This is a genomic window from Streptomyces kronopolitis (assembly GCF_050953795.1).
Taxonomy (GTDB): domain Bacteria; phylum Actinomycetota; class Actinomycetes; order Streptomycetales; family Streptomycetaceae; genus Streptomyces; species Streptomyces kronopolitis_A.
Window position 1 is genome coordinate 6,043,543 of the sequence record NZ_CP191850.1, and the last position, 57,282, is coordinate 6,100,824.

General features: G+C 73.0%; 48 protein-coding genes (1 of these 48 only partly in view). 31 read left to right on the top strand and 17 right to left on the bottom strand.

Annotation, left to right across the window (positions count from 1 at the left end; translation table 11 throughout):
• Positions 1-98: 98 nt before the first annotated feature.
• Positions 99-908, bottom strand: a complete 810-nt coding sequence (locus ACQP17_RS26785; protein ID WP_433858545.1) for an Fpg/Nei family DNA glycosylase — start codon at positions 906-908, stop codon at positions 99-101.
• Between the two features lie 66 nt (positions 909-974).
• Positions 975-5,852: an Lhr family helicase gene (locus ACQP17_RS26790; RefSeq protein WP_433858546.1), complete on the bottom strand. Its 4,878-nt coding sequence runs from the start codon at positions 5,850-5,852 to the stop codon at positions 975-977.
• A 120-nt stretch (positions 5,853-5,972) separates the two neighbouring features.
• On the opposite strand from ACQP17_RS26790, the gene ACQP17_RS26795 reads away from it, so the two are divergent.
• From ACQP17_RS26795 to ACQP17_RS26805, 3 genes are read left to right on the top strand one after another with little or no spacing between them, the layout of a single operon-like run.
• A complete protein-coding gene (locus ACQP17_RS26795; RefSeq protein WP_433860013.1) occupies positions 5,973-6,932 on the top strand; it encodes an AraC family transcriptional regulator in 960 nt (319 codons plus the stop codon).
• A 10-nt stretch (positions 6,933-6,942) separates the two neighbouring features.
• Positions 6,943-7,788, top strand: a complete 846-nt coding sequence (locus ACQP17_RS26800; RefSeq protein WP_433858547.1) for an AzlC family ABC transporter permease — start codon at positions 6,943-6,945, stop codon at positions 7,786-7,788.
• Positions 7,785-8,093 carry an AzlD domain-containing protein gene (locus ACQP17_RS26805; RefSeq protein ID WP_364881071.1) on the top strand — a complete coding sequence of 103 codons (309 nt, stop codon included), beginning with the start codon at positions 7,785-7,787 and terminating at the stop codon, positions 8,091-8,093. Before ACQP17_RS26800 ends, ACQP17_RS26805 begins: the two co-directional genes overlap by 4 nt.
• A 4-nt stretch (positions 8,094-8,097) precedes the next feature.
• Here ACQP17_RS26805 and ACQP17_RS26810 read toward each other — a convergent pair whose 3' ends face one another.
• Complete coding sequence (locus ACQP17_RS26810) at positions 8,098-9,021, bottom strand: hypothetical protein (protein WP_433858548.1); 924 nt, start codon at positions 9,019-9,021, stop codon at positions 8,098-8,100.
• A gap of 341 nt (positions 9,022-9,362) precedes the next feature.
• On the opposite strand from ACQP17_RS26810, the gene ACQP17_RS26815 reads away from it, so the two are divergent.
• The 4 genes from ACQP17_RS26815 to recX all read left to right on the top strand — a co-directional run bounded on the left by ACQP17_RS26815 (position 9,363) and on the right by recX (position 13,022).
• Positions 9,363-9,557 carry a DUF3046 domain-containing protein gene (locus ACQP17_RS26815; RefSeq protein ID WP_364881075.1) on the top strand — a complete coding sequence of 65 codons (195 nt, stop codon included), beginning with the start codon at positions 9,363-9,365 and terminating at the stop codon, positions 9,555-9,557.
• A 129-nt stretch (positions 9,558-9,686) separates the two neighbouring features.
• Positions 9,687-10,943, top strand: a complete 1,257-nt coding sequence (locus ACQP17_RS26820) for an AI-2E family transporter (protein ID WP_433858549.1) — start codon at positions 9,687-9,689, stop codon at positions 10,941-10,943.
• Positions 10,944-11,237: 294 nt separating this feature from the next.
• Positions 11,238-12,359 carry a recombinase RecA gene (recA, locus tag ACQP17_RS26825; protein ID WP_433858550.1) on the top strand — a complete coding sequence of 374 codons (1,122 nt, stop codon included), beginning with the start codon at positions 11,238-11,240 and terminating at the stop codon, positions 12,357-12,359.
• 6 nt (positions 12,360-12,365) lie between these two features.
• Entirely contained in the window at positions 12,366-13,022 is a 657-nt protein-coding gene (gene recX / locus ACQP17_RS26830; protein WP_433858551.1) for a recombination regulator RecX, read from the top strand.
• Between the two features lie 93 nt (positions 13,023-13,115).
• Here the strand turns inward: recX and ACQP17_RS26835 are convergent, their stop codons facing one another.
• From ACQP17_RS26835 to ACQP17_RS26870, 8 genes are all read right to left on the bottom strand, one after another.
• Entirely contained in the window at positions 13,116-13,514 is a 399-nt protein-coding gene (locus ACQP17_RS26835; RefSeq protein WP_433858552.1) for a rhodanese-like domain-containing protein, read from the bottom strand.
• Entirely contained in the window at positions 13,511-14,053 is a 543-nt protein-coding gene (locus ACQP17_RS26840; RefSeq protein ID WP_433858553.1) for a cysteine dioxygenase, read from the bottom strand. The genes ACQP17_RS26835 and ACQP17_RS26840 overlap by 4 nt, the downstream gene beginning before the upstream one ends.
• 78 nt (positions 14,054-14,131) lie before the next feature.
• Positions 14,132-14,218, bottom strand: a complete 87-nt coding sequence (locus ACQP17_RS26845; RefSeq protein ID WP_311044721.1) for a putative leader peptide — start codon at positions 14,216-14,218, stop codon at positions 14,132-14,134.
• On the bottom strand, positions 14,211-16,028 hold the full coding sequence (locus ACQP17_RS26850; protein WP_433858554.1) for an FAD-dependent monooxygenase: 1,818 nt from the start codon (positions 16,026-16,028) through the stop codon (positions 14,211-14,213). The genes ACQP17_RS26845 and ACQP17_RS26850 overlap by 8 nt, the downstream gene beginning before the upstream one ends.
• Before the next feature lie 243 nt (positions 16,029-16,271).
• Positions 16,272-17,207, bottom strand: coding sequence for an amino acid ABC transporter permease (locus ACQP17_RS26855; RefSeq protein WP_433858555.1), 936 nt, complete (start codon positions 17,205-17,207; stop codon positions 16,272-16,274).
• A gap of 76 nt (positions 17,208-17,283) precedes the next feature.
• Complete coding sequence (locus tag ACQP17_RS26860; RefSeq protein WP_189096237.1) at positions 17,284-17,931, bottom strand: amino acid ABC transporter permease; 648 nt, start codon at positions 17,929-17,931, stop codon at positions 17,284-17,286.
• 141 nt (positions 17,932-18,072) lie between these two features.
• A complete protein-coding gene (locus ACQP17_RS26865) occupies positions 18,073-18,984 on the bottom strand; it encodes a glutamate ABC transporter substrate-binding protein (RefSeq protein ID WP_433858556.1) in 912 nt (303 codons plus the stop codon).
• 55 nt (positions 18,985-19,039) lie between these two features.
• Positions 19,040-19,825: an amino acid ABC transporter ATP-binding protein gene (locus tag ACQP17_RS26870; RefSeq protein ID WP_433858557.1), complete on the bottom strand. Its 786-nt coding sequence runs from the start codon at positions 19,823-19,825 to the stop codon at positions 19,040-19,042.
• 275 nt (positions 19,826-20,100) lie between these two features.
• On the opposite strand from ACQP17_RS26870, the gene ACQP17_RS26875 reads away from it, so the two are divergent.
• The 3 genes from ACQP17_RS26875 (at position 20,101) to ACQP17_RS26885 (ending at position 22,689) form a co-directional block, all read left to right on the top strand.
• Positions 20,101-20,838, top strand: coding sequence for a response regulator transcription factor (locus ACQP17_RS26875; protein WP_433858558.1), 738 nt, complete (start codon positions 20,101-20,103; stop codon positions 20,836-20,838).
• 16 nt (positions 20,839-20,854) lie between these two features.
• Positions 20,855-22,270, top strand: a complete 1,416-nt coding sequence (locus tag ACQP17_RS26880) for an ATP-binding protein (protein ID WP_433858559.1) — start codon at positions 20,855-20,857, stop codon at positions 22,268-22,270.
• A 215-nt stretch (positions 22,271-22,485) separates the two neighbouring features.
• On the top strand, positions 22,486-22,689 hold the full coding sequence (locus ACQP17_RS26885; RefSeq protein WP_006602702.1) for a cold-shock protein: 204 nt from the start codon (positions 22,486-22,488) through the stop codon (positions 22,687-22,689).
• 127 nt (positions 22,690-22,816) lie between these two features.
• Here ACQP17_RS26885 and ACQP17_RS26890 read toward each other — a convergent pair whose 3' ends face one another.
• Positions 22,817-23,812: a TAXI family TRAP transporter solute-binding subunit gene (locus ACQP17_RS26890; protein ID WP_433858560.1), complete on the bottom strand. Its 996-nt coding sequence runs from the start codon at positions 23,810-23,812 to the stop codon at positions 22,817-22,819.
• Between the two features lie 370 nt (positions 23,813-24,182).
• Here ACQP17_RS26890 and ACQP17_RS26895 point away from each other — a divergent pair, with 370 nt between their 5' ends.
• The 3 genes from ACQP17_RS26895 to ACQP17_RS26905 all read left to right on the top strand — a co-directional run bounded on the left by ACQP17_RS26895 (position 24,183) and on the right by ACQP17_RS26905 (position 27,146).
• The gene (locus ACQP17_RS26895) at positions 24,183-24,725 is read left to right on the top strand and encodes a DoxX family protein (RefSeq protein ID WP_433860014.1); all 543 of its coding nucleotides are present in this window, start codon (positions 24,183-24,185) and stop codon (positions 24,723-24,725) included.
• A 116-nt stretch (positions 24,726-24,841) separates the two neighbouring features.
• Entirely contained in the window at positions 24,842-26,356 is a 1,515-nt protein-coding gene (miaB, locus tag ACQP17_RS26900) for a tRNA (N6-isopentenyl adenosine(37)-C2)-methylthiotransferase MiaB (RefSeq protein WP_433858561.1), read from the top strand.
• 79 nt (positions 26,357-26,435) lie between these two features.
• Positions 26,436-27,146 (top strand): class III extradiol dioxygenase subunit B-like domain-containing protein, encoded by a 711-nt coding sequence (locus tag ACQP17_RS26905; RefSeq protein ID WP_433858562.1) that lies wholly within the window; start codon positions 26,436-26,438, stop codon positions 27,144-27,146.
• A 106-nt stretch (positions 27,147-27,252) separates the two neighbouring features.
• Here the strand turns inward: ACQP17_RS26905 and ACQP17_RS26910 are convergent, their stop codons facing one another.
• Complete coding sequence (locus ACQP17_RS26910; protein WP_433858563.1) at positions 27,253-27,717, bottom strand: hypothetical protein; 465 nt, start codon at positions 27,715-27,717, stop codon at positions 27,253-27,255.
• Positions 27,718-27,936: 219 nt separating this feature from the next.
• Here ACQP17_RS26910 and miaA point away from each other — a divergent pair, with 219 nt between their 5' ends.
• The 6 genes from miaA to hflX all read left to right on the top strand — a co-directional run bounded on the left by miaA (position 27,937) and on the right by hflX (position 36,619).
• Positions 27,937-28,875 (top strand): tRNA (adenosine(37)-N6)-dimethylallyltransferase MiaA, encoded by a 939-nt coding sequence (gene miaA / locus ACQP17_RS26915; protein WP_433858564.1) that lies wholly within the window; start codon positions 27,937-27,939, stop codon positions 28,873-28,875.
• A 108-nt stretch (positions 28,876-28,983) separates the two neighbouring features.
• Positions 28,984-29,511 carry a hypothetical protein gene (locus ACQP17_RS26920; RefSeq protein WP_433860015.1) on the top strand — a complete coding sequence of 176 codons (528 nt, stop codon included), beginning with the start codon at positions 28,984-28,986 and terminating at the stop codon, positions 29,509-29,511.
• Between the two features lie 88 nt (positions 29,512-29,599).
• Positions 29,600-30,475 (top strand): diaminopimelate epimerase, encoded by an 876-nt coding sequence (gene dapF, locus ACQP17_RS26925; protein WP_433858565.1) that lies wholly within the window; start codon positions 29,600-29,602, stop codon positions 30,473-30,475.
• Between the two features lie 195 nt (positions 30,476-30,670).
• Positions 30,671-32,863 carry a RelA/SpoT family protein gene (locus tag ACQP17_RS26930; protein ID WP_433858566.1) on the top strand — a complete coding sequence of 731 codons (2,193 nt, stop codon included), beginning with the start codon at positions 30,671-30,673 and terminating at the stop codon, positions 32,861-32,863.
• Between the two features lie 143 nt (positions 32,864-33,006).
• Positions 33,007-34,947: a M1 family metallopeptidase gene (locus ACQP17_RS26935; RefSeq protein WP_433858567.1), complete on the top strand. Its 1,941-nt coding sequence runs from the start codon at positions 33,007-33,009 to the stop codon at positions 34,945-34,947.
• Positions 34,948-35,131: 184 nt separating this feature from the next.
• On the top strand, positions 35,132-36,619 hold the full coding sequence (hflX, locus tag ACQP17_RS26940; protein ID WP_433858568.1) for a GTPase HflX: 1,488 nt from the start codon (positions 35,132-35,134) through the stop codon (positions 36,617-36,619).
• 107 nt (positions 36,620-36,726) lie between these two features.
• On the opposite strand, the gene ACQP17_RS26945 is transcribed toward hflX, so the two are convergent.
• Entirely contained in the window at positions 36,727-37,917 is a 1,191-nt protein-coding gene (locus ACQP17_RS26945) for a trypsin-like serine peptidase (RefSeq protein WP_433858569.1), read from the bottom strand.
• Positions 37,918-38,197: 280 nt separating this feature from the next.
• Between ACQP17_RS26945 and ACQP17_RS26950 the strand changes: the two genes are divergently transcribed.
• From ACQP17_RS26950 to ACQP17_RS26970, 5 genes are all read left to right on the top strand, one after another.
• Entirely contained in the window at positions 38,198-39,592 is a 1,395-nt protein-coding gene (locus ACQP17_RS26950) for a diaminobutyrate--2-oxoglutarate transaminase family protein (protein WP_433858570.1), read from the top strand.
• Positions 39,589-41,601: an IucA/IucC family protein gene (locus ACQP17_RS26955; RefSeq protein WP_433858571.1), complete on the top strand. Its 2,013-nt coding sequence runs from the start codon at positions 39,589-39,591 to the stop codon at positions 41,599-41,601. Before ACQP17_RS26950 ends, ACQP17_RS26955 begins: the two co-directional genes overlap by 4 nt.
• A 93-nt stretch (positions 41,602-41,694) precedes the next feature.
• Positions 41,695-42,393, top strand: coding sequence for a GNAT family N-acetyltransferase (locus tag ACQP17_RS26960; protein WP_433858572.1), 699 nt, complete (start codon positions 41,695-41,697; stop codon positions 42,391-42,393).
• Positions 42,394-42,498: 105 nt separating this feature from the next.
• Positions 42,499-44,274: an IucA/IucC family protein gene (locus ACQP17_RS26965; protein WP_433858573.1), complete on the top strand. Its 1,776-nt coding sequence runs from the start codon at positions 42,499-42,501 to the stop codon at positions 44,272-44,274.
• Between the two features lie 41 nt (positions 44,275-44,315).
• Entirely contained in the window at positions 44,316-46,295 is a 1,980-nt protein-coding gene (locus tag ACQP17_RS26970; protein ID WP_433858574.1) for an ATP-dependent DNA helicase, read from the top strand.
• An 84-nt stretch (positions 46,296-46,379) separates the two neighbouring features.
• Here the strand turns inward: ACQP17_RS26970 and lexA are convergent, their stop codons facing one another.
• Positions 46,380-47,180, bottom strand: a complete 801-nt coding sequence (lexA, locus tag ACQP17_RS26975; protein WP_433858575.1) for a transcriptional repressor LexA — start codon at positions 47,178-47,180, stop codon at positions 46,380-46,382.
• Between the two features lie 544 nt (positions 47,181-47,724).
• Here lexA and nrdR point away from each other — a divergent pair.
• Positions 47,725-48,255, top strand: coding sequence for a transcriptional regulator NrdR (gene nrdR, locus ACQP17_RS26980; protein WP_433858576.1), 531 nt, complete (start codon positions 47,725-47,727; stop codon positions 48,253-48,255).
• Positions 48,256-48,380: 125 nt separating this feature from the next.
• Positions 48,381-51,257 carry a vitamin B12-dependent ribonucleotide reductase gene (locus tag ACQP17_RS26985; protein ID WP_433858577.1) on the top strand — a complete coding sequence of 959 codons (2,877 nt, stop codon included), beginning with the start codon at positions 48,381-48,383 and terminating at the stop codon, positions 51,255-51,257.
• 218 nt (positions 51,258-51,475) lie between these two features.
• Here ACQP17_RS26985 and ACQP17_RS26990 read toward each other — a convergent pair whose 3' ends face one another.
• Positions 51,476-51,997 carry a TerD family protein gene (locus ACQP17_RS26990; protein ID WP_433858578.1) on the bottom strand — a complete coding sequence of 174 codons (522 nt, stop codon included), beginning with the start codon at positions 51,995-51,997 and terminating at the stop codon, positions 51,476-51,478.
• Positions 51,998-52,410: 413 nt separating this feature from the next.
• Here ACQP17_RS26990 and ACQP17_RS26995 point away from each other — a divergent pair, with 413 nt between their 5' ends.
• Entirely contained in the window at positions 52,411-53,016 is a 606-nt protein-coding gene (locus ACQP17_RS26995; RefSeq protein WP_433858579.1) for a YdbC family protein, read from the top strand.
• A 12-nt stretch (positions 53,017-53,028) separates the two neighbouring features.
• Here the strand turns inward: ACQP17_RS26995 and ACQP17_RS27000 are convergent, their stop codons facing one another.
• Entirely contained in the window at positions 53,029-53,775 is a 747-nt protein-coding gene (locus ACQP17_RS27000) for a TetR/AcrR family transcriptional regulator C-terminal ligand-binding domain-containing protein (protein WP_433858580.1), read from the bottom strand.
• A 250-nt stretch (positions 53,776-54,025) separates the two neighbouring features.
• On the opposite strand from ACQP17_RS27000, the gene ACQP17_RS27005 reads away from it, so the two are divergent.
• The 4 genes from ACQP17_RS27005 to ACQP17_RS27020 all read left to right on the top strand — a co-directional run.
• Entirely contained in the window at positions 54,026-54,685 is a 660-nt protein-coding gene (locus ACQP17_RS27005; RefSeq protein WP_433858581.1) for a histidine phosphatase family protein, read from the top strand.
• 11 nt (positions 54,686-54,696) lie between these two features.
• Complete coding sequence (locus ACQP17_RS27010; RefSeq protein WP_433858582.1) at positions 54,697-55,605, top strand: ADP-ribosylglycohydrolase family protein; 909 nt, start codon at positions 54,697-54,699, stop codon at positions 55,603-55,605.
• Between the two features lie 320 nt (positions 55,606-55,925).
• Positions 55,926-56,627 (top strand): ribonuclease HII, encoded by a 702-nt coding sequence (locus tag ACQP17_RS27015; RefSeq protein WP_433858583.1) that lies wholly within the window; start codon positions 55,926-55,928, stop codon positions 56,625-56,627.
• 66 nt (positions 56,628-56,693) lie between these two features.
• Positions 56,694-57,282, top strand: the 5' portion of a protein-coding gene (locus ACQP17_RS27020) for a hypothetical protein (protein ID WP_433858584.1). It continues 62 nt past the right edge of the window; 589 of the gene's 651 nt are visible here — the first part of the coding sequence; the start codon lies at positions 56,694-56,696; its stop codon lies off the right edge, out of view.

The following is a 57,282-nucleotide window of genomic DNA, read 5'->3' on the forward strand; positions in this document are numbered from 1 at the left end:
GCGCAAGGATGATGTGCTGGTCCTCGGCCCGGGCGTGACACGGGTGGCCCTCGCCGGCGAGAAGGCGCCGGCCGGATGGGGCTTCGGGGCGCTCCGGGTCAGTCGGCGGGGGAGTCGCCCGGAGGGGCGGGCTGGCAGGTGGGGCACCAGTAGGTGACACGTTCCTCGGCGGTGGGGTCCCGGTCGGCGCTCCGGATCGTCGTTCCGCAGCGCAGGCAGGGGCGGCCGGCCCGGCCGTAGACCCACAGCCGGCGATCGGGGCGGGCGCTGGGTGTGGTGATGCGGGCGGGACGCCGCTTGTTGGCCTCCAGCAGCTTCTTGGCGAGGGCGGGGACCCGCTCGGGGTCGGGCAGCCGGCCGACCGGCAGCCAGGGGGAGACGCGCAGCACGAAACACAGCTCGCACTTGTAGACATTGCCGATACCGGCGAGATTGCGCTGGTCGAGCAGGGCCTCGCCGAGCGGCCGTGCCGGATCCGAGGCCAGCCGGCGCAGGGCCTCGGCGGGGTCCCAGCCGGGGCCGAGGAGATCGGGTCCCAGATGGCCGACGACCCGTGGCTCCTCGCCGGTGCGCAGCAGATCGAGTACGGGCAGGCGGTAGCCGACGGCGGTGTGTCCGGCGGTGCCGAGGATCGCCCGGATCTGGTGAGCGGGGCCGCCGCGCCAGCGCTCGGCCGGGGCGTAGATCTTCCATGCGCCGTCCATCCGCAGATGGGAGTGGAGCGTGAGGCCGCCCTCGAAGCGGGTGAGGAGATGCTTCCCGCGCGGGACCACCTCAAGCACCCGGCGGCCGCTCAGATCCACCGTGGCGAGCCGGGGTACGCGCAGGTCGCAGCGGGTCAGCGGAGCGCCGGCCAGCGCCTCGTGCAGCCGCTGGGCCAGGCGCCAGACGGTGTCGCCTTCGGGCATGCCCCCATCATGCCGGGACGAGGGCCGCGCGGGCGGGGCGCGGACGAGGGCGCGGTGCCGAGGACCTCACCCCCGCAGCCGCAGGCCGCGCGGGGTGGGGTGGAAGCCGGCGGACTCCAGGGCGGCCGCGAAGGGGGAGGTGAGGGCCGTGGTGCCGTTGATGCGTTCGGTGGTGACGGTGCCCAGGGCACCGGCGCGGGCGGCTCCCGTGAGGGCCTCGACGGCGAGCAGCACCCGCGGGTCGGTGGCGGCGCCGGCCGCCTCGTGGCCCAGGGGCCACAGCAGCAGGGTCTTGCCGCCGCGTTCCATGTAGAGCGTCAGCGCGCCGTCGACCAGGACGACCAGGGAGCCCGCCTTGCGGCCGGGCTTGTGGGTCGAACCCTCGGGCGGCTCGGGCCAGGGCAGGGCGGCGCCGTAGGCGTTGGCGGGGTCGGCGGCGGCCAGCAGGACGGCGCGCTGCGGGCCACCACGCCGGGCCGGTGCCGGTCCGCCGTCCGGCAGCGCCTCGTCGGCGGTGCGCTCCCGCTGGGTGCTGACCGCGCGCAGCCGGTCCACCGCGCCGTCCATCGCGAACTGGGCCGCGCCCAGCCCCTCCACCACATAGCCGCGACGGGCCTGCCCGGACTCCTCGAAGGCGGCCAGTACGCGATAGGCGGCGGAGAAGCCGCCCTCGACGCCCTCGGCGGCGACCGCACCGCGGGTGACGATGCCGTGCCGGTCCAGGAGCGTACGGGCCAGGGCGTGGGCGCGGTGGGTCGGATCCGGCTCGGCGGCGGGCAGCAGCGACCAGCGGCCGCCGACGGTCGGCGGGCCGGACCGTGAGGCGGTGGGGCGGAGGCCGCGGCCCGCGCCACCGGGGTGTCCCCAGCGGCCCCGGGGGGTGGCGCGGCGGGCGCGATGGGCGGTGGAGCCGGCGGTCCGGCCCGAGCCGAGGAGGGCGCGCAGCGGGGCCAGGGTGTCGTTGGTCAGCCGGCCCGACCAGGCCAGTTCCCACAGCGCGTCGGCCAGTTGCGGGTCGGTGGCGTCGGGGTGGGTGGTGGCGCGGACCTGGTCGGCGAGCTGGCGGAAGAACAGGCCGTATCCGGGGGCGAGGGCGGTCAGCAACGACTCGTGCAGCGCGGAGAGTTCCAGCGGCAGGGGCGGCGGGAGCAGCAGCGGCGCGGTGTCGGCGAGATGGAGGGAGAGCCAGCCGTCCTTCCCGGGGAGCGCACCCGCGCCGGCCCACACCACCTCGCCGGTTGCGGTGAGTTCGTCCAGCAGCGCGGGGGTGTAGCCGCCGACGCGGGACGGGAGCACCAGCTTCTCCAGGGCGGACGCGGGGACCGGCGCGCCCTGGAGCTGCTCGACGGCGCGCGCCAGGCCGTCGATGCCGCGCAGTGCGTGCGACGGGCCGCCGGGGGCCGCCGGGGCTCCGCCCGCCGCGGCCGGGCGCGGGGCGCCGACGTGCTGCCACTGGGGGAGGAAGGCGGCGAGCGCGGCGGGCGGCACCGGCTCCAGCTCCTCGCGCAGGGCGGCCAGCGAGCGGCGGCGCAGCCTGCGCAGCACCTGGACGTCGCACCACTCCTGGCCGATGCCCGCGGGATGGAACTCCCCCTGGACGACCCGGCCGGCGGCGGCGAGGCGGTGCAGCGCGCCGTCCGTGACGGCCGTGCCGAGGCCGAAGCGGGCGGCGGCCTGTTCGGAGGTGAACGGGCCGTGGGTCCGGCCGTAGCGGGACAGCAGATCGCCGAGCGGGTCCTTGACCGGTTCGGTGAACGACTCCGGCACGCCGACCGGCAGCGCCGTGCCCAGCGCGTCGCGGAGCCGGCCGGCGTCCTCGACGGCGGCCCAGTGGTCGGCGCCGGCGATCCGCACCCGGATGGCGCGCCGGGCGGCGGCCAGCTCACCGGCCCACGACGGATCCGCGCCGCGCCCGGCCAGCTCGTCGTCGGTCAGCGGGCCCAGCACCCGCAGCGCATCGGCCACCCCCTCGACGTCCTTGACCCGCCGGTCCTCCGCCAGCCACTGCAGCTCGCGCTCCAGCTCGGCCAGCACCTCGGCGTCCAGCAGCTCGCGCAGCTCGGCCTGGCCCAGGAGTTCGGCCAGCAGCCGGGAGTCCAGGGAGAGGGCGGCGGCGCGGCGTTCGGCGAGGGGGGAGTCGCCCTCGTACAGGAACTGGGCGACATAGCCGAACAGCAGCGAGCGGGCGAACGGGGACGGCTCGGGGGTGGTGACCTCCACCAGGCGGACCCGACGGGCCTCGATGTCGCGCATCAGCTCCGTCAGCCCCGGTACGTCGAAGACGTCCTGGAGGCACTCGCGGACGGCTTCCAGGACGATCGGGAACGACCCGAACTCGCTCGCCACCTGGAGGAGCTGGGCGGCCCGCTGCCGCTGCTGCCACAGCGGGGTGCGCTTGCCGGGGCTGCGCCGCGGGAGCAGCAGGGCCCGGGCGGCGCACTCGCGGAACCGGGAGGCGAACAGCGCCGACCCGCCGACCTGGTCGGTGACGAGCTGATCGACCTCGCCGGCGTCGAAGGCGACATCGGCGGCCCCCACCGGGGACTGCTCGGGGTCGTACTCCGCGCCGCGGCCGTGCGGGCCCGGGTCGGCGGCCGGGTCGAACCCGGCGTCGCCGTCGAGGAGATCGAGGCCCATCAGGTCGGCGTCGGGCAGCCGCAGCACGATGCCGTCGTCGGCGTGCATCACCTGGGCGTCCATGCCGTAGCGCTCGGCGAGCCGGGCCCCCAGCGCCAGGGCCCAGGGGGCGTGCACCTGCGCGCCGAACGGGGAGTGGATGACCACCCGCCAGTCGCCCAATTCGTCGCGGAAGCGCTCCACGACGATCGTGCGGTCGTCGGGGACATGGCCGCAGGCCTGCTTCTGCTCGGCGAGATAGCTCAGCACATTGGACACCGCCCAGTCGTCCAGCCCGGCGGCGGACAGCCGATCCCGGGCCTGATCGGGCCCGAGCGAGCCGACCTCCCGGAGGAACGCGCCGAGCGCACGGCCCAGTTCGAGGGGGCGGCCGAGCTGGTCGCCCTTCCAGAACGGCAGCCGGCCCGGCACCCCGGGGGCGGGGGTGACCAGTACCCGGTCGCGGGTGATGTCCTCGATGCGCCAGGACGTCGTGCCGAGCGTGAAGACGTCGCCGACGCGGGACTCGTAGACCATCTCCTCGTCCAGCTCGCCCACCCGTCGCCCGCCACCGCCCCGAGAGGAGGCGCTTCGCGCCGCAGCGTCTGATGGTCGCCCGCCACCGCCCCGAGAGGAGGCGCTTCGCGCCGCATCGTCTGATGGCCGCCCGCCACCGCCCTTGCCGGAATCGCCGCCCGCCAGGAACACCCCGAACAGGCCGCGGTCGGGGATCGTGCCGCCGGAGGTGACGGCCAGCCGCTGGGCTCCGGGACGGCCCGTGACGGTCCGCGCGACGCGGTCCCACACCAGGCGCGGCCGCAGTTCGGCGAAGGCGTCGGAGGGATAGCGGCCGGCGAGCATGTCCAATACGGCGGTGTACGCCGACTCGGGGAGCGCGGCGAAGGGGGCCGCCCGCCGGACCACGGCCAGCAGCTCCTCGACGTCCCAGGTGTCCATCGCCGTCATGGCGACGAGCTGCTGGGCGAGCACGTCCAGGGGATTGGCCGGCACCCGCAGCGCCTCGATCGCCCCCGACCGCATCCGCTCGGTGACCACGGCGGCCTGCACCAGGTCACCGCGGTACTTGGGGAAGACGATGCCCGTCGAGACCGCGCCGACCTGGTGCCCGGCCCGGCCGACGCGCTGCAGCCCGGACGCCACCGACGGCGGGGACTCCACCTGGACGACCAGATCGACCGCGCCCATGTCGATGCCCAGCTCCAGACTGGACGTGGCGACCACGGCGGGCAGCCGGCCGGCCTTGAGGTCCTCCTCGACCTGGGCGCGCTGCTCCTTGGACACCGATCCGTGGTGGGCACGGGCCAGGACCGGCGGCGCCCCCTTGGCGGCGCCGGACTCCGCCATCAGCTCGGCGGGGGAGTGGTGCTCGGGCAGGGCCTCGCCCGTGGCGCGCTCGTAGGCGATCTCGTTGAGGCGGTTGCACAGGCGCTCGGCCAGTCGGCGGGAGTTGGCGAAGACGATCGTGGAGCGGTGGGCCTGGACGAGATCGGCGATCTTCTCCTCGACCTGCGGCCAGATGGACGGCTTCTCACCGGTGTCGCCCTCCTGGACCGGCGAGCCGCCCAGTTCGCCCATGTCCTCCACCGGGACGACCACCGACAGGTCGAAGCGCTTCCCGGACTTTGGCTGGACGATCTCCACCCGGCGCCGGGGCGACAGATAGCGGGCCACCTCCTCCACGGGGCGCACCGTCGCCGACAGCCCGATGCGCCGCGCCGGGCGGTCCAGTTGCTCGTCCAGCCGCTCCAGGGACAGCGCGAGATGCGCGCCGCGCTTGGTGCCGGCCACCGCGTGCACCTCGTCGACGATCACCGTCTCGACGCCTCCCAGCGCCTCCCGGGCCGAGGAGGTCAGCATCAGGAACAGCGACTCGGGGGTGGTGATGAGGATGTCCGGCGGACGGTTGGCGAGCGCACGCCGCTCGGCGGGTGGGGTGTCCCCGGAGCGGATGCCGACCGTGATGTCCGGCTCCGGCAGCCCGAGCCGGACCGACTCCTGGCGGATGCCCGTCAGCGGACTGCGCAGATTGCGCTCCACATCGACGGCCAGCGCCTTGAGCGGCGACACGTACAGCACCCGGCAGCGCTTCTTCGCCTCGGCGGGCGGGGGAGCGCTGGCCAGTGCGTCCAGGGAGGCGAGGAAAGCGGCGAGCGTCTTGCCGGATCCCGTCGGCGCCACCACCAGGACGTCCGAGCCCGCGCCGATCGCCCGCCAGGCACCCTCCTGCGCGGCGGTGGGCGCACGGAACGCCCCGGCGAACCAACCGCGGGTCGCGGGCGAGAACGAGTCGAGCGCTGCGTCGGCCATGTTCCCCATCGTGCACCGGACCACTGACAACGCGGCCCCGCCCGCGCGCCGCCCGGCCGTTCACAGTGCGGACGCGCGGGACCGCCGGCCGCCGACCCGACGCAGAATGGCCGCATGGTCATGGCCGGTGAGGACGGTGCGGCCGGCGGCGAACCCGGTGCGGGCGTCACGCCGCGGGCGCGCGGGGAATGGGCGCGGCACTGGCGCCCCGCCGGGCTGCCCGGCCTCGATCTGCTGCGCGCCCGCTACGTCCGGCACTCCTTCCCCCGTCACGCCCACGAGGGGTACGTCGTCGGCGCGGTCACCTCCGGGGTCGAGGAGGTGGGGCTGCGGCAGGGCACGGTCCGGGGTGGCCGCGGCGGCATCATCATGATCAACCCGGAGGTCGCGCACTCCGCGCGGGCCGGCGCTCCCGAGGGCTGGACCTACGCCACGCTCTACCCCTCCTCCGGGATCGTCGCCGGGGTCGCCGAGGAGATCACGGGGCAGCGCGGTACTCCGGGATTCGACGCGACCGTCGCCGAGGACCCGCACCTGGGGCACCTGATCACCGAGGTCCACCGGGCCGCCGAGGCCGGCAACGCGCTCGCCGCCGACAGCCTGCTGCGCCTCCTCGTCGCCCGCCTGCTGCGCCGCTACGGAGGCTCGCTCCCGGCGCGCACGCCCCGGAGCGCCGGAGCCCGCACCGCCGCCCGCGCCCGGACCGTCCTGGAGCAGCGGATGGCCGCCCCACCCTCCTTGGAGCGGCTGGCCGAGGAACTCGGCACCAGCCCGTTCGCGCTGCTGCGGGCCTTCCGGAACGCCTACGGGATGCCGCCGCACACCTGGCTCACCGACGTCCGCGTGCGACGGGCCCGCCGGCTCCTGGAAGCGGGCAGCGCCCCCGCCGACGCGGCCGTCGCCGTCGGCTTCACCGATCAGCCCCACCTCAACCGGCACTTCACCCGCATCGTCGGCGTGCCCCCGGGCGCCTACCGCAGGGAACGCGCGGCACAGCCGGGCCGTGCGGAGTCCGCCGACAGCGGGCGTCTCACCGCGGGCGCAAGAACGTACAAGACGGCCGAGGACACCGGCTCCTAAGGTCCGGGGCGTGGCAGAACAGACAGAGATACGCACCCCGGGGCGGGCGGCACCACCGCCGGCCGCGCCCGTGAAACCCGACTCGGCCGTCATCCGGGACGCCCTCGGCGTCGGCGTCGCCGTCGGCCTCTCCGGATTCGCCTTCGGCGTGACCTCGGCCGGCGCCGGGCTCGGCCTGCTGCAGACCTGCGCGCTCAGCCTCCTGGTGTTCACCGGGGCGTCGCAGTTCGCCCTGGTCGGCGCGCTCGCGGCGGGCGGCAACCCGCTCACCGCCGCGGCCGGAGCCTTCTTCCTGGGCGCGCGCAACGCCTTCTACGGGCTGCGGCTGTCCGCCGTCCTGGGTTACCGGACCGCGGTCAAGCCCTTCGCGGCCCACTGGGTCATCGACGAGACCACCGCCGTCACCCTGGCCCAGCCCGACCGGCGCACCGCCCGGCTGGGCTTCACGGTCACCGGGCTGACGCTGTACGTCCTGTGGAACCTCACCACCCTCCTCGGCGCCCTCGGGGCCGGAGCGCTCGGCGACACCGACGCCTGGGGCCTGGACGCGGCCGGCCCCGCGGTCTTCCTGGCCCTGCTCGCGCCGAAGCTCACGACCACCGTCGAGCGGACCACGGCGGGCCTCGCCGTGGTGCTGGCCATGGTGACGCTGCCGCTGCTGCCCACCGGCGTACCGGTGCTCCTCTCGGCGCTCGCCGCACCCGCCGTCCTCCTGGGCCAGGGGTGGCGGGGGCGCACGAGGGAGGCGGACGGGACCGAGCGCCCCGGTACGGGCCCGGACCGCACCGGGACGCCACCGCCCCGCCAGGACGGGGCCCCGTCGATCGACCGCACCACCGGGGAGGACCGGGCATGAACGTCTGGATCGCGATCGCCGCCACCGCCGTCGGCTGCTACCTGGTGAAGTACCTCGGCCTGGCGGCGCCGGCCGGTGTACTGGAGCGGCCGCTCGTCAAACGGCTGGCCGCCCTGCTGCCGGTGGCCCTGCTGGCCGCGCTCACCGCGCAGCAGACCCTCAGTGACGGCCGGTATCCGATGCTCGACGCCAGGGCCGCGGGGGTGGCCGCCGCGGCCCTCGCACTCGTCCTGCGGGCGCCGTTCCTCCTGGTCGTCGCGGTCGCCGTGGTGGTCACCGCCGGAGTGCGGGCCCTTGGAGGCTGAGCGCTCAGCCCACGGGGCGGCCGTACGTCCGGAGGGTCAGCAGCGCCTTGAGCGTCACCATCGGGCGGCTCTCCAGCGCCGTCCCGGGGGCCCACACCCGCCAGTTGACCGGCCAGCCGCCGTCCTCCTCCTGGAGCGCGGCGAGGTGGTCCAGCGCCCGGTCCATCTCCTCGTCGGTGAACCAGCCGCGGGCCAGCGAACCGGGGGTGGCGGCGAAGTCGTACGCCAAGTGGTGCTCCCCGGGGGCGTACCCCGGGGCCACGGGGACCTCGGCGGCCCGCTCCGGGTCGAGCAGCACCAGCTGCTGATCCCGCACGAGCCGGCCCAGGCGCCGCGCCGCGGCGGCGGCCCGCGGCCGGTCCGGGGCGCCGTCCAGGAAGGCCAGCGCCGCCTCGACCTCGTACGGATGGGTCTCCTCCAGCGACTCCACGGCCTCCCAGCAGTAATCCGTGGCCCGGAACAGCCAGGCGTGCCACACCTCGTTGCGGTGCAGCACACCTACTACGGGGCCGGTGGCCAGCAGCGCGCTCGGCGGATCGTCGACCACCGGGATCCAGGGCGCGGCGGGATAGCCGCGCTGGGAGGGGTGCAGCGCCGGCAGCGCGCCCTCGGGGGTGGAGATCTTCGTCAGATAGCGGCAGATCCGCTCGACCTGGCGGCCGTCGCAGCGGCCGATCAGATCGAGCACCTTCAGGGCGTGCGCGGTGTGCAGCGGCTGGCTGACCGGACCGCGGAGATCGGGTTCCAGGGCGTGACCGAACCCGTCGTCGTCGTTGCGGTACGCGGCGAGCGCGGTCTCGACCGGGTCGGGCCCGCCGCCGAGGAAGTGGTATTCGAAGAGCCGTTGCTCGAGCACCCGGGCGGTCAGCCAGATGAAGTGTTCGGCGCGCGCCAGAGGCGTCGAAGGGGGGCTTGCGTTGTCGGCCATGGCCTGACCGTAAGGCGGAAAGTTCCTGTGGGTACCTGCTCGCGCACGGGTGCCCTCCCAGGGCGGACTCGGAGGGCATGCGGTTGACGTCGTTCGATGCCCTTCGCCGTCTTTGCGGGAGCGGGCGATGCGCAGGGGTCGATCCAGCCACGGTCCGGTCCCGTAGGAACGGGCGTCGGAGCGGCCGGATACCGGGACGTCCCGCCCGCCGGTGCCGCCCGGGGGCGCGCGGCCAGGGATGCTTGGTGCAGGACGACGCGCGGCTCCTGCGGGGATCGGTACGCCCGTGCGGGGTGCGAGGGGATGGAAATGCAGGTCAGAGCGGGTACGGAGCAAAATTCATGCGGTTGACGATCTTCTGGGAGCGGATGGCGGAGCACTTCGGTGCGGGCTACGCCGACTCCTTCGCACGTGATCATGTGATGTCCGGGCTCGGCGGCCGGACCGTGCACGAGGCGCTGGACGCGGGGTGGAGCGCCAAAGAGGTGTGGCGGGTGGTCTGCTCCGTGATGGACGTGCCGCCCGAGAAGCGCTGAGCGGCGGCGCCGGGCAGCCGATTCCAGGGCCCTGACCTGGGAAGAAAGCGGACCGGCGGGCGGTTTTCGACGGCCGGATCACACGGGTCGGGGCGGGGGATGTCCGCGCAGTGCGTAACACTGGGCTCCGTGCCCGAGCCAGATGAGATCAGCAACGACGTCCCCCGCCCCGAGGGCCGGCCCGATACGCGGATGCCGCCCTGGCTGCCGCGCGCCATGGTGCTCGCGCTCGCCCTGGTGGCCTGCTTCCAACTCGCCACCTGGGGATTCCACCAGCTGATCACCCTGCTGCTGAACGTGCTGATCGCGTTCTTCCTCGCGCTGGCCGTCGAACCGGCCGTCGACTGGATGGCGGCCCGGGGCATGCGGCGCGGGCTGGCCACCGGCCTGGTCTTCCTGAGCATCCTGGTGGTCACCGCCGGATTCTTCGCGCTCCTGGGCTCCATGCTCGCCGGACAGATCACCACCATGGTGGAGGAGTTCCCGCAGTACCTGGACTCCCTCATCAGCTGGACCAACAACACCCTGCACACCCATCTGTCCCGGGTCGAGGTGCAGAACAATGTGCTCCGGTCCGACTGGCTGCAGAAGTACGTCCAGGACAGCGCCAACAACGTCCTGGCCGTCTCCGCGACGGTGCTGGGCAGCCTGTTCAACCTGCTGACCGTGGCCCTGTTCTCCTTCTACTTCGCCGCCGACGGCCCCCGGCTGCGCCGTGCGCTGTGCTCCGTGCTGCCGCCGCACCGCCAGGCGGAGGTGCTGCGCGCCTGGGAGATCGCGGTCGCCAAGACGGGTGGCTACCTCTACTCCCGCGGGCTGATGGCGCTGATCTCCGGCGTCGCGCACTACGTCCTGCTGGAGGTCCTCGGTGTGCCGTACGCCCCGGCGCTGGCCATCTGGGTGGGGCTGGTCTCCCAGTTCATACCGACCATCGGCACGTACCTCGCGGGCGCGCTGCCCATCCTGATCGCGTTCACCGTCAACCCCTGGTACGCGGTGTGGGTCTTCGGTTTCGTCGTGATCTACCAGCAGTTCGAGAACTACCTCCTGCAGCCGCGGATCACCGCCAGGACCGTGGACATCCATCCCGCAGTCGCCTTCGGCTCGGTCGTCGCCGGCACGGCCCTGATGGGCGCGGTGGGCGCGCTGATCGCGATCCCGGCGACGGCGACGCTGCAGGCCTTCCTCGGCGCGTACGTCAAGCGCTACGAGGTCACCGACGACCTGCGGGTCCGCGGCGGGCGCGGACGCGGCGCCAGGGCCCTGGCCCGGGTCCGCCGGACCCTGCGCGCCGACCAGCCGTCGTCCCCGCTGGAGGACCGGGAGGCGGACGGAGCCCGGGGAGCGCAGGGAGCCCAGGGAGAGGGGCAGGGGGCCGTCCGCTGACGGCTCCTCCGCTCGCCGGTCCCATGCACGCCGGTCCCACGCGCGCCGGTCCTGCGTCACGCCTCGGTGTCCCGGCTCGACCTTCGGTGGCACGGGGCGTCGGGGCCGACGGTCGGTGCGGGGTGTCGCTTGACACCAAAATCGAACATCCATTCTCATTGGGGATCAGGCCTGTGTCCTCGGGCATTCCGCGGAGTTATCCACAGGCCGGAGCCGGGTCCGGGCGCATTGTCAGTGGCAGGCGTTAGCGTCATGGACGTGAAGCGATCGACTCAAGCAAATCGGGTGGAACCCATGGCAGGCACCGACCGCGAGAAGGCGCTGGACGCCGCGCTCGCACAGATTGAACGGCAATTCGGCAAGGGCGCCGTGATGCGCATGGGGGAGCGGCCGAACGAACCCATCGAGGTCATCCCCACCGGCTCCACCGCGCTTGATGTCGCGCTCGGCGTCGGCGGCCTCCCCCGCGGCCGCGTCATCGAGGTCTACGGACCGGAGTCCTCCGGTAAGACGACCCTGACGCTGCACGCCGTCGCGAACGCTCAGAAGGCCGGCGGCTCCGTCGCGTTCATCGACGCCGAGCACGCCCTCGACCCCGAGTACGCCAAGAAGCTCGGCGTGGACACCGACTCCCTGATCCTGTCCCAGCCGGACAACGGCGAGCAGGCCCTGGAGATCACGGACATGCTGGTCCGCTCCGGCGCGCTCGACCTCATCGTGATCGACTCCGTCGCCGCCCTGGTGCCGCGGGCCGAGATCGAGGGCGAGATGGGCGACTCCCACGTCGGCCTCCAGGCCCGGCTGATGAGCCAGGCGCTGCGGAAGATCACCAGCGCGCTCAACCAGTCCAAGACCACCGCGATCTTCATCAACCAGCTCCGCGAGAAGATCGGCGTGATGTTCGGCTCGCCGGAGACCACGACCGGTGGCCGTGCGCTGAAGTTCTACGCCTCGGTGCGCCTCGACATCCGCCGCATCGAAACCCTTAAGGACGGCACGGACGCGGTCGGCAACCGCACCCGCGTCAAGGTCGTCAAGAACAAGGTCTCCCCGCCGTTCAAGCAGGCCGAGTTCGACATCCTGTACGGCCAGGGCATCAGCCGCGAGGGCGGCCTGATCGACATGGGGGTGGACCACGGCTTCATCCGCAAGTCCGGCGCCTGGTACACCTACGAAGGCGACCAGCTCGGCCAGGGCAAGGAGAATGCCCGCAACTTCCTCAAGGACAACCCGGATCTCGCCAACGAGGTCGAGAAGAAGATCAAGGAAAAGCTCGGCATCGGTGTGAAGCCGCAGGAGCCGGCGGCGGACCCGGGTGCGGACGCCGCGGGGGCGGCGGGTGAGCCGGCCGCCGCAGCTCCGGCGCCGGCGGCCAAGGCCGCCAAGGGCTCCAAGGCTGCCGCGGCCAAGAGCTAGCCCGCCATGACACGGCGAACGGAATGGCCGGACAGCGGGGATCCCCCTGGCGGAGCTGCCGGCGACGCCGAGACCCGTAGCGGCCGCAGGGGCCGTCGTGGCCGTGAGGACAGCGGTGGTCCCTCCTCGTCGAGGGCCGAGTCGGGACCACCGCGTACGCCCGAGGAGCAGGCGCGCGCCATCTGCCTGCGCCTGCTCACCGGGAGCCCGCGGACCCGCAAGCAACTCGGGGACGCCCTGCACGAGCGGGGCATCCCCGAGGAAGTCGCGGAAGAGGTGCTGTCCCGGTTCGAGGACGTCGGGCTGATCGACGACGCGGCCTTCGCCGATGCCTGGGTGGACTCCCGCCACCACGGGCGGGGCCTGGCCCGCCGCGCCCTGGCCCGCGAACTCCGCACCAAGGGGGTGGACTCCACCGTCATCGAGGAGGCCGTCGGCCGCCTCGACTCCGAGCAGGAAGAGTCCACCGCCCGGGAGTTGGTCGACCGCAAGCTGCGCGCCACCAGGGGCCTGGACCGCGAAAAGCGGCTGCGCCGACTGGCCGGAATGCTGGCCCGCAAGGGCTATGGGGAGGGCCTCGCCTTCCGCGTCGTCAAGCAGGCCCTGGAAGAAGAAGGCGAGGATCCGGACCTCCTGGACGAGCACTGCCTGCCGGAGGGGTGAAGGCGCGCGCACGGCGGGAGGGGGGAGGAGCGCACCGCCCACCAACCGCCACCCCCGCCCCCGCTCACCGCCCTACCTCACTCCCGCTCACCGTCACTCCCGCTCACCGTCACCTCCGATAACCGCCAACCCCGCCTCCCGCCAGGCCTGGAAGCCGCCTGTCAGGTCGGTGGCGTGGAGGAGGCCCAGGTGGCGTAGGGAGAGGGCGGCGAGGCTTGAGGCGTAGCCCTCGTTGCAGATGATCACGACCGGCAGAGTGTGGTGGGTGGCCTCGGGGGCGCGGTGGGCGCCCGTCGGGTCGAGCCGCCATTCCAGTTCGTTGCGCTCGACGATCAGCGCGCCGGGAATGGTGCCGTCGCGCTCCCGCAGCTCGGCGTAGCGGATGTCCACCAGCAGGCCCCCGGCCTCCTGGATCGCGGCCGCCTCCCGGGGCTCGACCCGGTGCCCGAGTTCCCGCCGGGCCTGTGCCAGCAGCTCGTCGACCGCGCTCATGTCCACTCCTCGGGCTGCTCGACCGCTTCGACCCGCAGTACCGCGCCGGTGCGGCTGTAGCGGCGCATCAGCGGCAGCGGCGGGTAGTAGGCGTGTACCGACACCGCATGGGTGTCGTGGGAGGTGTTGAGCACCTGGTGCACATGGTGCGGGCCGAACGCCCGGCCGTCGCCGTCGCCCAGCCTGCGTTCCCGGTCCACGTCGTCGGCCAGCTCCAGCGTCTTCCAGCCCTCGGTGGGCAGTGCCGCGGCGAGTGACTGCTCCGTCAGCTCGCCGGAGGCGGCGGCGAAGGCACCGTGCGAGCCGCCGTGGTCGTGCCAGCCGGTGCCGGTGCCGGGCGGCCAGCCGATCAGCCAGGCCTCGCTGCCGCCCGGCCCGTTCAGCCGGATCCAGGTACGGCCTTCGGGGTCGAGGGGCAGCGCGGCGATGAGCTCCGGGTCCGCGGCGCTGCGGCGGACGAAGTCGAGGAGTTCGGCCGCGCTGGGCCCGCCGTCATGGCCGGGGGCGTGCGGGCGCGCGGGGGTACGTACGTCGGGCACGGAAACCGTCCTGAGTGATCGCGAAGAGGCGCGGCCGCCGGAGGGTGGCGGGCGGACGCGCGGGGGAGAAGAAGCGGATCAACAGGAGGGGCGACACATGCAGCCCGCGTAGCGGACCAGGTCGAGATGGACCCTCCGCCAGAATCGCGAGCTGTGGTCAGTCATTCTCGGAGTGAAGCATGGAGGTTCCCACAGGGTCAACCGCGGAATGCTCGCCCTCACCGGCTCCGTTGGCGCCGGAGGCCGGGGGCTCCCCGGTGTCGTCGGACCGCCGGGAGCGGCCCGCCGCGGCCTCCCGGCCGTGCGCTCCGCCCCGCACCGCGTCCGCGCAGGCGGCCATGTCGGCCGGGCGGACACCGGACAGCGCGGTGACCAGATGGCCGTCCGGCCGGACCAGCAGCACGGTGTGTGCGGCCGCGCCCGGATAGGCCTCGGTGACCAGGATCTCGGCGTCCATCGGCAGCGCCTCGACGGCCTCGGCCAGTCGGGGCATCAGGCCCGCCGACTGCCAGTGCCGCCGGTCCCAGACGCCGGTGCCGGGCGCCACCAGCACCACCAGCAGCCCGCGGCCGAGCCGGTCGCGCAGCCGCACCACCGAGCCGTCGGACGCGGTCACCGTCACCTCCGCGACCGGTGCGCCGGGCAGCGTCTCGACGGGCGGCCCGACGGTGTGCTCGGCGGGCGGTGCCAGCGGGGTGCGGGCGTAGACCGGCGGTGCGCCCAGCGGTCCGCGGCCCAGGTGGCCGTCGGTCAGCAGGGTGCTGCGGCCGCGCACCGCGCCGGGCAGGACCGTGCGCCAGCGGGCGGCGCCGCCGTCCCGGAGCAGCGGCAGCGCCTGGTCGGCGGCGCGCAGCCGGGCCGCGACCGCGCCCCGGCGCTCGGCCTGGTAGCTGTCGAGCAGCAGCTCGGAGGCGCCGTGGTGCCAGGCCAGGCCCAGCTTCCAGGCGAGGTTCTCGGCGTCCCGCAGGCCTTCGTCGAGGCCCTGGGTGCCGAGCGCGCCCAGCAGATGCGCGGCGTCCCCGGCGAGGAGGGCGCGGCCCTCCCGCCAGCTGCGGGCCAGCCGGTGGTGGACGGTGTGCACCCCGGTGTCGAGGAGTTCGTAGGGCGGCACCTGTCGGCCGTGGCCGCGACCGCGTGCGGAGGGTCCGCCGTGCGCGTCACCGGTCTCGTCGTCGGCGTCCGGCGGGGCGTCGGCGGTCCAGCCGGCCAGCGAGTCGCGGATCCGGGCGACCAGGGCGTCCGGGGTGACCAGTTCCCGTCCCGGGGGCAGCAGCCAGTCCAGCCGCCAGAGGTGGCCGGCCAGCGGACGGGCGGAGACCTCGCTGCCCGGGCCGCCGCCGTGCCGGGGCGGGGAGCGGTGCAGCAGGGCCTCGCCGGGCCAGGGGAGTTCGCAGCGCAGCGCGGCCACCGCATGGCGCTCGACGGCCGTCCGGCCCGGGAAGCGGATGCCGAGCAGCTTGCGGACGGTCGAGCGGGGGCCGTCGCAGCCGATGAGGTAACTGCCGCGCCACCAGGTGCCGTTGGGGCCGCGGGTCTGCGCGCTGACACCGTGCTCGTCCTGTTCGAGGGCGGCGAGCCGGCTGCCGGTGACGACCTCGGCGAGCTTCTCGTGGGCGAGCGCGGCCCGCAGTGCGCGGGTGAGGGCGTGCTGGGGGAGGTGCAGCGGGGAGGCGGTGGCGGGGCCTTCGGGGGCGTCGGGGGCCGGCGGGGCGAAGGCGACGCGTTCCAGCAGTCGGCGCCGGCGCATGGTGCGCCAGGCGGTCCAGCGGGTGCCGGCGGTCTCCAGGGCGTCGGCGCAGCCGAGCCGTGCGACGAACGCGGCGGTGTCCGGGCGGAGCACGGCGGTGCGGGCGGGCCGGGTGTCCTCCTGGCCGGTGGTCTCGTCGAGGACGACGCAGGGGACGCCGAGCCGGGTGAGGGCGAGTGCGACGGAGAGGCCGACCGGGCCGGCCCCGACGATGATCACCGGGTCCACGGCGCAGCTCCCCGCGGCCGCTGGTACGTACGGGACAGGCGGGAACTGACAGTTGGAGCCCGGTGCACGATCACACAGCGTATGCAACCCACTGCGGCCGCTCGCGTCAAGTGACGGAGGCGGTGGCGCCGTCGCCACCGCCTCCGAAGGGACGCATCCCGGCCGCGGCACCCGGCCGTGCCGTCGGGCCGTCCCCGAACCCCCGGTTGCGCCGTTCAGGGCCGGCCGGGGGCGCGGACGGACTCAGTCCTGCTTGGCCGCCGGCGGGCCGGGGACCGCGTCGGCCACCTCCATCGCGTCGGCCGCCGCCACCGGCTCGCCGGCCGAGGCCACCGCGATACCGGTCCGGGTGCGGCGGCCGCGCCGCTCGATCCAGTTGGCGAGGGAGGACAGCGCCAGGCACATCCCGACGTAGATGCTGCCGGTGACGATGATGACCGGGACATAGGTGTCGTTGCCGTTGACGATGATGTTGGTGCTCATCTGCCGGGCGGTGAAGAGCAGTTCCTCGAAGGTGATGATGTAGCCGAGGGAGGTGTCCTTCAGGGTCACCACGAGCTGGCTGATGATCGTCGGCAGCATCGCCCGGACGGCCTGCGGGATCAGGACCGTCACCATGACCTGCGTCTTGCTCATGCCCAGCGCGTAGGCGGCCTCGCGCTGGCCCGTCGGCACGGCGTTGATGCCGGCCCGCAGCACCTCGGCCTGCACCGCGCCGTTGTAGACGGTCAGTCCGATGACCAGTGCCCAGAACTGCGGCTCGCTGCCGCCGAGCCCGAGGCTGTCGCGGTTGGCGAGCAGGGTCACCCACACCGCGTAGATCGTGATCAGCAGCGGGACGGCGCGGAACAGCTCGATGAAGGAGGTCGCCAGCCAGCTGACCGGCTTGTGCACCGAGAGCCGGGCCACCGCGAGCAGCGCGCCCAGCGCCAGCGACAGCACCGCCGCCACCGCGAACACCTCGAGGGTCGTCAGGACACCGTCGCGGATGCCGGTGCGCACACCGGCATTGTTGAAGATGTTCCACACCTCGGGTTCGAGCTGCCCCCGGCTGTTCAGCCGCAGGAAGGCGAACGCGAGCAGCCCGAGCAGCGCGAGGGAGCCGAGGACGGTGTAGACGCGGTTGCGTGCCTTCGCCTTCCGCCCGGGGACGTCGTAGAGAACGCTGGCGCCGCTCATGCCGTTACCTCGCTTCGTTCCGCGCCGCCGCCGTGCGGCGCCCGCGTCGTGCCGTGCCCTGTGCCGCGCGCGTCGCTCATCGGGCGACTCCCATCCGGCGCTCCAGCAGGCGGAAGAGGCCGCTGATGGAGAAGGTGATGACGAGGTAGCCGAGCGCGGTCCACAGGAAGATCCAGGCGACCGTGTAGCCCTTGTCGTTGAGCAGCTTGGAGACGCTGAACAGCTCCGCGAAGCTGAAGGCGCCGGCGATCGCGGAGTTCTTCGTCAGCGCGATCAGGATGCTGCTCAGCGGGGCGAGCACGGTGCGGGTGGCCTGCGGGAGCACGATCAGGCGCAGCGTCTGGGTGAAGGTCATGCCGATGCTGCGGGCGGCCTCCGCCTGGCCCAGCGGCACGGTGTTGATGCCGGAGCGCACCGCCTCGCACACGAAGGAGGAGGTGTAGAAGCCCAGCGCCAGCGTGGCCAGCACGAACGGGCTGGCGCCCTGGAAGAGGATCTGGGGTACGACGAAGAACGCGACGAGGAACAGCAGCGTCAGCGGGGTGTTGCGCAGGACCGTCACCCAGCCCGTGCCGAAGGCGCGCAGCGGCGGAATCGGCGAGACCCGGAAGCCGGCTATGAGCACGCCGAGCACCAGCGCGAGCAGCCCGCTGGACGCGGTGATCGCCAGGGTGCCCAGGAATCCGTCGCGGAACTCGGGCAGATAATCGAGGAGTACGTTCATGGGGTCTCCGCGGTTGCGGTCATCGGGTCGGCGGCGGGGGGCGGCCCACGGGCCGGGAAGCGGGTGACGAGCGCGCGCCCCGTGCACCCGCCGCGGCGGGCGTACGGGGCGGCGCGGTCGTCAGGGGAGATCCGGGGTGCCTCAGTAGCGGGGCAGCGGGGTCTCCGGGGCGACGTACTTGGAGCCCGACTTGCCGAGGGTGCCCTCGTAGGCGTTCTTGTAGTCGCCGTTCTTGATGTGGTCCTCCAGGGCCTTGGTGATCGCGTCACGCAGGGCCTTGTCGTCCTTCTTCATGCCGATGCCGTAGGGCTCCTTGGTGAAGGGCTTGCCGACGACCCGGAGCTTCTCGGGGCGCTGGGCGGCGTAGCCCTTGAGGATCGCGTCGTCGGTGGTGACCGCGTCGACGCCGCCGTCCAGCAGGACCTTCACGCAGTCCGAGTACTTGCCCAGCTCGGTGGTCTTGGCGCCGTACTTCGGCTTCTTGATCTCCTGGAGCGGGGTGGAGCCGGTGATGGAGCAGACCTTCTTGCCCTTGAGGGAGTCCGGCCCGGTGATGCTCTTGTCGTCCTTGCGCACCAGGAGGTCCGCGCCGGCCGTGTAGTACGGGCCCGCGAAGCCGACCTGCTTCTTGCGCTCGTCGTTGATGGTGTAGGTACCGACGTAGTAGTCGACATCGCCGTTGGAGATGGTGGTCTCGCGGACGTTGGAGTCGATCGTCTTGAACTGGATCTGCTTCGTGGAGAAGCCCAGTTCGGCGGCGACCATCTTGGCGATCTCGATGTCGAAGCCGGAGTACTTGTCGGTACCGGGGTCCTTGAAGCCGAGGAACGGCTGGTCGGCCTTGACGCCGATGACGAGCTTCTTGGCGGCCTGGGCCTTCTTCAGCACCGGAGAGTCGATCTTCGGGGTGGCGGCGACCTTGTAGTCCTTGCTGAACACGTCGCCGCCGGCCGGCTTGTCGCCGGCCGTGCCCGACTCGCCGCCGCAGGCGGTCGCCGTCGCCGCCAGCGCGAGCACCATGGCGCCGGCCGCAGCAGTCTTACGAATCCTCATGGTGAACATCCTTCGGTTCAGCAAGTGATGGCAAGGGGGTGGCCCAACTGCGGCCTCAGTGGTGGAGGATCTTCGACAGGAAGTCCTTGGCGCGTTCGCTGCGCGGGTTGTTGAAGAACTGGTTCGGCTCGGCCTCTTCGACGATGCGGCCGTCCGCCATGAAGACGACCCGGTTCGCCGCGGAGCGCGCGAACCCCATCTCATGGGTGACCACGATCATCGTCATGCCGTCCCGGGCGAGCTGCTGCATGACGTCCAGCACCTCGTTGATCATCTCCGGGTCCAGCGCGGAGGTCGGCTCGTCGAACAGCATCACCTTCGGGTCCATCGCCAGCGCGCGGGCGATCGCCACACGCTGCTGCTGACCTCCGGAGAGCTGCGCGGGGTACTTGTCCGCCTGGGTGCCGACGCCGACCCGGTCGAGCAGCGCGCGGGCCTTCTCCGCCGCCTTCGCCTTGTCGGTCCGGCGCACCTTGGTCTGGCCCAGCATCACGTTCTCGAGCACCGTCTTGTGCGCGAAGAGGTTGAACGACTGGAAGACCATGCCCACATCGGCACGCAGCCGGGCCAGTTCGCGGCCCTCCTGGGGCAGGGGCTTCCCGTCGATCGTGATGCTGCCGGAGTCGATGGTCTCCAGCCGGTTGATCGTGCGGCACAGCGTCGACTTGCCGGAGCCCGAGGGTCCGATCACGACGACGACCTCACCGCGGTGGATCGTCAGGTCGATGTCCTGGAGCACGTGCAGCGCGCCGAAGTGCTTGTTCACGTTGTCCAGCACGACCAGCCGGTCCGCCGCGGGTGCGGGACCCCCGGCGTTCTCGGTCACCGATACTTCGCTCATCGGCGGTTCGCTCCGTCCTCCTCGATTGGGGAGGACAGTAGGCACGCGCCACGACCAGCGTCATCAGTTCTGAGGGGAACTTGAGCATAACGATCCGGCCGCGGACGGACACCGTGTGTGATCCGCACACCGGGTGGCGGCACGGTGACGATATGCCACGGGAGTACCGGCTGGGTAACGGATGGCGGCGTGGAGGTGGCCGCCTCTTGACGTGCGTACCCCGCATCGCCGTAGATGCCCTGTGGCCCTACGCACGCACCCGGGAGGAGGCCCGCATGAGACTGCTGCTCGTCGAGGACGACGATCATGTCGCCGCGGCGCTGTCCGCGGTGCTCGCCAAGCACGGGGTGAGCGTCCTGCACGCCCGCAACGGCGAGGAGGCGCTCAAGGCCCTGCTGCCCGACCGCGGGGAGCCCTTCGCGGTGGTGCTGCTCGACCTCGGGCTGCCCGACCAGGACGGTTTCGAGGTGTGTGGCCGGATCCGCAAGATCTGCAGCCTCCCCGTCATCATGGTCACCGCGCGGGCCGATGTGCGCTCGCGCATCCACGGCCTGAACCTCGGCGCGGACGACTACGTCGTCAAGCCCTACGACACCGGTGAGCTGCTGGCCCGTATCCACGCGGTGAGCCGGCGCACGGCGCCCGGCGGCGCGGAGCAGCCGGCCGACGAGAGCGCGGAGGGCGAGGCCCTGCGACTGGGCGCGGTCACCGTCGAACTCCCCACCCGCCAGGTGTCCGTGGACGGCGCCGCGGTCCCGCTCACCCGCAAGGAGTTCGACCTGCTGGCCCTGCTGGCGCAGCGGCCCGGGGTGGTCTTCCGCCGGGAGCAGATCATCAGCGAGGTGTGGCGCACGAGTTGGGAGGGCACCGGCCGGACCCTGGAGGTGCACATCGCCTCGCTCCGCGCCAAGCTGCGGATGCCCGCGCTGATCGAGACGGTGCGCGGCGTCGGCTACCGCCTGGTGGTCCCGGCCGCGGGGCCGCTGCGCCCGCCCGCCTCCCCGGCCTCCTGACGGCCGCCGCCGGCACGTGCGCACCCGACTCCTGCCGCTGCTGATCGTCCTGATGGCCGCCGTGCTGCTCGCGCTCGGCTTCCCGCTCGGCGTCAGCACCGCCGGTGTGGAGCAGCAGCGGGTGGTCGTCGACCGGATCGACGACGCCGCCCGCTTCGCCTCCCTCGCCCAGTTCGTCACCGCCCGCCCCGCCGCGGACGACCGGAACAAGACCCCCGAGGAGGACGAGCGGCGCGCCACCCTCGGCACCGAACTCGCCCGCTACTACAGCCTCTACGGCATCCGTGCCGGTGTCTTCTACCGCGATCACACCACGATGGCCGCCGCCCCCGCCGGGCTGTCGGTACCGCGTGACGGTGAGGCCGCCCAGGCGTTCAGCGAGGCGCTGGCCGGCCGCCGCAGTCACGACCCGCACCAGATCTGGCCCTGGGACGACGCCGGCCGCATCCCGGTCGCCTCCCCGGTGATCCGCGACGGCGATGTCGTCGCCGTCGTCGTCACCGACTCGCCCACCGGACAGATGCGGTCACGGATCCTGCGCAGCTGGCTGCTGATCGCGGCCGGCGAGTGCGCGGCCATGCTCGTCGCCGTCGGCGCGGCCTTCCGCCTCACCGGCTGGGTGCTGCGCCCGGTGCGGATCCTGGACACCGCCAGCCACGACATCGCCACCGGGCGGATGAACGCCCGCGTCGCCGCCACCGCCGGACCGCCCGAACTGCGCCGCCTGGCCCGCTCGTTCAACGAGATGGCCGACCATGTCGAGGACGTCCTGGAACAGCAGCGCGCCTTCGTCGCCGACGCCTCCCACCAGCTGCGCAACCCGCTGTCCGCACTGCTGCTGCGCATCGAGCTGCTGGCCCTCGAACTCCCCGACGGCAACGCGGAGATCGCCGCGGTCCGCACCGAGGGCAGGCGGCTGGCCCGGGTCCTGGACGATCTGCTCGGCCTCGCGCTCGCCGAGCACACCGACGCCGATCTCCAGCTCACCGATGTCGCGGCGCTGGCCGCCGAGCGCGTCGACTCCTGGCGTCCGCTGGCCGCTGCCAAGGGCGTCCGGCTCGGCTACGAGGGGCCGGCCGCCGTCACCGGCTGGGCCGACCCGATCGCCCTGTCCAGCGCCCTGGACGCCGTCGTCGACAACGCCCTGAAGTTCACCCCGGAGGACCGGCCGGTCACCGTCGGCGTCGCACCGGACGGCGACCGCGTCCGGATCACCGTCGCCGACCGCGGCCCCGGGCTGACCGAGGACGAGCTGGACCGGATCGGCGACCGTTTCTGGCGCAGCGGCCGACACCAGAACGTCTCGGGCTCCGGGCTCGGCCTGTCGATCACCCGCGCCCTGCTGGCCGCGGGCGGCGCCACCATCGCCTACGCCCCGCACGAGCCGCACGGCCTGAAGGTCACCGTCACGGTGCCGCGCAGCGCGCCGTGACCTGCACCGCGCCTGCCGCGGGGCGTTCCCTCGCGCGTGTGCTAGCGTGGACCGCGTTGCAGTTGTGGTACCCATGATGAACTTTGTGCGCGCCCGGAAGCTGATAGCTCCGGGCGTTCCTTGTTTTCCGGACCTGTTCCGGGTGGGGCAATCATCTCGGCGACAAGGAGGCCGCGCAGTGCGGTCTCCGGTTTGCCCCATGAACGGAGAAAAACATGGCTTCCGGCACCGTCAAGTGGTTCAACTCGGAAAAGGGCTTCGGCTTCATCGAGCAGGACGGCGGCGGCCCCGACGTCTTCGCCCACTACTCGAACATCGCCGCGCAGGGCTTCCGTGAGCTCCTCGAGGGCCAGAAGGTCACCTTCGACGTGACCCAGGGCCCGAAGGGCCCGCAGGCGGAGAACATCGTCGCCGCCTGACGCACCACGCGTCCCGCGACCGGGGCCCGCACCGGATGACCGGTGCGGGCCCCGGCGTGCGTGCGGGGGCGGCCGCCGCGCCCCGTACCGGAATGCAGGGCTCGGGCTCACGGCTCAGGCTCACGGCTCAGGGCTTCTGGGACACGTAGTAGCGCCGCGCGCCCTCGTGCAGCTCCAGCGGATCGGTGAAGACCGCCGTCCGCAGATCCACCTTCTGCGCGGCGTGCACCTGCCGGCCGATCCAATCCCGGCTGTCGATGACGGTACGGGTGAACCCCTCGGTCAGCGCGGCGTCCTCGCGGTCCGTGGTCACCAGCAGGTTCGCCACCGCGATCGTCTTCACCGCCGCCCCGTCCTGGGCCTTCGGATAGGCGTCGGAGGGCATCACCGCGGCACGGTAGTAGCGGGTGCGCTCGCCCTGCCGGTGCAGCGCCTGGCTCAGGTCGCCGAGCTGGACCAGCCGCACCGGGAAGCGCTGCGCGAGATGCTGCACCGCCGTCGTCGGCAGCCCGCCGGACCAGAAGAAGGCGTCCAGCTCGCCCTCCTCCAGCATCTTGGGCATCCGGTCGATGCCGACCCGGACCGGCACGATGTCCCGGTCGAAGTCCAGCCCCGCCGCCTCCAGCAGCCGCCGGGTGATCAGCTGCACCCCGGAGCTGTCGGTGCCGACCCCCACCCGCAGCCGCCGCAGGTCCTTCGTCGCGCGCACCTTCGACGACTTCGGCACCACCAGCTGCATGTAGTCGTCGTACAGCCGGGCGCAGGCCCGCAGCCGGTCCGCGCCCGGCTCTCCCCTGACCTGGTACGCGGCGACCGCGTCGGCGGTCGCGATGGTGAATTCGGCCCGCCCGGCGACCAGCTGCCGCAGATTGTCGATCGAGCCCTCGCTGCGGACCAGCCGCAGATCCACGTCCGGCAGGTCGTGCGCCAGATCCTGCTTCAGCAGCTCGCCGTAGCGCGCGTACACCCCGGTCGGCACGCCCGTCGCCAGCGTCACCCGCCCGCCGGGGGCGGGGGCGCCGCCCACCGGCAGCAGCCACCACAGCAGCAGCCCGAGGGCGACCAGGGCAGCGAGCGCCGTCCGGCCGGACCGGCGGCCGATGCGGGGGAGTGCGGTGACCATGGGCGGGATCCTGCCAGCACTCCGGCGGGAACGGGAGGGGGTGGCGGGAGCGAGCCGGGGCGGGCCGGCAAAAGCCGCCGGTGCGTGGTCGGTGAGCGGAGCGGCCGGGAGCCCGCCGCGGGACGGTGCCGCTCCCCACTTGCAGATGTCCCCGTGCGTAGCAGGATCGGCTGTAGAGCTGTGGGGTGGACGGAAGCCCCGCTCCCGTCGCACCGTTCCGCGGTTCCACGATCCATGCTGCGGGGGCCCGGCACGTCCCCACCGCGCGCCGCACGGCGCGCAGTCCACGACCCTCCCCACCATGAGCGCACCGGCGCCGGTGTCCGACACCGCGGCCCTTTGGCGCGCCGGTGCGGGAAGCGACACCCTCATGAAACCGCTCACCGAGCTGCGGCCGGACATCCGGGCCCGGCCCGACACCCACCGTCTCCCCTCGCCCGGCGCCGACCTCGGCCTGCTGGCCCTCCGCCTCACGGTCGGGCTGATCATGGCCGGCCACGGCGCCCAGAAGCTCTTCGGCCTCTTCGGCGGCCACGGGATCTCCGGCACCGGCAAGGCCTTCGCGGCGCTCGGCTACCACCCCGGCGACTTCTTCGCCGGCCTCGCCGGTGTCTCGGAATTCGCCGGCGGCCTCGGCTTCGCGGCCGGGCTGTTCACGCCGCTGGCGGCCGCCGCCCTCATCGGGGTCATGATCAACGCCATGGTCATCGGCGCCCCCCAGGGGCTCTGGGCGATCAGCGGCGGCATCGAGTACCCCGTGACCATCGCCATGGTCGCGCTGGCCGTCGCGGCGACCGGACCCGGCCGCTACGCGCTCGACCGCCCCTTCCGCTGGCGGGGCGGCGGACTGCGCAGCGCGGCCTTCGCGCTGGGGGCGGGCGGCATCGGCGCCGCCATCGTGCTGGCCCTGTGAGGCGCCCGCCGGCCCCGGCCGCCGGCCGCCCGCCGGCCACGAGCACGGTGCCCGGAGCCCGGTCGCCCGGCCAACCGGCGTCCGGAGCAAGGCCGGGCACCGCCTACCCTTGAGGCATGACCAGCAGCGACCGGAGCCAGGCAGTGGGCGTCAACAAGAGCTACGAGATCCGCACCTACGGGTGCCAGATGAACGTCCACGACTCCGAGCGGCTGTCCGGCCTGCTGGAGGAGGCCGGTTACGTGCCCGCCGCCAAGGACGGCGAGGGCGCCGACGTCGTCGTCTTCAACACCTGCGCGGTGCGCGAGAACGCCGACAACCGGCTCTACGGCAATCTCGGCCAGCTCGCCCCGAAGAAGGCCGCACGCCCCGGGATGCAGATCGCCGTCGGCGGCTGTCTCGCGCAGAAGGACCGGGACACCATCGTCAAGAAGGCCCCCTGGGTCGACGTGGTCTTCGGCACGCACAACATCGGCAAGCTGCCCGTCCTGCTGGAGCGCGCCCGCATCCAGGAGGAGGCACAGGTCGAGATCGCCGAGTCGCTGGAGGCGTTCCCCTCGACGCTGCCCACCCGGCGGGAGAGCGCGTACGCGGCCTGGGTCTCCGTCTCCGTCGGCTGCAACAACACCTGCACCTTCTGCATCGTGCCCGCGCTGCGCGGCAAGGAGAAGGACCGCCGGCCCGGCGACATCCTCGCCGAGGTCGAGGCGCTGGTCGCCGAGGGCGTCAGCGAGATCACCCTGCTCGGCCAGAACGTCAACGCCTACGGCTCCGACATCGGCGACCGTGAGGCCTTCAGCAAGCTGTTGCGCGCCTGCGGCAAGATCGAGGGCCTGGAGCGGGTCCGCTTCACCTCCCCGCACCCCCGCGACTTCACCGACGACGTGATCGCCGCCATGGCCGAGACCCCGAACGTCATGCCGCAGCTCCACATGCCGCTGCAGTCCGGCTCCGACCGCGTCCTGAGGGCGATGCGCCGCTCCTACCGCCAGGACCGCTTCCTCGGCATCATCGAGAAGGTGCGCGCCGCGATGCCGGATGCCGCGATCTCCACCGACATCATCGTCGGCTTCCCGGGCGAGACCGAGGAGGACTTCGAGCAGACCCTGCACACGGTCCGCGAGTCCCGCTTCGCCCAGGCCTTCACCTTCCAGTACTCCAAGCGCCCCGGCACCCCCGCGGCCGACATGGCGGGCCAGATCCCCAAGGCCGTCGTCCAGGAGCGCTACGAGCGGCTGGTCGCCCTCCAGGAGGAGATCTCCTGGGCGGAGAACAAGAAGCAGGTCGGCCGCACGCTAGAGGTGCTGGTCGCCGAGGGCGAGGGCCGCAAGGACGACGCCACCCGGCGGCTGTCCGGCCGGGCCCGCGACAACCGCCTGGTGCACTTCACCCGTCCCCAGGAGCCGGTCCGGCCCGGCGACATGGTGACGGTCGAGGTCACCTACGCCGCCCCGCACCACCTCCTGGCGGAGGGAGCGGCCCTGGCGGTGCGCCGCACCCGCGCCGGCGACGCCTGGGAGAAGCGCAACGCCGCACCGGCGGAGAAGCCCCAGGGCGTGCTGCTGGGCCTGCCCACCATCGGCGCCCCGGCACCGGCCCCGGCGCCCACCGCCGGCTGCGGCTGCGACTGACCCGGAGCCGGCCGCCGCGCGCCGCGCCCCCGGCGGGGCACCGGAAACGGGTCCGCACCGGGGGCGTTACGCTGCGTACATGCTCGTAGCCGCCGCCTTCTGCCCCTGCCCGCCGCTGCTCGTCCCGGAGGTGGCGGCCGGCGCCGCCGGTGAACTGGACGCGCTGCGCGCCGCCTGCGTGGACGCGGTCGGTGTGCTCGCCGCGGCCCGCCCCGACCGGCTGGTCGTCCTCGGCCCCGCCGACGAGGCCGGGCAGGGCCACCACCCCGAGGGCGCCCTCGGCTCGTTCCGTGGCTTCGGGGCGGATGTCGAGGTGTCCCTGGGCGCCGCCGAGAGCGTGCCGGGACGGGGCCTTCCGCCGTCGCTGTCCGTCGGCGCCTGGCTGCTGTCCCGTACGGACTGGGCGGACGCGCCGGTGGAGGCGCGGGGGGTGGCGCAGTCCCTGCCGCCGGAGCGGTGTGCGCGGGCGGGCCGGGAGATCGCCACCGCCGCGCCCCGGGTGGCGCTGCTGGTGATGGGCGACGGCAGCGCCTGCCGGACGGTGAAGGCGCCCGGCTACTTCGACGAGCGGGCCGAGGGCTTCGACGCCGGGGTGGCCGCCGCCCTGGGCGCCGCCGATCTCGCCGCGCTGGGCACCCTCGGCGAGGAGCCGGCCGCCGGCCTCCAGGCGTCCGGACGGGCCGTCTGGCAGATCGCGGCGGGCGCGGCCGGGGCCGCGGAGCTGCGCGGCCGGCTGCTGCGCGAGGAGGCCCCGTACGGCGTGGGCTACTTCGTGGCGACCTGGTCGTAGCGCGGCGCCCCGGGAGGTACGGCGACGGCCGCGGGGCGGGCTGCCGCGCGGCCGTCGTGCCGTGTCCGCGGGTCCGGCGGACCGCAGGGTCCGCGCGGGCCCGGTCTCAGTGCCGGGCGCTCTCGCCGGATTCGCTGTCCGCCGCGGCCTGGGCCGACTGCTGCCGGGGAATGCCGGCGCTCTCGGCGGCCTTCTCCGCCTTCTCCATCTTCTCCTCGCGCGGCTCCTCGGCGGCCGCCGGCTCCTCCTCCGTGCCCCCGGCCGCTTCCGGAGCCGGACCCTCTTCGTCCGCCGGGGCGGTGGCCCCGGCGGCGGGCTCGGCGCCGTCCCCGGCCTGCGCGCCGTCCCCGGATTCCGCGGCGTCCCCGGCCTGCGCGCCGTCCCCGGATTCCGCGGCGTCACCGGGCTTCGTGGCGTCCCCGGCCTGCGCGGCCGCTCCGGATCCCGCGGCCTCTCCGGCCCCGGTGGCCTCCGCGGCGTCCCGGGGCTCCTCGGGGGCCGCCGCGGCGGCCTGCGCCGCCGGCTCCGGTGCCCCGGCCGGCACGGACGTGGCGGCACTCTCCTCCGTCAACGCTGCGGACTTACGGCGGCGAAACCGCGAAAACACGCCCATAACTGCTCCTACGCTCTTCATGTGGCGACGCCCCGTCCGCCCGGGGCGGACCGTTGCGCCGCCCACGGGCGCCGGTGTGCACCGGCTCCCGGGACCTCGCAACAGGCAACGAACCCGTTGGTTGCCCGTCACGTCGCTCGTTCGAGAGGGGGGCCTGATGTTTGCGAGACTGACGGGGTGAACACCGCCGTCCCCGCTCCGCGGGTCATCGCCGTCGTCGGCCCCACCGCGGCCGGAAAGTCCGATCTGGGCGTCGCGCTCGCCCACCATCTGGGCGGCGAGGTCATCAACGCCGACTCCATGCAGCTCTACCGCGGCATGGACATCGGCACCGCCAAGCTCACCCCCGAGGAGCGCCAGGGCGTCCCGCACCGCCTCCTGGACATCTGGGACGTGACCCGCGCCGCCAGCGTCGCCGAATACCAGCGGCTGGCCCGCGCCGAGATCGACCGGCTGCTCAGCGAGGGCCGCACCCCGGTCCTGGTCGGCGGCTCCGGCCTGTACGTACGCGGCGCCATCGACGCCCTGGAGTTCCCCGGCACCGACCCGGAGGTGCGCGCCCGCCTGGAGGCCGAACTCGCCGCCCACGGCAGCGGCGCCCTGCACGCCCGGCTGGCCGCCGCCGACCCCGAGGCGGGCCGCGCGATCCTGGCGAGCAACGGCCGCCGTATCGTGCGCGCCCTGGAGGTCATCGAGATCACCGGCCGCCCGTTCACCGCCAACCTCCCCGGCCACGAGGCCTTCTACGACACCCTCCAGATCGGCGTGGACGTCGAGCGCCCCGAACTCGACGAGCGGATCGCGCGGCGGGTCGACCGCATGTGGGAGGCCGGCCTGGTCGACGAGGTGCGCCGGCTGACGGACGAGGGGCTGCGCGAGGGGCGTACGGCGTCCCGGGCGCTGGGCTACCAGCAGGTGCTCGCCCAGCTCGCGGGGGAGTGCACCGAACAGGAGGCGCGCGACGAGACCGTGCGCGCCACCAAACGCTTCGCGCGACGCCAGGACTCGTGGTTCCGCCGGGACCCCCGGGTCCACTGGCTCAGCGGTGCCGCCGACCGCCGCGCGGAACTTCCCGCGCAGGCCCTGACGTTGCTCGAACGACCGGTCACAGCCTGATCACGTCATGGCATCGGGACGCCCCGGCCGTCATCCGGGCCCCTGAGGGCGTGTCATCATCGACCTTCGATCGAGGCGTGCAGTCGGCAGTGGGGAGGGCGCGTGGCAATGGAGGCCGGCCCTCGCAACAGAGCGCAGCAACCGGACAACGGTACGGAGCCGGCGCCGCTGACCGACGACGGTCCCGACGCCCGCGACGAACTGTCCGGCCCCGCCGGTGACCCGCTCGCCGACCCCCTGACGCTCGACGCCCCCGAGGACTTCGGCCCCGGGGGTGCGCGGCCCGGCGAGGGCGGCGAGTCCTTCCGGGAGCTGCGTCCGCCGAGCCGGCTGCGGCTGTGGCAGCTGGCCCCGATCGTGGCCCTCGCCGCGCTCGGCTCTCTGATGTTCGCCTTCCCCCTCGCCTTCGAGCTGGGCGGCGACGGCGGCGCGGTGATCGCGATGCTCGGTCTGCTGCTGTGCTGCTGCGCCGCCGGCTGGGGCATGATGGCCGCCCGCCGCGTCGGCTACACCTGGCCCGGCCTCCCGGCGCCCGGCTCCGGCCGCCGTGCCGCCTGGCGCGTGGTGCTGCTCTACGCCCTCGTGGTCGCCGTCCCGGCGGCGCTGGCGATCTGGCGCGTGGCACGCCTGCGCTGAGCCGGCGCCCTCCGCCGGCGCCCGCCGTCGCGTCGTCCCCCGCAACCCCTCGCCGCCGTTCCACCGGACCTCCCCGTACGATGCGAGGGTGACCAGTACGCAGCGCCTCGCCTTCCTCAAGGGCCACGGCACCGAGAACGACTTCGTGATCCTCCCCGACCCGGAGGGCCTTCTCGACCTGCCCGCGACCGCCGTCGCCCGGATCTGCGACCGGCGGGCCGGCATCGGCGGTGACGGCGTGCTGCGCGTCGTCCGCTCCGCCGCGCACCCCGAGGCGCGCGCCCGGGCCGCCGAGGCCGAGTGGTTCATGGACTACCGCAACGGCGACGGCTCCGTCGCCGAGATGTGCGGCAACGGCGTCCGCGTCTTCGCGCGCTATCTGCTGCACGCCGGTCTGGTCGAGGCCGGCGAACTCGCCATCGCCACCCGCGCCGGCGTCCGCCGCGTCCACGTCGACAAGAGCGGCGAGGTGACCGTCTCCATGGGCCGCGCCGGGCTCCCGGAGGAGGGCGTCACCGTCACGCTCGGCGGCCGCAGCTGGCCGGCCCGCAACGTGAACATGGGCAACCCGCACGCCGTCGCCTTCGTCGAGGATCTGGCCCACGCCGGCGACCTGCGGGACGTACCGCCGTTCAGCCCAGCGGCGGTTTATCCCGAGGGCGTCAACATCGAGTTCGTCGCCGACCGCGGCCCGCGCCATGTGGCGATGCGGGTGCACGAGCGCGGCTCGGGGGAGACCCGCTCCTGCGGCACCGGCGCCTGCGCGGTCGCCGTCGCGGCCGCCCGCCGGGACGGCCTGGACCCGGCCCGCACCGGATCCCCCGTCACGTACACGGTCGACGTGCTCGGCGGCCGCCTGACGATCACCGAGCTGCCCGACGGCACGGTGGAGATGACCGGGCCCGCCGAGATCGTCGCCGAGGGCACCCTCGACCCCGCCTGGCTGTCCGCCGCGCTCGCCTGACACCCCCCGCGGCGCCCCGGGCCTCCGCCCTCCACCAAGGAGTGGTTCCGGCCATAACTTTCGCTCGAACGGGTGGTCCGGATCACTCTGAGCAAGAGGCGGACAGCGCTGCGTGATGGGCTCGATAGCATCAAGCACCGGCCCGGACGTCGGAACGACGCACCCCACCGCCGGTCGACGCTGCCGGAGGTGCCCATGAGCGCAGAGGCCACTGACCCTGGTAACCATGGAGCGGCGGCCCGCAAGCGCGGCCGCCGCCGACTGGAGCTCAGAGGACTGCGCCGGATCGGCCGCGCCGCACTGCTCGGCCCGGCCCCGCGCGACGGCCGCCCGCACGCCCTGGAGCACGTCGCCAAGGTGCACCGCCGCCACCACCCGGACGCGGACCTGGGCACCCTCACCCAGGCCTATCTGCTCGCCGAGTCCTCCCACCGCGGGCAGCTGCGCAAGAGCGGCGAGCCGTACATCACCCACCCCCTCGCGGTGACCCTCATCCTCGCCGAACTCGGCGCGGAGACGACGACCTTGACCGCCTCCCTGCTCCACGACACCGTCGAGGACACGGAAGTGACGCTGGACCAGGTCCGCGAGCTGTTCGGGGACGAGGTCTGCTATCTCGTCGACGGCGTCACCAAGCTGGAGAAGGTCGGCTACGGCGCGGCCGCCGAGCCGGAGACCTTCCGCAAGATGCTGGTGGCCACCGGCAACGACGTCCGGGTGATGTCCATCAAGCTCGCCGACCGGCTGCACAACATGCGCACCCTCGGGGTGATGCGCCCCGAGAAGCAGGCCCGGATCGCCAAGGTGACCCGCGATGTGCTGATCCCGCTCGCCGAGCGCCTCGGCGTCCAGGCGCTGAAGGCCGAGCTGGAGGACCTGGTCTTCGCGATCCTGCACCCGGAGGAGTACGCCACCACCCGGGCCCTGGTCACCACCTACGCCACCCGGCCCGACCCGCTCGCCGTCCTCGCCGGGCGGATGCGTGCGGTCCTGGCCGAGGCCGGCATCGACGCCGAAGTGCAGGTCCGCCCGCGGCACTTCGTCTCCGTGCACCGCGTACGCCTCGCGCGCCGCGAGCTGACCGGCGCGGATCTGGGGCGGCTGCTGGTGCTGGTCGCCGAGGACGCCGACTGCTACGCCGTCCTCGGCGAGCTGCACACCTGCTTCACCCCGGTCGTCTCCGAGTTCAAGGACTTCATCGCGGCCCCCAAGTTCAACCTCTACCAGTCGTTGCACACGGCGGTCACCGGCCCCTCGGGGGAGATCGCCGAGACCCTGATCCGCACGCACCAGATGCACCGGGTCGCCGAGGCCGGCGTGATCGCGCTGGGCAATCCCTACGCGCCCACCGACGGCGCGGACGCCCCCGAGGGCGAGCGGGCCGACCCGACCCGCCCCGGCTGGCTCTCCCGGCTGCTGGAGTGGCAGCGCACCACCCCCGACCCGGACACCTTCTGGACCTCGCTGCGCGACGACCTCGCCCAGGACCGGGAGATCACGGTCTTCTGCGCCGACGCCCCGTCCGACGGCTCGTCCGGCCCCGCGGGCGCCACCATCGGCCTGCCCGCCGGGGCCAGTTGCGTCGACGCCGCCTACGAACGGCACGGCGAGGCGGCGCACTGCTGTATCGGCGCCCGGGTCAACGGCCGGCTCGCCACCCTCTCCACGGTGCTGCACGACGGCGACAGCCTGCAGCTGCTGATGGCCCCGGACTCCGCGGCCGGCCCGCTGCCCGAGTGGCTCGAACAGGCCCGCACACCCGCCGCCCGGCTCGCCATCGCCCGGTGGCTGGCCGGGCGGCAGGAGCCCGGCGCCCGCCCCGCGGGGCACGGCGAGACGAGCGCCGCGGCACCCGCCGCCGACCGCCGCTCCACGGGCCAGGACCGGCCGGGAGCGGACCCCGCCCCCGCCGCGCTGCTCGCGATCGCCGATCTGCCGGGCGCGGCGGTCCGGCTGGCCGGCTGCTGCACCCCGGTGCCACCCGACACGGTCACCGGCTTCGCCGTCCGGGGCGGCACGGTCACCGTGCACCGCGCGCTGTGCCCCGCCGTGGCGCGGATGGCCGCCACCGGCCGGCAGCCGGTCGGGGTGCGCTGGCGCGGCGCCGGGCACGGCGGCCACGGCTGTCGGGTCACCCTCCTGGCCGAGGCCTTCAGCCGGCCGCAGCTCCTGGCCGACCTCACCGAAGCCATCGCCTCCCAGGGCGCCGCCGTGGTGTCGGCCGCCGTCGAGCCGCCGCACGAACAGCGCGTCCGCCACACCTACACGCTGCATCTGCCGAACGCCGCCGGACTGCCGTCCCTGATGCGGGCCATGCGCCAAGTTCCCGGCGTGTTCGACGTGTTGCGCGCCGGGCGGGCCCGGCAGGCGGCCGTACTCGGTCCCTGAGTGCCGCCGGGGCCGGAAAAATGACGGACCGTCGGAAACTTCTCCGCCTGGCGGCGTAAGGCGGGCGCCCGATCCGCCGCCCGTTCGGGTGCCGTTTGCCGCCTGACCCGCGCCGGAGGGGGCCGCGTTGGTAGCCGTAGTGCATGTCCCTTCCCCCGCGCCGTCCGCCCGGCGACCCCGCTCGCGCCGTCCCCGCCCGCGCTCTGTCCCGTGCCCCGCGCGGCCGGCTCCGGTGGGCCGTCCGCCGGGCCGCCGTCCTCGGGCTGGCCGCCGCCTGCCTCGGCCTGACCGTGCCACCGTCGCCCGGCGGGGCGCAGGGCCTCGGCGACCGGCTCTTCCCCACCCTCGGCAACACCGGCTACGACGTCACGTCCTACGACGTCTCCCTGGACTACTCCGGCCACAACGACCGGCCGATGAACGTCACCACCGAGATCACCGCCGAGGCCACCGCCGAGCTGGACCACCTCAACCTCGACTTCGCCCGCGGCACCGTACGCTCCGTGACGATCGGCGGCCGGCCCGCCGGTCACGAGCAGCACGGTGAGGACCTCGTGCTCACCCCGGCCTTCCACGTCTCCCGGGGCCAGGAACTGAAGATCTCCGTCCGGCACACCACCGACCCGCGGGGCAAGGGCGACGGCGGCTGGATCCGCACCGCCGACGGGCTGGCGATGGCCAACCAGGCCGACGCCGCGCACCGCGTCTTCCCCTGCAACGACCACCCCTCCGACAAGGCCCTCTTCACCTTCCACATCACCGCGCCCCAGCAGCTGACCGCCGTCGCCAACGGGCTGCCGCAGGGCACCGCCACCCGCGCCGCGCGCCGCACCTGGACCTACCGCACCAGCCACCCCATGGCGACCGAACTCGCCCAGGTCTCCATCGGGAAGTCCAGCGTGCTGCTGCGCAACGGCCCCCACGGGCTGCCGATCCGCGATGTCGTGCCGACCGCGGACCGCCCGGCCCTCGCGCGCTGGCTGGCCAGGACCCCCGACCACCTGGCCTGGATGGAGCGCAAGGTCGGCCCCTACCCCTTCGAGGCCTACGGGGTGCTGATCGCCGACGCCCGGACCGGCTTCGAGTTGGAGACCCAAACCCTCTCGCTCTTCGAGAAGCCGCTGTTCAGCGGCGCCCAGCTGCCCGACTGGTACGTCGAGTCGGTCATGGTCCACGAGCTGGCCCACCAGTGGTTCGGCGACAGCGTCAGCCCGCGCCGCTGGTCCGACGTCTGGCTCAACGAGGCCCACGCCACCTGGTACGAAGCCCTCTACGCCCAGGAGCGGGGCGACAAGCGGGCCTCCCTGGAGACGCGGATGCAGCGGGCCTACCAGCAGTCCAACGGCTGGCGCGCCGAGGGCGGGCCGCCCGCGGCCCCCAAGGTCCCCAGCCCGGGACAGAAGATCAGCATCTTCCGCCCGGTCGTCTACGACGGCAGCGCGCTGGTCCTGTACGCGCTGCGGCAGAAGATCGGCCCCGCGGCCTTCGAGCGCCTGGAGCGCGAGTGGGTGGCCCGGCACCGGGACGGCGTGGCCGACACCGCCGACTTCGTGAAGCTGGCCTCCGAGGTCGCCGGGCAGAATCTCGACGACTTCTTCCAGGGCTGGCTCTACAGCAACCGGACCCCGCCGATGCCGGGCCACCCGGACTGGCGCCCCGCGGGCGCGGTGACCGCCCCCGTGCCCAAGGGCACCGCCGAGGCCCCGGCACCCAAGGCCACCGCGCCCGTCCACAAGACCGCGGCTCCCGTGCACAGGATCACCGTCCCCCTGCGCAAGACCGCGGCCTCGGTGCACAAGGCCGGCGCACCCGTCCACAAGACCGCGGCCCCCGTGCACAGGACGGGAGCGCCCGTGCGCAGGACCGCCCCCGCGACCCCCACGACCCCCGCGACCCCCGCGACCCCCGCGGCCAAGGCCGTCGCCCCGGCTCCCGGCCCGAAGGGGGCCGCCGGGGCCGCCACGCCCAGGGGAGCCGCTCCGGCTCCCGCGCCCAAGGGCACTGCCGGGACTCCTGTGGCCAAGGGGGCCGGCGCGGCGTCCGGAGCCGGGGGAGCGGCCGCAAGGCCGGGAAAACCTGCGTGACGCCCCTTCGCGGTCGTGGGACCATCATGGGGTCGGCCCCGGCCGGACCGGGGAATCTCCGGGACGGCTCGGACGTTGACACCTTCGACGGCCGCGGGCTTCCGGCGGCGGTCGTGGCACCACCGACAGTCCCGGTGGGGGCAGCAGGCTCCCGCCAGGGCTCACCGACGACGCAAAGGATCAAATGACCTCCTCTTCTTCCCTTCCGCAGGACCGGCAGCGCCTCCCCGAGAGCCTTCGGGCCAACGCCCTGATGGAAGAGGACGTCGCCTGGAGCCACGAGATCGACGGGGAGCGTGACGGCGACCAGTACGACCGTTCCGCGCGTGCCGCGCTGCGCCGTGTGGCGGGCCTGTCCACCGAGCTCGAGGACGTCACCGAGGTCGAGTACCGCCAGCTCCGTCTGGAGCGCGTGGTGCTCGTCGGCGTCTGGACCACCGGCACGGTCCAGGAGGCGGACAACTCGCTCGCCGAGCTGGCCGCCCTGGCCGAGACCGCCGGTGCCATGGTGCTCGACGGCGTCATCCAGCGCCGCGACAAGCCGGACCCGGCCACCTACATCGGCTCGGGCAAGGCCTTGGAGCTGCGCGACATCGTGCTCGAATCGGGAGCCGACACCGTGGTGTGTGACGGTGAGCTCTCCCCGGGCCAGCTGATTCACCTTGAGGACGTCGTGAAGGTCAAGGTGGTCGACCGGACCGCCCTGATCCTCGACATCTTCGCCCAGCACGCCAAGTCCCGGGAGGGCAAGGCGCAGGTCGCGCTGGCGCAGATGCAGTACATGCTCCCCAGGCTCCGCGGCTGGGGCCAGTCGCTGTCCCGGCAGATGGGTGGCGGTGGCTCCGGTTCGGCCGGCGGCGGCATGGCCACCCGTGGTCCCGGTGAGACCAAGATCGAGACGGACCGCCGGCGGATCCGCGAGAAGATGGCGAAGATGCGCCGGGAGATCGCGGAGATGAAGACCGGCCGGGACATCAAGCGCCAGGAGCGCCGGCGCCACAAGGTCCCCTCGGTCGCCATCGCCGGCTACACCAACGCCGGCAAGTCCTCGCTGCTCAACCGCCTCACCGGCGCCGGTGTCCTGGTGGAGAACGCCCTGTTCGCCACCCTGGACCCGACCGTCCGGCGGGCCGAGACGCCCAGCGGGCGGCTCTACACCCTCGCCGACACCGTCGGCTTCGTCCGGCATCTGCCGCACCACCTCGTCGAGGCGTTCCGCTCCACGATGGAGGAGGTCGGCGAGTCCGATCTCATCCTGCACGTGGTCGACGGCTCGCATCCGGTCCCCGAGGAGCAGCTCGCGGCGGTGCGTGAGGTGATCCGCGACGTGGGCGCGACGGACGTGCCCGAGATCGTGGTCGTCAACAAGGCCGACGCGGCCGATCCGCTGGTCCTCCAGCGCCTGCTGCGCCAGGAGAAGCACGCCATCGCCGTCTCGGCCCGTACGGGCCAGGGCATGGCGGAGCTGCTGGAGCTGCTCGACGAGGAGCTTCCCCGGCCGCAGGTCGAGATCGAGGTGCTGGTGCCCTACACCCAGGGCGCCCTGGTCTCGCGGGCGCACGCCGAGGGCGAGGTCCTCTCCGAGGAGCACACCGCCGACGGCACGGTCCTCAAGGCACGGGTCCACGCGGAACTCGCCGCCGAGTTCGAGCCGTTCGTGGCGGCCGCGTAACCGGTAACGCGCAGACGAAAGGGCCCGCCCCCGGGAGACCGGGAGCGGGCCTTCGTCGTGTCCGTGGACGGGACGGGCGGCGCGAGGGCGCCGCCCTGCTCACCGCACTACTGCTTGGTCGCCCACTTCTTGCTCATGCGGTCGAACATCGCCTTGGCCTCGGGACCCAGGTGCGGGCCGGCCGACCAGCGGGCCGGGCGCGGCCCCATCGACATGTTGGAGACCAGCACCGGCTTGCCGTCGGCGCCCTTGGCGAACCAGGGGCCACCGGAGGAGCCGCCGGTCATGGTGCAGCCGATCCGGTACATGGTCGGCTTGTTGGCGTCCATCGACAGCCGGGTCGGCTTGTCGGTGCACTGCTGCTGCGCCGCGCCGTCGAACGGCGGCTCGGCCGGGTAGCCCTGGGCCGTCAGGCTCGGGATCTTGGCCATCGCCGGGGCGTTGAAGTCGACCTGGTAGGCGCCGCCGGCGATCTCCTCCAGGGACTTGCCGCCGGTGTTCTCCTCCGGCTTCACATGCATCAGCGCGAAGTCGTACGGGGCCATCGGCACACCGGGAACGGCGCCGCCGGCCTTGATCCACTCGCTGGACGTCGCCATGTCGTCGGCCCACCACTTGCCCGCGGGAACGCGGTCCTCGTAGGGGGCGGTCTTCAACTTGTCGGCGGAGCCGCCGTTCTTGTTGAAGTTCGGCACGAACATCATGTTGCGGTACCAGCCGCCGTTCTTGCCGGCGTGCACACAGTGCGCCGCGGTCCACACCAGGTTGGACTTCCCGGGGTGCGCCGGGTCCTTGACGACCGTGGCGGAACAGCGGGAGCCGCCCTCGGGGGTGCTGAACAGCAGCAGGCCCACGCCGGGAGCGGTGGAGGTGTACGGGGTCCGGACGGCCCGGGCCGGAACGGCGGCGGGCTCAGGGTCGGTCTTGCCCTGGTCCTCGGAGATGTCCTCGGGCTTGCTGGGGTCCTGGGGCGGCTTGACCTTGTCGATCTTGTCCTTGTCCCAGAAGTCCTTGATGATCGGGTTGATGAACTCCCCGGCCTCCCGGAGCCACTTGTCCCGGTCCCAGTTCTTCCACTCGCCGTTCTTCCACTTGTCCAGGTCGACGCCGTGCTCCTTGAGCTTGTCCTGGATGTCCTGAGGGATCTTGAACTCACCCCCGCCCGTGGTGTCCTGGGCCGCGGACTGGCTGGGCTTGGCGTCCGCGTTGTCGCCCTCGGGGCCGCAGCCGGTGGCGGTCAGGGCCACGACAGCGGTGAGAGCGGCGGCGGCCAGGACCGGCCGACGTATGGATCGCATGGGTGAGTTCCCCCTGGTGTTTCGGACTGAGCCGGTGTGACGTGTGTGGTGCCGCGCCGGTGGGTTCTTGTCATGAACCCCTAGATCCCGCGCAACACCCCACTATGCCGGTGACGATGAGGACGGCGGAACTCGGGTCCCCGGTTTCACGCCCGCAAGGATCTTGTCCTCAGCCGTGATCCCGGGTCCCCGCCGTCGTTGGTACGTACGGGGGACGGCCGGGCTGCCCGCAGGGCCCGCGCGGCTTTCAGCCGCTCAGCAGCAGGAGGACACAACTGCCGTGGCGTTGACCGAATCCGTGCCGACGGCCGCGCCGCCGGCCCATGAAGGGATCCTGCGCCGGCAGTCCCTGCGTGAGTCCGCTGCCCGCACCTACGCCCGCTCGCTGCCCATCGTCCCGGTGCGCGCCCGGGGGCTGACCATCGAGGGCGCCGACGGCAGGCGCTATCTCGACTGTCTCTCCGGCGCCGGCACACTGGCGCTCGGCCACAACCACCCCGTGGTGCTGGAGGCGATCCGTACCGTCCTCGACTCCGGGGCGCCGCTGCACATCCTCGATCTGGCCACGCCCGTCAAGGACGCCTTCATCACCGAGCTGTTCGCCACGCTCCCCAAGGAGTTGGCCGAAAAGGGACGCATCCAGTTCTGCGGCCCGGCCGGCACGGACGCCGTGGAGGCCGCCTTCACCCTCGTCCGCACCGCGACCGGCCGGGAGGGCCTGATGGCCTTCTCCGGCGCCTACCACGGCATGACCGCGCAGGCGCTGGCCGCCTCCGGGGGAGCGCGGCACACCAGCGTGGTCCGGCTGCCCTATCCGTACGACTACCGCTGCCCGTTCGGCACCGGCGGTGAGCGGGGCGCCGAACTCGCCGCGCGCTGGACCCGGAGCCTGCTCGACGACCAGAAGAGCGGGGTGCCCGGACCCGCCGGGATGATCCTGGAACCGGTCCAGGGCGAGGGCGGCGTGATCCCGGCCCCGGACAGCTGGCTGCGGCGGATGCGGGAGCTGACCGCCGAACGGCGGATCCCCCTGATCGTGGACGAGGTGCAGACCGGCGTGGGCCGCACCGGCGCCTTCTGGGCCATCGAACACAGCGGCATCGTGCCCGACGTGCTGGTGCTCTCGAAGGCCATCGGCGGCAGCCTGCCACTGGCCGTGATCGTCTACCGCGAGGAACTCGACGCCTGGCAGCCCGGCGCCCACGCGGGCACCTTCCGAGGCAACCAGCTGGCCATGGCCGCCGGCCGCGCCACCCTCGCCTACGTCCGCGAGAACGGCCTCGACCGGCGGGCCGGGGAGCTCGGCGCCCGGATGCACGCCCGGCTCACCGACCTCGCCGCCGCCCACGACTGCATCGGCGACGTCCGCGGCCGCGGACTGATGCTCGGGGTCGAGATCGTCGACCGGGAAGCCGAGGCCGATGCCACCGGCGCCCGCCCCGCCGACCCCCGGCTCGCCGCCGCCGTCCAGCACGCCTGCCTGGACCGCGGCCTGATCGTCGAGCTGGGCGGCCGGCACTCCGCCGTCGTCCGGCTGCTGCCACCCCTGACCATCACCGACGAACAGGCGGACGCGATCCTCGACCGCCTCGCCGACGCCCTCATGGCGGCGGTCCGCACCACCCCCGGGCCCATGGGCCCGTCCCCCACGACCACGCGAGGCATCTCCCCATGAACGAACGACCCGGCCCCGACGGCGGCCAGCCCGTCGAGCGCATCCCGGCCCACCAGGGCGCGGGCACCATCGAATCGGTGCCGCGCCAGCAGCGCCGCGCCGCGGACCACGCCTGCCACCAGCAGACCCACGAGGACGCCCCCCACGGCGGCCCGGGTCCGTACGACCGGGCCCGCAGCGGCGACCACGACCCCCTCGACCACCCGGACCCGGCGGTCGCCGCCGATGCCGCGGGCATCGAGCATCTGCTGCGCTGCTGGCTGCGCGAGAGCGGCCCGCACCGTCCGGCCGACGGCCGGCTGCGCATCCCCCTGCGGGCCGTCGCGGGCGCCCTGCACATTCCCGTGCGCTACTGGTCCCCGACCGGCTGGCACCGCCTGGGTGCCCCCACCCTCGAAGGCGCCCCGACCGGCGCCGCCCCGCTGGACACCGTCACCCTCGCCGCCCTGCTGCGGCGGGAGGCCGCGTACGGCGACCGGCGGGCCTCCGACGGCGGGGAGCACCGCGTGGCCGACGCCGACGAGCGGCCGGACCCGGACCCCGCGCGGCAGCAGGCCCCGGACGGCGACGGCGCCGAACTCCTCGGCCGGGTCGCCAATTCCGTCCGCAATGTCGCCACCTTCCTCACCGACCGGCGCGCCCGCCCGGCCGACGACCACGGCGCCCTCTTCCTCGAAGCCGAACAGTCCCTCCTGCTCGGCCATCCGCTGCACCCCACCCCCAAGAGCCGCGAGGGCCTCTCGGACGCCGAACTCCGCGCCTATTCGCCCGAGATGCGCGGCGCCTTCCGGCTCCACTGGATGGCCGTGCACCGCTCGGTCCTGGCCACCGAATCCGCCTGGACCGAACGCGGCAAGCCCGTCGCGGCCGAACAACTCGTGCTGCGCCTGGCCGGAGAGGGCCTGCGCCTGCCCGAGGACACCGTGCCGCTGCCGCTGCACCCCTGGCAGGCCAGGGAGGTCGCCGACCGCCCGGAGACCACGGCGCTGCGCCAGGCCGGACTGCTCCACGACCTCGGTGCCCACGGCGCCCCCTGGCACCCCACCTCCTCCGTCCGCACGGTCTACCGCCCCGACGCCCACGCCATGCTCAAGCTCTCCCTCGGGCTGCGGATCACCAACTCCCGCCGGGAGAACCTCCGCAAGGAACTGGCCCGCGGCGTCGAGGTGCACCGGCTGCTGCGCACCGGCCTGGCCGAGCAGTGGCAGCGCGAGCACCCCGGCTTCGACATCGTCCGCGACCCGGCCTATCTGGCCGTCGACGGCCTCGGCGGCGCCCCCGTCCAGGGCCTCGACGTCGTGATCCGGCACAACCCTTTCAGCACCACCGACGACGCGGTCTGCATCGCCGGCCTCACCTCGCCCCGGCCCTGGCCCGGCCACCCCGGGGTGCGCTCCCGGCTGGAGGACCTCGTCACCACGCTCGGCGCCCGCACCGGCCGCAGCCTGGACGCGGTCGCCACCGAGTGGTTCCTGCGCTATCTCGAAGCGGTCGTGCGGCCCCTGCTGTGGCTCGACGGCACGGCCGGCGTCGTCCTGGAGGCCCACCAGCAGAACACCCTGGTGCTGCTGGACCCCGACGGCTGGCCGGTCGGCGGCCGCTACCGCGACAACCAGGGCTACTACTTCCGCACCTCCCGCCGCGAAGAGCTGGAGCGCCGGCTGCCCGGCATCGGCGCCGCCAGCGACAGCTTCGTCGCCGATGACGTCACCGACGAACGGTTCGCCTACTACCTGGGCATCAACAACGTCCTCGGCCTCATCGGGGCGTTCGGCTCCCAGCGCCTGGTCCGCGAAGAGATCCTGCTCGCCGCCTTCCGGCGGTTCCTCGCCGATGCCGCCGCGGCCCCCCACGCCCACCGCTCGCCCCTCCCCGGGCAGTTGCTGGCCGCCCGCACCCTGCGCTGCAAGGCCAACCTCGCGACCCGGCTGCACGGGCTGGACGAACTCGTCGGCCCCGTCGAAACCCAGTCCGTCTACGTCACCCTGCCCAACCCCCTCGCCCCCTAGCCGCCCACCGCACCCCCCTGGCAGTACCCGTCCCCCGGCGCCCCGCGACCGATCAGGCCACGCGGCACGCGGCCACGAGAGGAGAGCTTCGCCGTGCCCCCGACCGATTCCGGCCTCAGCTCCAGCTCCGACGACACCCTCGCACTGCAGCTCCCGCCCGGAGGGGGTGCGCGCCTCGCCGACGGTGACCGGCGGTCGGCGTCCCCGGACGATCCGGCCGCCGGCCCGCTGCTCGACGGCCTGGCGGGCTGGGGAGCGGCCGACACCCCGGCCGGCCGCTTCGCGCTGCGGCCCGTCCGGCCCGCCCGCGACCTCGACCGGATCACCGGCTGGATGAACGATCCGGCGGTCGCGGCCTTCTGGGAGCTGGCGGGCCCGCCGGAGATCACCGCCGCCCATCTGCGCGGCCGGCTCGACGGCGACGGCCGCAGCGTGCCCTGCCTGGGGGTGCTGGCCGGAGCGCCGATGAGCTACTGGGAGATCTACCGCGCCGACCTCGACCCCCTCGCCCGCCACTACCCGGCCCGGCCCCACGACACCGGCATCCATCTGCTCCTCGGCGCCGGGTACCGCGCCCGCGGGCTGGGCGCCACCCTGCTGCGCGCCACCGCCGACCTCGTCCTCGACCACCGCCCGGCGTGCACCCGGGTCGTCGCCGAACCGGATCTGCGCAACACCGCCTCCCTCGCGGCGTTCCTGAGCGCCGGATTCCGCTACGCCGACGAGATCGCACTGCCCGAGAAACGCGCGGCGCTGATGGTCCGCGACCGCGCCCACCGCCATCTGCTCTGACCCCGGGACCGTCCGTCGACGGTCCCGTTCGGCTTCACCGTCCATCCCGCTGCCCCGGTTGTCCCCCGCACGAGCCGGGGCGGTCCCGCTCCGAGGAGTCCCTCCTTGTCTCCTGAACCCCATGAATCCCAGCCTTCGCACCGCGCCTGGCAGCACGCCGCGAGCCGACTGTTCGCCAAGATCCTGGCGGAGTTCGCGTACGAGGAAATCCTCCTCCCCGAGCCCGACGGCACCGCCCCCGACGGCACCCCGCAATACCGGCTGCCGGTCACCGACGACCTGGTCTACCGCTTCAGGGCCCGCCGCGGTGCCTACGGGCACTGGCGCGTCGACCCCGACTCCCTCACCCCCGGCACCGACCCGTTCCACTTCCTGAGCCACGCCCACGACACCGTGCTGGGCCTGTCCGGCGACACCACCGGCCATCTCATCCGCGAGCTGACCGCCACCCTCGCCGCCGACACCCGGCTCGACGCCACCGCCCTCAGCGCCGCCGACCTCGCCGACCTCGACTACGCCGCCCTCGAAGGCCACCAGACCGGCCACCCCTGGCTCGTCGCGAACAAGGGCCGGCTCGGCTTCTCCGCCCAGGACGCGGCGACCTGGGCCCCCGAGGCCCGCACCGCGCGGCGGCTGCCCTGGCTCGCCGCACACCACCGCATCGCCCACTACCGCGGTATCCCCACCCTGGCCACCCCCGACCGCCTCTACGGCGAGGAACTGGCCCCCGCCACCCGTCACGCCTTCGCCCGCACCATCACCGACCGGGGCCACGACCCCGCCGACTACCTCTACCTCCCCGTGCACCCCTGGCAGTGGGACGAGACCATCGCCCCGCTCTTCGCGCCGCAGCTCGCCGACGGATCCATCATCGCGCTGCCCACTGACAACGACCTCCGGCTGCCGCAGCAGTCGATCCGCACCTTCCTCAACGTCAGCCGCCCCGAGGCCCGTACGGTCAAGCTGCCGCTGTCGATCCTCAACACCCTGGTGTGGCGCGGCCTGCCCACCGAGCGCACCCTCGCCGCCCCCGCCGTCACCCGCTGGGTGCACGGCCTGCGCGACGCGGACCCCTATCTGCGCGACGAGACCCGGGTCATCCTGCTCGGCGAGACCGCCTCGGTCACCGTCGAGCACCCCCTCTACGACCGGCTGCCCGGCGTCCCCTACCAGTTCAAGGAGCTGCTGGGCTGCATCTGGCGGGAGCCGGTCAGCGGCCGGCTCGATCCCGGCGAACGCGCCCGCACCCTCGCGGCGCTGCTGCAGACCGACCCCGCGGGCCGCGCCCTGACCGCGGAGCTGGTGCACCGCTCGGGTCTGGAGCCGCGCGAGTGGCTGAGCCGGCTGTTCGCCGCGCTGCTGCCGCCCCTGCTGCACTTCCTCTACCAGTACGGCACGGTCTTCTCCCCGCACGGCGAGAACGCCATCGTCGTCTTCGACGCCCACGACGTCCCCACCCGCCTCGCGGTCAAGGACTTCGTCGACGACGTCAACACCAGCTCCTGGCGCCTCCCGGAGCACGACTCCATGCCGGACGACGTCCGCACCGTCCTGCTGACCGAACCCCCCTCCTTCCTCACCCAGTTCATCCACTCCGGCCTGTTCGTCGGCGTCTTCCGCTACCTCGCGCCGCTGTGCGCCGACCAACTGGGCGTGCCCGAGGCCGAGTTCTGGTCACTCGTCCGGGCGGAGATCCTGCGCCACCACGAGCGCTTCCCCCACCTCAAGGAGCGGCACGACACCTTCGACCTGCTCACCCCGCGGATCGAGCGGCTGTGTCTGAACCGCAACCGTCTGCATGTGGACGGCTACCGGGACCGTCGTGACCGACCGCACGCGGCCGTGCACGGCACCGTCCCCAACCCCCTGCATCTGCCGTGACCGCGGTGGCTGTCAGTGGTCCCGCGTAGGCTTGCCACGCTATGACGAAGCCCTCCCTCCCCGATCTGCTGCACGCCGCCGTCACCGCCGTCGGCGGCACCGAACGCCCCGGCCAGGTGGCCATGGCCGAGGCCGTCGCCGAGGCCGTGGACGACAACGCCCATCTGCTCGTCCAGGCCGGCACCGGCACCGGAAAGTCCCTCGGCTATCTGGTGCCGGCCCTGGCCCACGGCGAGCGCGTGGTCGTCGCCACGGCCACCCTCGCGCTGCAGCGCCAGCTGGTGGAACGCGATCTTCCGCGTACGGTCGACGCCCTCCATCCGCTGCTGCGCCGCCGCCCGGAATTCGCCATGCTCAAGGGCCGCTCCAATTACCTGTGCCTGCACCGCCTCCATGAGGGCGCCCCGCAGGAAGAGGAGGACGGCCTCTTCGACGTGTTCGAGCAGGCGACGCCGACCAGCAAGCTCGGCAAGGACCTGCTGCGGCTGCGCGACTGGGCGGACGAGACCGAGACCGGCGATCGCGACGCACTGACCCCCGGCGTGTCCGACCGCGCCTGGGGCCAGGTCTCGGTCTCCTCCCGGGAGTGCCTGGGCGCCTCGAAGTGTGCCTACGGGGCGGAGTGCTTCGCCGAGGCCGCCCGGGAGCGCGCCAAGCTCGCCGATGTGGTCGTCACCAACCACGCGCTGCTTGCCATCGATGCCATCGAGGGCGCCCCCGTCCTTCCGTCGCACGAGGTCCTGATCATCGACGAGGCCCATGAGCTGGTCTCGCGGGTCACCGGCGTCGCCACCGGCGAGCTCACCCCCGGCCAGGTCAACCGCGCCGTCCGCCGGGCCGCCAAGCTCGTCAACGAGAAGGCCGCCGACCAGCTCCAGACCGCCTCGGAGGGCTTCGAGCGCCTCATGGAGCTGGCCCTGCCCGGCCGTCTCGAAGAGATCCCCGAGGACCTCGGCTACTGCCTGATGGCGCTGCGGGACGCGGCCCGCACGGTGATCTCGGCGCTCGGCTCGACCCGTGACAAGTCGGTCCAGGACGAGGACGCGGTCCGCAAGCAGGCGCTCGCCGCGGTGGAGAACGTCCACGCCGTCGCCGAGCGGATCGCCAACGGCTCCGAGTACGACGTCGTCTGGTACGAGCGCCACGACCGCTTCGGCGCCTCGCTGCGGGTGGCTCCGCTCTCGGTCTCCGGTCTGCTGCGCGAGAAGCTCTTCACGGACCGTTCGGTGGTCCTCACCTCCGCCACCCTCAAGCTGGGCGGCGACTTCAACGGGGTCGGGGCCTCCATGGGCCTGGCCCCCGAGGGCACCGAGGGCGAGGACGTCCCGCCCTGGAAGGGGCTGGACGTCGGCTCCCCCTTCGATTACGCGAAGCAGGGCATCCTCTACGTCGCCAAGCATCTGGCCCAGCCGGGCCGCGAGGGCAGCCGCACCGACATGCTCGACGAACTCGCCGAGCTGATCGAGGCGGCGGGCGGGCGCACGCTGGGCCTGTTCTCGTCGATGCGCGCGGCCCAGGCCGCCGCCGAGGAACTGCGCGGCCGGCTGGACCTGCCGATCCTGCTCCAGGGCGAGGAGACCCTCGGCGAGCTGATCAAGGCCTTCGCCTCGGACGCCCGTACGTGTCTGTTCGGCACGTTGTCCCTGTGGCAGGGCGTCGACGTGCCGGGTGCGAACTGCCAGCTGGTCGTGATGGACCGGGTGCCGTTCCCGCGCCCGGACGATCCGCTGATGAGCGCCCGGCAGAAGGCCGTGGAGGAGGCCGGCGGCAACGGCTTCATGGCGGTCGCGGCGACCCACGCGGCCCTGCTGATGGCCCAGGGCGCCGGCCGTCTGGTCCGGGCCACCGGCGACCGCGGGGTGGTGGCCGTCCTCGACCCCCGGGTGGAGCGGGCCCGCTACGGCTCCTTCCTCCGCAAGTCGATGCCGGAGTTCTGGTACACCACCGACCGCAACCAGGTCCGCCGCTCCCTGGCCGCCATCGACGCCGCGGCAAAGGCGGCGGAGGACGAGGACGCGTAACCGACGCACCGGCAGCGGTGCCGCCGCCACAGCAGAGCCCCGGAACCGGCGCAGTGGTTCCGGGGCTCGGTCGTGAGGGGTGGCTCAGACGCGGCGGAGCACCGCCACCACCTTGCCGAGGATGGTCGCCTCGTCGCCGGGGATCGGCTGGTACGCGGAGTTGTGCGGCAGCAGCCAGACATGGCCGTCCTCGCGCTTGAAGCGCTTGACGGTGGCCTCGCCGTCCAGCATCGCGGCGACGATGTCGCCGTTCTCGGCGACCGGCTGGCGGCGGACCGTGACCCAGTCGCCGTCACAGATCGCGGCTTCGATCATGGAGTCGCCGACGACCTTCAGCACGAACAGTTCCCCGTCACCCACGAGCTGACGGGGGAGCGGGAAGACGTCCTCGACCGACTCCTCGGCGAGGATCGGGCCGCCCGCGGCGATCCGGCCGACCAGGGGGACATAGGAGGCGGCGGGCTTGCCGGCGGTCTCGGTCGCCGCGGAGCTGGACTGGTCCGAGCCGCGGACCTCGTACGCCCGGGGGCGGTGCGGGTCGCGCCGCAGGAAGCCCTTGCGTTCGAGCGCCATCAGCTGATGGGCCACCGAGGAGGTGCTGGACAGCCCGACGGCCTGGCCGATCTCGCGCATCGACGGCGGGTAGCCACGGCGCTGGACCGAATCCCGGATCACCTCGATGACCCTGCGCTGGCGGTCGGTGAGCCCGGAGCTGTCCGCGCGGATGCCGGGCGGACGGCCGGGCAGCGAGCGGGCGGGCTTCTGCTCTTCGGGGTCCGCCGTGGCGTCGTCCATCGGTGGCCGCTGTGCCGTGTGCGGATGCTCGAACCGGCCCTGGGAGTGGCTCTGTGCGGTGATGGTCGCGCTGTCTGCGGTGGTGGTCACGTCGGCCCCTCTCGAAATGTTCTCCCTGGTTAGCCAACGGTAGTTGCTTTCGAAAGGTTGCGCCAAACACACGTTCGAGTGAAATATTCGCCGATCTGCTGACCGAGGCGAGTGCTGGGTGTATGGCCGAGCGGCTTTTCGAGTCCCGGGCCGCGTCAACCGCCCGTCTCTCAGGTCGGCTCGCGACCCCCGGGAGTGTCGGAGCGCGCGGCCCGGCGCGGCCGCCGCCGCGACCCCGCCGATTCTGCCACCCCGGCCCCGCCGCGCTCCTGGCCGGGTCGCTTCCCGTACTCTCGTCTGCGGCGTCCCGGCCCGCCGCCCCCGCGACACGCGGTAGGCGCATGTAAGCGGCCCGACACCACATCTAGTGGTTAGATGCCTTCGGTTACCCAGAAGTTGTGGTCCCTGGTCTCTCGTCGGGGTCGGGATCGCCTATGCTGGGGACTGCTCCGAAGGGCCCGTACGGACCGGTCGGAGGTTGTCGCCGTGCGCCGGGATCGTTGGCGTACGTACGTCCGTATATCAAGGGTGAGGAGGGTGGAGCGTGCATTGCCCCTTCTGCAGGCACCCGGACAGCAGGGTCGTCGACAGCCGTACCACCGATGACGGGACGGCGATCCGCCGGCGCCGCCAGTGCCCCGACTGCTCCCGCCGTTTCACGACGATCGAGACGGCGTCGCTGATGGTGATCAAGCGGAGCGGGGTCACCGAACCCTTCAGCCGCAACAAGGTCATCGCGGGTGTGCGCAAGGCGTGCCAGGGCCGCCCGGTCACCGAGGACGCCCTCGCCAAGCTCGGCCAGCGGGTCGAGGAGGCGGTGCGTGCCACCGGCAGCGCCGAGCTGACCACCCATGACGTCGGGCTCGCCATACTGGGCCCGCTGCAGGAACTCGACCTCGTCGCGTACCTGCGCTTCGCGTCCGTCTACCGGGCATTCGATTCACTCGAGGACTTCGAGGCGGCCATCACCGAGCTGCGGGAGCAGCGCGAGCAGGGGCCGCCCGGGCAGGACCACGGGGGCGAGGCCGAGGGCGAAGGTCCGGCCGTTCCCGTGCCCGCCACCGCCGCCGACTGAGTTCGGCGCACATCCAGGACCTGATACCGGGGCGCGAGCAGGGCGTCCCGGCAGCAGCAAGACATACACCGTGCCACGGAATGAGTGCGCACATATGGGCGTTTGCCCGTATACAGGGAGGCGGAATGACAGAGACGACGAGCGGCCCGGCACGAGGCTCCCGCGCCAAGGGCAGCAAGGCGAGCAAGGGTCTGCGTATCGAGCGCATCCACACCACACCCGGCGTGCATCCGTACGACGAGGTGGTGTGGGCGTCTCGTGACGTCGTCATGACCAACTGGCGCGACGGCTCGATCAACTTCGAGCAGCGTGGCGTCGAGTTCCCCGAATTCTGGTCGGTGAACGCGGTCAACATCGTCACGAGCAAGTACTTCCGTGGCGCGGTGGGGTCCCCGACCCGTGAGGCCAGCCTCAGGCAGCTGATCGACCGCGTGGTCAAGACGTATCGCAAGAGCGGCGAGGAGAACGGTTACTTCGCCTCCCCGGCGGACGCCGAGATCTTCGAGCACGAGCTGGCCTACGCCCTGCTCCACCAGGTCTTCAGCTTCAACTCGCCGGTCTGGTTCAACGTCGGCACCCAGCAGCCGCAGCAGGTCAGCGCCTGCTTCATCCTCTCCGTCGACGACTCCATGGAGTCGATCCTCGACTGGTACAAGGAAGAGGGGATGATCTTCAAGGGCGGCTCCGGCGCAGGCCTGAACCTCTCCCGCATCCGATCCTCCAAGGAGCTGCTCTCCTCCGGCGGCAACGCCTCCGGTCCGGTCTCCTTCATGCGCGGCGCCGACGCGTCCGCCGGAACGATCAAGTCGGGCGGCGCCACCCGCCGCGCGGCCAAGATGGTCGTCCTGGACGTGGACCACCCGGACGTCGAGGCCTTCATCGAGACCAAGGTGAAGGAGGAGGAGAAGGTCCGCGCGCTGCGCGACGCGGGCTTCGACATGGACCTGGGCGGCGACGACATCACGTCGGTCCAGTACCAGAACGCCAACAACTCGGTCCGCGTCAACGACGAGTTCATGAAGGCCGTCGAGACCGGCTCGAAGTTCGGGCTGCGCGGCCGGATGACCGGTGAGGTCATCGAGCAGGTCGACGCCAAGGGGCTCTTCCGCAAGATGGCGGAGGCCGCCTGGGCGTGCGCCGACCCCGGCATCCAGTACGACGACACCATCAACCACTGGCACACCTCGCCGGAGACGGGCCGGATCACCGCGTCCAACCCGTGCAGCGAGTACATGCACCTGGACAACTCCTCGTGCAACCTCGCCTCGCTCAACCTCCTGAAGTTCCTGCGCGACGACGACCTGGGCAACCAGTCCTTCGACGCCGAGCGCTTCGCCAAGGTCGTCGAGCTGGTCATCACGGCGATGGACATCTCCATCTGCTTCGCCGACTTCCCCACCCAGAAGATCGGTGAGACCACCCGCGCCTACCGCCAGCTGGGCATCGGCTACGCCAACCTCGGCGCCCTGCTGATGGCCACCGGCCACGCCTACGACTCCGACGGCGGCCGCGCGCTGGCCGGTGCCATCACTTCCCTGATGACCGGCACCTCCTACAAGCGCTCCGCCGAGCTCGCCGCGGTCGTCGGCCCGTACGACGGCTACGCCCGCAACGCGGACGCCCACAAGCGCGTCATGAAGCAGCACTCCGACGCCAACGGTGTCGCCACGCGCATGGACGACCTGGACTCCCCGGTCTGGGCGGCGGCCACCGAGGCCTGGCAGGACGTGCTGCGCCTGGGCGAGAAGAACGGCTTCCGCAACGCGCAGGCCTCCGTGCTCGCGCCGACCGGCACCATCGGCCTGATGATGGACTGCGACACCACGGGCGTCGAGCCGGACCTGGCCCTGGTCAAGTTCAAGAAGCTGGTCGGCGGCGGCTCCATGCAGATCGTGAACAACACGGTCCCCAAGGCGCTCAAGCGGCTCGGCTACCAGCCCGAGCAGGTCGAGGCGATCGTCGCCCACATCGCCGAGCACGGCAATGTCGTCGACGCCCCCGCGCTCAAGCTGGAGCACTACGAGGTCTTCGACTGCGCCATGGGCGTCCGTTCGATCTCCGCCATGGGCCATGTGCGCATGATGGCCGCCGCGCAGCCCTTCCTCTCCGGAGCGATCTCCAAGACGGTCAACGTCCCGGAGACGGCCACCGTCGAGGAGATCGAGGAGGTCTACTTCCAGGGCTGGAAGCTCGGCCTGAAGGCGCTCGCGATCTACCGCGACAACTGCAAGGTCGGCCAGCCGCTCTCCGCCAAGAAGAAGGAGGAGGAGAAGAAGGCCGAGCCGGTCGCCGAGAAGAAGGTCGTCGAGTACCGCCCGGTGCGCCGCCGCCTGCCCAAGGGCCGTCCCGGCATCACCACCTCCTTCACGGTCGGCGGCGCCGAGGGCTACATGACCGCCAACTCCTACCCGGACGACGGTCTCGGTGAGGTCTTCCTGAAGATGTCCAAGCAGGGTTCGACCCTCGCGGGCATGATGGACGCCTTCTCCATCGCGGTGTCGGTGGGCCTCCAGTACGGCGTGCCGCTGGAGACCTACGTCTCGAAGTTCACCAACATGCGCTTCGAGCCGGCCGGCATGACGGACGACCCGGACGTGCGGATGGCGCAGTCGATCGTCGACTACATCTTCCGTCGCCTGGCGCTGGACTTCCTGCCGTTCGAGACCCGCTCGGCGCTCGGCATCCACTCCGTCGAGGAGCGCCAACGCCACCTGGAGACCGGCTCGTACGAGCCCTCCGAGGACGAGGTCGACGTCGAGGGCCTGGCCCAGTCGGCACCGCGCCAGATCGAGTCGGCCCAGGAGCCGGCCCCGGCGGTGAAGATCGTCGAGGACGCCGCCGCACCGGCTCCCCAGCAGGCGCACACCAACGCCGAACTCGTCGAGATGCAGCTCGGCATCAACGCCGACGCCCCCCTGTGCTTCTCCTGCGGGACGAAGATGCAGCGGGCCGGCAGCTGCTACCTGTGCGAGGGCTGCGGCTCGACCAGCGGCTGCAGCTGAGCAAAGGGGCGGCCGTGCGGGAGGTGTTCTCCCGCACGGCCGCCCGCCCGGGCTGCGAAGGCCCGGGGAAGACGGAGGGGACCGGCCGGGCGCCGGTCCCCTCCGTCGTGCGTGCCGGGGAATGCTCGGCCGGCGTTGTGGTGCATCCGGCGGCGCGCCCCGTGGGAGCGGGCCGGCTCATGCCGCCGCTGGGTGGGGGAGCGGCAGCGCCGTCCCGTTCAGTGACCCATCACCGAGACGAACGTGTCCGGGTCGGCGTCGAAGCCCCGGAGGCCGGGGCGGAAGCGCCATTTGCCCGTCTCGTCCCGGGTGAATTCGGCCACCGTCGCGGCGGTCGCCTCCGCGACCGAGGCGAAATCGTCCTCCGCCAGATCGGTGTAGCCCTCGCGGATCCGTACATGGGTGCTCGGCACGTCACCGAAGATCTTGCGGCCCTCGCCCTGCTGGATGGCCACCCCGACGAGGACCCGGGAGTAGGCGTCGGACAGCCGGTCCAGCTCCAGCGTCATGATCTCGTCGGCGCCGAAGCCCTGGCCGGTCCTGCTGTCCCGGTTGAGGGTGATGGTTCCGTCGGGCGACCGGCTGTCGAAGGCCACGAGGTAGGCCGGGTCGCCGTGCGGCGCGTCGGCCGGGTACGTGGCCGCGACGATGTCGAGGTCGTTGTCCGGTGTCCCGAGGGGACTGGGGTCCCACTTCAGAGTGACCTCGACCTTTTCGATGCCTTTGTTGAGCGTGCTCACCGGGCTTCCCCTCCTTCGTCTCCCGGGGACGCGGCCCGGCCGCGTAAGGAGGACTCGGACGGCTCCCCAGGACTTCCCGTTGCGGGACCATCGTGCCACGCCCGTCGGCTCCTGGGCGGAAGCAACTTTCCCTGGTCGCAGGCGATATGGAGGTCGTCCGGATGGCTGGAAAACGCCCTCCGGAGTCCGGCCCGACCACCCGATGACCTCTTTGCCCGGCGGAACCGGAGAGGCTCCCGTGGGGCGTTCGGTTGCCCCCTCGCGTCCATGGGAGGTGTGGGCTCGCGGACGCCGGGACGACGCGGTGGTGACCACTGCGCACGCCCATCGGCCCGTGTCCGCATGGAAGTTCGGGGTGGTCGGAATGTGACGCGCAGTGATTCCGGTTCGCCCACGGGCCGTACGATGGCGCGGTGCTTGTCAAGTGGATTCGCCTCACCGTCGTGGACCGTCGTGGGTTCGAGCGGGGGCAGCGGAAATGGGCGGGGCTGCTGGGTGAGCCGGGGTTCCGGGGGCAGGGCGGCGGGTGGAGCCGGGCGAGGCCGGGCGTCGCGCATCTGGTCGCCTTCTGGGAGAGCCGGGCGTTCTACGACTCCTTCATGGCGCGTTCGCACGACCGGCTGGCGGCCGCCCAGGTCGGCACCTACAAGGACGCCCAGGTGCGCCTGTTTGAGCACGAGTTCGACGTTAAGGTGGGCTTCCGCCCGTCGTTCGGCGAGGTGGACGTGCTGCGGCTGGCGCACTGCCAGGTGTATCAGGAGCGGGTGGACCACTTCATGCTGATGCAGGAGAAGGTCTGGAACCCGGCGATGGCGGGCTCACCCGGGATGCAGCGCGGGATGCTGGGGCGCGCTCCGGGCGAGGAGTTCCTGGTCCTGTCCATGTGGCAGTCGTCGGCCGAGCGGGGGAAGTACCGGCCCGAGCGGGTGGAGCGGCTGGCGCTGCGGGCCCAGATAGCCGCGGACGTCCGGGCCATCGCGGGCGACGTGGTCGAGCTGGAACCGTCATGGACGGTGTGAGCGGCGGCCCGTTCAGGACTCCGTGCCGCGCCCGGAGCCGGCGGCCTCGCCCGTGGCGCTGCCGGCGGTGAACGCCCCGGCGTGGGCCGCGGCCAGGGTGGCCGCCGCGGCCTGGTCGGCCTGTACGGCCCCGACCGGCTCCCGGGTGATGAACAGGCGGAAGAAGAGCGGCGCGGAGACCGAACGGACCAGCGCGCCGGCGTCGATCGCGTGGTGTGGGGGGCTGGTGTGCGCCGGGCTTACCGGTGCGGCATCCGGGGGAGCGGGCAACTGGCCGCGTCGGGCGGCACGTTCGACGAGGACCTCGCACCGCGCGAACCGCTCGGTGTAGTAGGCGCGCAGCGCCGTGGCCGCCCGCTCCGACTGGAAGCCGGCGGCGATCATCGCGGAGCCCGACGCGGCCACCGCGGGGTCGGCGAAGGACGCGACGACCTCGTGGGCCAGGGCGCGCAGATCGCCTTCCAGGGACCCGGTGTCGGGCGGGGTCCAGGTGTCCTCGCCCGCGAGGTCCAGGGCGTCCACCACCAGGCCCTCGACGTCCTTCCAGCGGCGGTAGAGCGTCGTTTTGTGCACGCCGGAGTGCTCGGCGACGTATTCGACGGTCAAGCCCGGATAGCCGTACTCGGTGAGGCCGGCCAGTACGGCGTCGCGGACGGCGGCGCGGGTACGGGCCGTGCGGCCGCCGGGGCGCCGGGTGCCGGGGGCGGGAGCGGAGCCGTCGGCCGGGTGCCGGTCGCCGCTCGCTACGTCGTCAGTCAAAAGCTCATCCCTTGCGTTAGTGCGCCAGCCGTGCCATGCTCATCGTAATGCAACATGCGTTGCGTTTGTTGGGGGGTGGGCATGGCGGAGGACTGGTGTGGGGGAGGGGCGCCCGGATCCGGGGCGCGCGGACCGTGCGGTGCACGACATCATCGCGGAGCCGGAACGGGGTGCGATACGCCATGGTGAAGTCGGCGTGTGGCGGCGCCGGGGTGCGGCGGGTGCAAAGCGGGCGAATTACGCTGGCGGCATGGCTCGGCCCCGACGCATCGTCCTCATCCGCCACGGAGAGTCGGAGGGGAATGTCGACGACACCGTCTACGAGCGGGAGCCCGATCACGCGCTCTCGCTCACCCCGGCCGGGCTGCAACAGGCTGAGGAGGCCGGCGGCCCGCTGCGGGAGATGTTCGGGGACCAGCGGGTCTCCGCCTATGTCTCGCCCTACCGCCGCACCCACCAGACCTTCCGGGCGCTCGGTCTCGATCCCGCCAGGGTGCGGGTCCGCGAGGAGCCCCGGCTGCGCGAGCAGGACTGGGGGAACTGGCAGGACCGCGACGACGTCCGGCAGCAGAAGGCCTACCGGGACGCCTACGGACACTTCTTCTACCGCTTCGCCCAGGGCGAGTCCGGGGCCGACGTCTACGACCGCGTCGGCGCGTTCCTGGAGAGCCTGTGGCGCAGCTTCGAGGACCCGGACCACCCGCCGAACGTCCTGATCGTCACGCACGGGCTCACCATGCGGCTGTTCTGCATGCGCTGGTTCCACTGGACCGTGGCCGATTTCGAGTCGCTGTCCAATCCGGGCAACGCGGACCGGCGCACCCTGCTGCTCGGCGAGAACGGCCGCTACACCCTTGACCGGCCCTTCGACCGCTGGTGTGAACCCGAGCCCTACGGGGCCACCGGTTAGAGTGCACACCGATGACCCTCGACCACCGTGACGCAGACCGCCGTGAGCGGGCCCTGGCCAGCCTGCGCGGGCTGGCCGTGGGCGACGCCCTCGGCTCCCAGTTCTTCGTCCCGGCCCACTACCCCTCCCTCAAGCGCCGTGAGCTGCCTCCCGCCCCCTGGCAGTGGACCGACGACACGGAGATGGCCTGCTCCGTGCTGGCCGTGCTCACGGCGCACGGGCGGATCGACCAGGACTCCCTCGCCCGCTCCTTCGCGGATCATCACGACTTCGACCGTGGCTACGGTCCGGCGGTCAACCGCATGCTGCGGCTGATCCGCGAGGGCGGCGACTGGCGGGAGCTGGCGTCCGGGCTCTTCAACGGCCACGGCTCCTGGGGCAACGGAGCCGCCATGCGCATCGCTCCCCTCGGTGCCTGGTACGCCGACGACCCCGAGCAGGCCACCCACCAGGCCGAGATCTCCGCCTACACCACCCACCAGCACCGCGAGGCCGTCGTCGGCGCCATGGCCGTCGCCGCCGCGGCCGCCCTGGTGGCCGACCCGGCCCGCGACCTCGGCCCCGAACAGCTGCTGGACGAGGTGCTGGCGCTGATCCCGCGCAGCGCCGTACAGGCCGGTCTGCGCCGGGCACGCGACATGCTCGACTACGCCGACTCCGGCACCGTCGCCGCGGTGCTGGGCTGCGGACGGCGCACCAGCGCCCACGACACCGTGCCCTTCGCCCTCTGGGCCGCGGCCCGGCATCTCGGCAACTACGAGCGGGCCTTCTGGGCCACTGCCCACGCCGGCGGTGACGTCGACACCACCTGCGCCATCGTCGGCGGCATCGTCGCCGCCGGACGGGCCGGCGCCCCGCCCGAGTCATGGCTGGCCGGCACCGAATCCCTCCCCGCCTGGGCCCCCGTCCACAGCGACTGATCACCGCCACACCGCGGCCCGGCCTGCCCGCCGCGAGCCGGCCGTCCGCGGCTCCGCCCGCCCGCCGCGCCCCGACCGTCCGCGGTCGTTCCGGTCTCCCTGCCTCCCTCCCAACGGACGGCTGCAGGCCGCGAATTCGGCGTCGGCGGCGGCGTGCGGCCCACGCGGGAGCGGTGTGTGACGCACTCCGCGCGGGCCTCCGGACACCCGTCGGCAGCAGTGCCGGCCCGCTCCGCCCGCACCTGCTCGGATATCGTTTTCCGCCGGGTCGGGATCCGGTGCGGACGGCTGGGCCGAATAGGCGTAACCTTGCTGGCGCCATGCCGTACGAGCCCCCCACCCACACCGTCGAGCGATCATTGCGCGCCACGACGGGCGCCAAGATCGTTGCAGGTGTCGACGAGGTCGGACGCGGAGCGTGGGCCGGTCCGGTCAGCGTCTGCGCAGCGATCACCGGTCTGCGCCGTCCGCCCGACGGACTCACCGATTCCAAGCTGCTGACTCCCAAGCGCCGTGCCGAACTGTGCGAAGTTCTCGGCGAATGGGTCACGGCCTACGCCCTCGGGCACTCCTCGCCCGAGGAGATCGACGGGCTGGGCATGACCGCGGCACTGCGGCTCGCGGCCGTCCGCGCCCTGGTGGCGCTGCCGGTCCGGCCGGACGCGGTCATTCTCGACGGCAAGCACGACTACCTGGGCGCGCCGTGGCGGGTCCGCACGGTCATCAAGGGTGACCAGTCCTGCATCGCGGTCTCCGCCGCGTCCGTGATCGCCAAGGTGCGGCGCGACGCGATGATGGCCGAACTGGGGCTGGGCTACACCGACTTCGACTTCGCGGCCAACGCAGGCTACCCCTCGCCGACCCATCGCATCGCCCTGGAGGAGTACGGTCCCACGCCGCACCACCGAGTGTCGTGGTCCTACATGGACGCCCTGCCCCGGTGGCGGCATCTGAAGAAGGTGCGCATCACCCCCGAAGCAGCCGCTCTGGAAGCCGGTGGCCAACTCGGCTTCGATTTCTGAGCGGTGCGGACATCAATTCGGTACCCGATGACGTGTTCCGCACTTACGTTTGATAGACATCCCTTTATGCCTCTCATCCCCGAGGAGCCTCAGATTCACGAGAGTGTCCCGGGTCCCCGCGCAACTGCGGCCGCAGGCCGTACCGCGCCGACCCCCCGTCCTGTTCCTGGCCCCGGTCCCCGCCCCGCTCCTCCGCGTGGCGCTCCGGCGGCCAGCGTCCGTCCGGGCAAGCCCGGACCTGCTGCCCCGCCGCGTGGTCCTGTCGCCGCTCCGCCGGCGCAGCGCACCGGCTCCCCGCAGCCGCCGGCCGGCACGACCGGCAGCGCTTCGGGAGCGCAGCTCCAGCTGATCCCGGCGCCCGCCGCCGGCGCCGCCGACGCCGCCGACGAGGCCGTCGACCTGCTGCTGGACTCCGGGCGAGCGCCGGGCGAAATCCTGGTGCTGACCACCGGCGAGACCCACCCGTGGGCCGCGCATGAGCTCACCTTCGGCGAGGCTTCGTACTGGGCCCAACACGACGCCGCTGACGATGTGTTCTACGCGGACGCCGCTGCCGGGCGGGCCACCGGCCGGCCCGTCGTGGTCGTCGCCGTCAACGGTGGTTCGGACGAGGTCACCGGGACGGCACTGCCGGCCGCGATGGCCCGCGCCGGAG

Excerpts from the sequence above, each read along its gene's own strand:
- ACQP17_RS26785 (WP_433858545.1), bottom strand. The coding sequence starts at position 908 with ATGCCCGAAGGCGACACCGTCTGGCGCCTGGCCCAGCGGCTGCACGAG.
- ACQP17_RS26790 (WP_433858546.1), bottom strand. The coding sequence starts at position 5,852 with ATGGCCGACGCAGCGCTCGACTCGTTCTCGCCCGCGACCCGCGGTTGG.
- ACQP17_RS26795 (WP_433860013.1), top strand. The coding sequence starts at position 5,973 with ATGGCCGGTGAGGACGGTGCGGCCGGCGGCGAACCCGGTGCGGGCGTC.
- ACQP17_RS26805 (WP_364881071.1), top strand. The coding sequence starts at position 7,785 with ATGAACGTCTGGATCGCGATCGCCGCCACCGCCGTCGGCTGCTACCTG.
- ACQP17_RS26810 (WP_433858548.1), bottom strand. The coding sequence starts at position 9,021 with ATGGCCGACAACGCAAGCCCCCCTTCGACGCCTCTGGCGCGCGCCGAA.
- ACQP17_RS26815 (WP_364881075.1), top strand. The coding sequence starts at position 9,363 with ATGCGGTTGACGATCTTCTGGGAGCGGATGGCGGAGCACTTCGGTGCG.
- recA (WP_433858550.1), top strand. The coding sequence starts at position 11,238 with ATGGCAGGCACCGACCGCGAGAAGGCGCTGGACGCCGCGCTCGCACAG.
- recX (WP_433858551.1), top strand. The coding sequence starts at position 12,366 with ATGACACGGCGAACGGAATGGCCGGACAGCGGGGATCCCCCTGGCGGA.
- ACQP17_RS26835 (WP_433858552.1), bottom strand. The coding sequence starts at position 13,514 with ATGAGCGCGGTCGACGAGCTGCTGGCACAGGCCCGGCGGGAACTCGGG.
- ACQP17_RS26845 (WP_311044721.1), bottom strand. The coding sequence starts at position 14,218 with ATGACTGACCACAGCTCGCGATTCTGGCGGAGGGTCCATCTCGACCTG.
- ACQP17_RS26855 (WP_433858555.1), bottom strand. The coding sequence starts at position 17,207 with ATGAGCGGCGCCAGCGTTCTCTACGACGTCCCCGGGCGGAAGGCGAAG.
- ACQP17_RS26860 (WP_189096237.1), bottom strand. The coding sequence starts at position 17,931 with ATGAACGTACTCCTCGATTATCTGCCCGAGTTCCGCGACGGATTCCTG.
- ACQP17_RS26865 (WP_433858556.1), bottom strand. The coding sequence starts at position 18,984 with ATGAGGATTCGTAAGACTGCTGCGGCCGGCGCCATGGTGCTCGCGCTG.
- ACQP17_RS26870 (WP_433858557.1), bottom strand. The coding sequence starts at position 19,825 with ATGAGCGAAGTATCGGTGACCGAGAACGCCGGGGGTCCCGCACCCGCG.
- ACQP17_RS26875 (WP_433858558.1), top strand. The coding sequence starts at position 20,101 with ATGAGACTGCTGCTCGTCGAGGACGACGATCATGTCGCCGCGGCGCTG.
- ACQP17_RS26885 (WP_006602702.1), top strand. The coding sequence starts at position 22,486 with ATGGCTTCCGGCACCGTCAAGTGGTTCAACTCGGAAAAGGGCTTCGGC.
- ACQP17_RS26890 (WP_433858560.1), bottom strand. The coding sequence starts at position 23,812 with ATGGTCACCGCACTCCCCCGCATCGGCCGCCGGTCCGGCCGGACGGCG.
- ACQP17_RS26895 (WP_433860014.1), top strand. The coding sequence starts at position 24,183 with ATGAAACCGCTCACCGAGCTGCGGCCGGACATCCGGGCCCGGCCCGAC.
- miaB (WP_433858561.1), top strand. The coding sequence starts at position 24,842 with ATGACCAGCAGCGACCGGAGCCAGGCAGTGGGCGTCAACAAGAGCTAC.
- ACQP17_RS26905 (WP_433858562.1), top strand. The coding sequence starts at position 26,436 with ATGCTCGTAGCCGCCGCCTTCTGCCCCTGCCCGCCGCTGCTCGTCCCG.
- ACQP17_RS26920 (WP_433860015.1), top strand. The coding sequence starts at position 28,984 with ATGGAGGCCGGCCCTCGCAACAGAGCGCAGCAACCGGACAACGGTACG.
- ACQP17_RS26930 (WP_433858566.1), top strand. The coding sequence starts at position 30,671 with ATGAGCGCAGAGGCCACTGACCCTGGTAACCATGGAGCGGCGGCCCGC.
- ACQP17_RS26935 (WP_433858567.1), top strand. The coding sequence starts at position 33,007 with ATGTCCCTTCCCCCGCGCCGTCCGCCCGGCGACCCCGCTCGCGCCGTC.
- hflX (WP_433858568.1), top strand. The coding sequence starts at position 35,132 with ATGACCTCCTCTTCTTCCCTTCCGCAGGACCGGCAGCGCCTCCCCGAG.
- ACQP17_RS26945 (WP_433858569.1), bottom strand. The coding sequence starts at position 37,917 with ATGCGATCCATACGTCGGCCGGTCCTGGCCGCCGCCGCTCTCACCGCT.
- ACQP17_RS26955 (WP_433858571.1), top strand. The coding sequence starts at position 39,589 with ATGAACGAACGACCCGGCCCCGACGGCGGCCAGCCCGTCGAGCGCATC.
- ACQP17_RS26970 (WP_433858574.1), top strand. The coding sequence starts at position 44,316 with ATGACGAAGCCCTCCCTCCCCGATCTGCTGCACGCCGCCGTCACCGCC.
- ACQP17_RS26985 (WP_433858577.1), top strand. The coding sequence starts at position 48,381 with ATGACAGAGACGACGAGCGGCCCGGCACGAGGCTCCCGCGCCAAGGGC.
- ACQP17_RS27005 (WP_433858581.1), top strand. The coding sequence starts at position 54,026 with ATGGCTCGGCCCCGACGCATCGTCCTCATCCGCCACGGAGAGTCGGAG.
- ACQP17_RS27010 (WP_433858582.1), top strand. The coding sequence starts at position 54,697 with ATGACCCTCGACCACCGTGACGCAGACCGCCGTGAGCGGGCCCTGGCC.
- ACQP17_RS27015 (WP_433858583.1), top strand. The coding sequence starts at position 55,926 with ATGCCGTACGAGCCCCCCACCCACACCGTCGAGCGATCATTGCGCGCC.